The sequence below is a fragment of the Leisingera aquaemixtae genome (assembly GCF_001458395.1).
Lineage (GTDB): Bacteria > Pseudomonadota > Alphaproteobacteria > Rhodobacterales > Rhodobacteraceae > Leisingera > Leisingera aquaemixtae.
On sequence record NZ_CYSR01000009.1, the window covers coordinates 55,943 to 111,839 of the forward strand.

Annotated in this window: 53 protein-coding genes (2 of these 53 cut by a window edge); 27 read left to right on the top strand and 26 right to left on the bottom strand. The window is 67.3% G+C overall.

From position 1 onward, the window contains the following. The 5 genes from PHA8399_RS03405 to hutU form a co-directional block, all read left to right on the top strand. A protein-coding gene (locus tag PHA8399_RS03405; protein WP_058284791.1) for an MFS transporter crosses the window boundary here: on the top strand, positions 1-6 show its final stretch. The gene continues 1,308 nt to the left of window position 1, outside the view; 6 of the gene's 1,314 nt are visible here — the last part of the coding sequence; its start codon lies off the left edge, out of view; it ends in the stop codon at positions 4-6. Positions 7-124: 118 nt separating this feature from the next. Further along, a complete protein-coding gene (gene hutI / locus PHA8399_RS03410; RefSeq protein ID WP_058284792.1) occupies positions 125-1,333 on the top strand; it encodes an imidazolonepropionase in 1,209 nt (402 codons plus the stop codon). Positions 1,334-1,338: 5 nt separating this feature from the next. Continuing rightward, positions 1,339-2,862 (top strand): histidine ammonia-lyase, encoded by a 1,524-nt coding sequence (hutH, locus tag PHA8399_RS03415; protein WP_058284846.1) that lies wholly within the window; start codon positions 1,339-1,341, stop codon positions 2,860-2,862. Beyond that, positions 2,859-3,641, top strand: a complete 783-nt coding sequence (hutG, locus tag PHA8399_RS03420; RefSeq protein WP_058284793.1) for an N-formylglutamate deformylase — start codon at positions 2,859-2,861, stop codon at positions 3,639-3,641. The genes hutH and hutG overlap by 4 nt, the downstream gene beginning before the upstream one ends. Further along, positions 3,638-5,320, top strand: a complete 1,683-nt coding sequence (gene hutU / locus PHA8399_RS03425; protein WP_058284794.1) for a urocanate hydratase — start codon at positions 3,638-3,640, stop codon at positions 5,318-5,320. The genes hutG and hutU overlap by 4 nt, the downstream gene beginning before the upstream one ends. Before the next feature lie 87 nt (positions 5,321-5,407). Here the strand turns inward: hutU and PHA8399_RS03430 are convergent, their stop codons facing one another. The 5 genes from PHA8399_RS03430 to ugpB all read right to left on the bottom strand — a co-directional run bounded on the left by PHA8399_RS03430 (position 5,408) and on the right by ugpB (position 10,523). Next, on the bottom strand, positions 5,408-6,349 hold the full coding sequence (locus tag PHA8399_RS03430; RefSeq protein ID WP_058284795.1) for a glycerophosphodiester phosphodiesterase family protein: 942 nt from the start codon (positions 6,347-6,349) through the stop codon (positions 5,408-5,410). Further along, positions 6,349-7,404, bottom strand: coding sequence for a sn-glycerol-3-phosphate import ATP-binding protein UgpC (locus tag PHA8399_RS03435; protein ID WP_058284796.1), 1,056 nt, complete (start codon positions 7,402-7,404; stop codon positions 6,349-6,351). Before PHA8399_RS03435 ends, PHA8399_RS03430 begins: the two co-directional genes overlap by 1 nt. Positions 7,405-7,417: 13 nt before the next feature. Then, on the bottom strand, positions 7,418-8,269 hold the full coding sequence (ugpE, locus tag PHA8399_RS03440; protein ID WP_008558167.1) for a sn-glycerol-3-phosphate ABC transporter permease UgpE: 852 nt from the start codon (positions 8,267-8,269) through the stop codon (positions 7,418-7,420). Beyond that, a complete protein-coding gene (ugpA, locus tag PHA8399_RS03445) occupies positions 8,269-9,150 on the bottom strand; it encodes a sn-glycerol-3-phosphate ABC transporter permease UgpA (RefSeq protein ID WP_058284797.1) in 882 nt (293 codons plus the stop codon). The genes ugpE and ugpA overlap by 1 nt, the downstream gene beginning before the upstream one ends. A 71-nt stretch (positions 9,151-9,221) precedes the next feature. Then, positions 9,222-10,523 (bottom strand): sn-glycerol-3-phosphate ABC transporter substrate-binding protein UgpB, encoded by a 1,302-nt coding sequence (gene ugpB / locus PHA8399_RS03450; protein WP_058284798.1) that lies wholly within the window; start codon positions 10,521-10,523, stop codon positions 9,222-9,224. Positions 10,524-10,660: 137 nt separating this feature from the next. Here ugpB and PHA8399_RS03455 point away from each other — a divergent pair, with 137 nt between their 5' ends. Further along, the gene (locus tag PHA8399_RS03455) at positions 10,661-11,578 is read left to right on the top strand and encodes a LysR substrate-binding domain-containing protein (protein WP_082649455.1); all 918 of its coding nucleotides are present in this window, start codon (positions 10,661-10,663) and stop codon (positions 11,576-11,578) included. 101 nt (positions 11,579-11,679) lie between these two features. Here the strand turns inward: PHA8399_RS03455 and PHA8399_RS03460 are convergent, their stop codons facing one another. Then, on the bottom strand, positions 11,680-12,354 hold the full coding sequence (locus tag PHA8399_RS03460; RefSeq protein ID WP_058284800.1) for a GntR family transcriptional regulator: 675 nt from the start codon (positions 12,352-12,354) through the stop codon (positions 11,680-11,682). A 107-nt stretch (positions 12,355-12,461) separates the two neighbouring features. Here PHA8399_RS03460 and PHA8399_RS03465 point away from each other — a divergent pair, with 107 nt between their 5' ends. The 12 genes from PHA8399_RS03465 to PHA8399_RS03520 all read left to right on the top strand — a co-directional run bounded on the left by PHA8399_RS03465 (position 12,462) and on the right by PHA8399_RS03520 (position 23,800). Continuing rightward, positions 12,462-13,064, top strand: a complete 603-nt coding sequence (locus tag PHA8399_RS03465) for an amino acid synthesis family protein (RefSeq protein WP_058284801.1) — start codon at positions 12,462-12,464, stop codon at positions 13,062-13,064. Beyond that, entirely contained in the window at positions 13,036-13,848 is an 813-nt protein-coding gene (locus PHA8399_RS03470; RefSeq protein WP_058284802.1) for an alpha/beta fold hydrolase, read from the top strand. Before PHA8399_RS03465 ends, PHA8399_RS03470 begins: the two co-directional genes overlap by 29 nt. Next, positions 13,845-14,771 (top strand): flavin reductase, encoded by a 927-nt coding sequence (locus tag PHA8399_RS22870; protein WP_058284803.1) that lies wholly within the window; start codon positions 13,845-13,847, stop codon positions 14,769-14,771. Before PHA8399_RS03470 ends, PHA8399_RS22870 begins: the two co-directional genes overlap by 4 nt. Next, positions 14,768-15,805 (top strand): LLM class flavin-dependent oxidoreductase, encoded by a 1,038-nt coding sequence (locus PHA8399_RS03480; RefSeq protein ID WP_058284804.1) that lies wholly within the window; start codon positions 14,768-14,770, stop codon positions 15,803-15,805. The genes PHA8399_RS22870 and PHA8399_RS03480 overlap by 4 nt, the downstream gene beginning before the upstream one ends. An 11-nt stretch (positions 15,806-15,816) precedes the next feature. Beyond that, positions 15,817-17,280 (top strand): aldehyde dehydrogenase, encoded by a 1,464-nt coding sequence (locus tag PHA8399_RS03485; RefSeq protein WP_058284805.1) that lies wholly within the window; start codon positions 15,817-15,819, stop codon positions 17,278-17,280. 190 nt (positions 17,281-17,470) lie between these two features. Then, positions 17,471-18,745 (top strand): flavin-containing monooxygenase, encoded by a 1,275-nt coding sequence (locus tag PHA8399_RS03490; protein WP_058284847.1) that lies wholly within the window; start codon positions 17,471-17,473, stop codon positions 18,743-18,745. Between the two features lie 59 nt (positions 18,746-18,804). After that, positions 18,805-19,221, top strand: a complete 417-nt coding sequence (locus PHA8399_RS03495) for a RidA family protein (protein WP_058284806.1) — start codon at positions 18,805-18,807, stop codon at positions 19,219-19,221. A gap of 121 nt (positions 19,222-19,342) precedes the next feature. After that, on the top strand, positions 19,343-20,017 hold the full coding sequence (locus PHA8399_RS03500) for a DUF1028 domain-containing protein (protein WP_058284807.1): 675 nt from the start codon (positions 19,343-19,345) through the stop codon (positions 20,015-20,017). Between the two features lie 133 nt (positions 20,018-20,150). Further along, on the top strand, positions 20,151-21,089 hold the full coding sequence (locus PHA8399_RS03505; RefSeq protein ID WP_058284808.1) for a LysR family transcriptional regulator: 939 nt from the start codon (positions 20,151-20,153) through the stop codon (positions 21,087-21,089). A 161-nt stretch (positions 21,090-21,250) separates the two neighbouring features. Beyond that, a complete protein-coding gene (locus PHA8399_RS03510) occupies positions 21,251-21,457 on the top strand; it encodes a dodecin (protein WP_058284809.1) in 207 nt (68 codons plus the stop codon). Then, positions 21,450-22,601, top strand: a complete 1,152-nt coding sequence (argE, locus tag PHA8399_RS03515; protein ID WP_058284810.1) for an acetylornithine deacetylase — start codon at positions 21,450-21,452, stop codon at positions 22,599-22,601. The genes PHA8399_RS03510 and argE overlap by 8 nt, the downstream gene beginning before the upstream one ends. Positions 22,602-22,897: 296 nt before the next feature. Beyond that, positions 22,898-23,800: a complex I NDUFA9 subunit family protein gene (locus tag PHA8399_RS03520; protein ID WP_058284811.1), complete on the top strand. Its 903-nt coding sequence runs from the start codon at positions 22,898-22,900 to the stop codon at positions 23,798-23,800. A 74-nt stretch (positions 23,801-23,874) separates the two neighbouring features. Here PHA8399_RS03520 and PHA8399_RS03525 read toward each other — a convergent pair whose 3' ends face one another. Genes PHA8399_RS03525 through PHA8399_RS03535 form a run of 3 tightly spaced genes read right to left on the bottom strand, consistent with a single transcriptional unit; the run spans position 23,875 to position 27,389 of the window. Further along, positions 23,875-26,052, bottom strand: coding sequence for a xanthine dehydrogenase family protein molybdopterin-binding subunit (locus tag PHA8399_RS03525; RefSeq protein WP_058284812.1), 2,178 nt, complete (start codon positions 26,050-26,052; stop codon positions 23,875-23,877). Position 26,053: 1 nt separating this feature from the next. Further along, positions 26,054-26,515 carry a (2Fe-2S)-binding protein gene (locus PHA8399_RS03530; RefSeq protein WP_058284813.1) on the bottom strand — a complete coding sequence of 154 codons (462 nt, stop codon included), beginning with the start codon at positions 26,513-26,515 and terminating at the stop codon, positions 26,054-26,056. Between the two features lie 34 nt (positions 26,516-26,549). Next, positions 26,550-27,389: an SDR family NAD(P)-dependent oxidoreductase gene (locus PHA8399_RS03535; RefSeq protein ID WP_058284814.1), complete on the bottom strand. Its 840-nt coding sequence runs from the start codon at positions 27,387-27,389 to the stop codon at positions 26,550-26,552. Between the two features lie 201 nt (positions 27,390-27,590). Between PHA8399_RS03535 and PHA8399_RS03540 the strand changes: the two genes are divergently transcribed. After that, positions 27,591-28,481, top strand: a complete 891-nt coding sequence (locus tag PHA8399_RS03540; RefSeq protein ID WP_058284815.1) for an AraC family transcriptional regulator — start codon at positions 27,591-27,593, stop codon at positions 28,479-28,481. Between the two features lie 37 nt (positions 28,482-28,518). On the opposite strand, the gene PHA8399_RS03545 is transcribed toward PHA8399_RS03540, so the two are convergent. The 4 genes from PHA8399_RS03545 to PHA8399_RS03560 all read right to left on the bottom strand — a co-directional run bounded on the left by PHA8399_RS03545 (position 28,519) and on the right by PHA8399_RS03560 (position 34,311). Next, positions 28,519-29,904, bottom strand: coding sequence for an aldehyde dehydrogenase family protein (locus PHA8399_RS03545; RefSeq protein WP_058284816.1), 1,386 nt, complete (start codon positions 29,902-29,904; stop codon positions 28,519-28,521). Beyond that, a complete protein-coding gene (locus tag PHA8399_RS03550; protein ID WP_058284817.1) occupies positions 29,901-31,574 on the bottom strand; it encodes an acetolactate synthase large subunit in 1,674 nt (557 codons plus the stop codon). Before PHA8399_RS03550 ends, PHA8399_RS03545 begins: the two co-directional genes overlap by 4 nt. A gap of 34 nt (positions 31,575-31,608) precedes the next feature. After that, a complete protein-coding gene (locus PHA8399_RS03555; protein ID WP_058284848.1) occupies positions 31,609-33,117 on the bottom strand; it encodes an FMN-binding glutamate synthase family protein in 1,509 nt (502 codons plus the stop codon). Between the two features lie 288 nt (positions 33,118-33,405). Further along, entirely contained in the window at positions 33,406-34,311 is a 906-nt protein-coding gene (locus tag PHA8399_RS03560; RefSeq protein ID WP_058284818.1) for a LysR family transcriptional regulator, read from the bottom strand. A gap of 129 nt (positions 34,312-34,440) precedes the next feature. Here PHA8399_RS03560 and speB point away from each other — a divergent pair, with 129 nt between their 5' ends. Next, on the top strand, positions 34,441-35,406 hold the full coding sequence (gene speB, locus PHA8399_RS03565; protein WP_058284849.1) for an agmatinase: 966 nt from the start codon (positions 34,441-34,443) through the stop codon (positions 35,404-35,406). 50 nt (positions 35,407-35,456) lie between these two features. Here speB and PHA8399_RS03570 read toward each other — a convergent pair whose 3' ends face one another. Together PHA8399_RS03570 and PHA8399_RS03575 are read right to left on the bottom strand one after the other, a co-directional pair. After that, complete coding sequence (locus PHA8399_RS03570; RefSeq protein WP_058284819.1) at positions 35,457-37,499, bottom strand: 2Fe-2S iron-sulfur cluster-binding protein; 2,043 nt, start codon at positions 37,497-37,499, stop codon at positions 35,457-35,459. Positions 37,500-37,574: 75 nt separating this feature from the next. Next, complete coding sequence (locus PHA8399_RS03575) at positions 37,575-38,195, bottom strand: glutathione S-transferase family protein (protein WP_058284820.1); 621 nt, start codon at positions 38,193-38,195, stop codon at positions 37,575-37,577. Between the two features lie 143 nt (positions 38,196-38,338). On the opposite strand from PHA8399_RS03575, the gene PHA8399_RS03580 reads away from it, so the two are divergent. The 7 genes from PHA8399_RS03580 to PHA8399_RS03610 all read left to right on the top strand — a co-directional run bounded on the left by PHA8399_RS03580 (position 38,339) and on the right by PHA8399_RS03610 (position 46,415). After that, positions 38,339-39,226, top strand: coding sequence for a LysR family transcriptional regulator (locus PHA8399_RS03580; RefSeq protein ID WP_058284821.1), 888 nt, complete (start codon positions 38,339-38,341; stop codon positions 39,224-39,226). Positions 39,227-39,552: 326 nt separating this feature from the next. Continuing rightward, complete coding sequence (locus PHA8399_RS03585) at positions 39,553-40,689, top strand: ABC transporter substrate-binding protein (RefSeq protein WP_058284822.1); 1,137 nt, start codon at positions 39,553-39,555, stop codon at positions 40,687-40,689. Positions 40,690-40,762: 73 nt separating this feature from the next. After that, positions 40,763-41,683 carry a branched-chain amino acid ABC transporter permease gene (locus PHA8399_RS03590; RefSeq protein WP_058284823.1) on the top strand — a complete coding sequence of 307 codons (921 nt, stop codon included), beginning with the start codon at positions 40,763-40,765 and terminating at the stop codon, positions 41,681-41,683. Next, positions 41,680-42,669, top strand: coding sequence for a branched-chain amino acid ABC transporter permease (locus PHA8399_RS03595; protein WP_058284824.1), 990 nt, complete (start codon positions 41,680-41,682; stop codon positions 42,667-42,669). Before PHA8399_RS03590 ends, PHA8399_RS03595 begins: the two co-directional genes overlap by 4 nt. Then, a complete protein-coding gene (locus PHA8399_RS03600) occupies positions 42,662-43,417 on the top strand; it encodes an ABC transporter ATP-binding protein (RefSeq protein WP_058284825.1) in 756 nt (251 codons plus the stop codon). The genes PHA8399_RS03595 and PHA8399_RS03600 overlap by 8 nt, the downstream gene beginning before the upstream one ends. Next, positions 43,414-44,103, top strand: a complete 690-nt coding sequence (locus PHA8399_RS03605; protein ID WP_058284826.1) for an ABC transporter ATP-binding protein — start codon at positions 43,414-43,416, stop codon at positions 44,101-44,103. Before PHA8399_RS03600 ends, PHA8399_RS03605 begins: the two co-directional genes overlap by 4 nt. 212 nt (positions 44,104-44,315) lie before the next feature. Next, entirely contained in the window at positions 44,316-46,415 is a 2,100-nt protein-coding gene (locus tag PHA8399_RS03610) for a TonB-dependent siderophore receptor (RefSeq protein WP_082649456.1), read from the top strand. An 81-nt stretch (positions 46,416-46,496) separates the two neighbouring features. Here the strand turns inward: PHA8399_RS03610 and PHA8399_RS03615 are convergent, their stop codons facing one another. From PHA8399_RS03615 to PHA8399_RS03665, 11 genes are all read right to left on the bottom strand, one after another. Continuing rightward, positions 46,497-47,330 (bottom strand): energy transducer TonB, encoded by an 834-nt coding sequence (locus PHA8399_RS03615; protein WP_058284827.1) that lies wholly within the window; start codon positions 47,328-47,330, stop codon positions 46,497-46,499. Next, positions 47,327-47,710 carry an ExbD/TolR family protein gene (locus PHA8399_RS03620; protein ID WP_058284828.1) on the bottom strand — a complete coding sequence of 128 codons (384 nt, stop codon included), beginning with the start codon at positions 47,708-47,710 and terminating at the stop codon, positions 47,327-47,329. Before PHA8399_RS03620 ends, PHA8399_RS03615 begins: the two co-directional genes overlap by 4 nt. A gap of 10 nt (positions 47,711-47,720) precedes the next feature. Further along, on the bottom strand, positions 47,721-48,098 hold the full coding sequence (locus PHA8399_RS03625; protein ID WP_058284829.1) for an ExbD/TolR family protein: 378 nt from the start codon (positions 48,096-48,098) through the stop codon (positions 47,721-47,723). A 4-nt stretch (positions 48,099-48,102) separates the two neighbouring features. After that, entirely contained in the window at positions 48,103-49,020 is a 918-nt protein-coding gene (locus PHA8399_RS03630; protein WP_058284830.1) for a MotA/TolQ/ExbB proton channel family protein, read from the bottom strand. After that, positions 49,017-50,069 (bottom strand): siderophore-interacting protein, encoded by a 1,053-nt coding sequence (locus tag PHA8399_RS03635; protein ID WP_058284851.1) that lies wholly within the window; start codon positions 50,067-50,069, stop codon positions 49,017-49,019. The genes PHA8399_RS03630 and PHA8399_RS03635 overlap by 4 nt, the downstream gene beginning before the upstream one ends. Before the next feature lie 11 nt (positions 50,070-50,080). Next, complete coding sequence (locus PHA8399_RS03640; RefSeq protein ID WP_058284831.1) at positions 50,081-50,863, bottom strand: ABC transporter ATP-binding protein; 783 nt, start codon at positions 50,861-50,863, stop codon at positions 50,081-50,083. Then, entirely contained in the window at positions 50,863-51,879 is a 1,017-nt protein-coding gene (locus tag PHA8399_RS03645) for a FecCD family ABC transporter permease (RefSeq protein ID WP_058284832.1), read from the bottom strand. Before PHA8399_RS03645 ends, PHA8399_RS03640 begins: the two co-directional genes overlap by 1 nt. Further along, entirely contained in the window at positions 51,876-52,907 is a 1,032-nt protein-coding gene (locus PHA8399_RS03650) for a FecCD family ABC transporter permease (protein WP_058284833.1), read from the bottom strand. The genes PHA8399_RS03645 and PHA8399_RS03650 overlap by 4 nt, the downstream gene beginning before the upstream one ends. Before the next feature lies 1 nt (position 52,908). Continuing rightward, a complete protein-coding gene (locus PHA8399_RS03655; protein WP_082649457.1) occupies positions 52,909-53,931 on the bottom strand; it encodes an ABC transporter substrate-binding protein in 1,023 nt (340 codons plus the stop codon). 212 nt (positions 53,932-54,143) lie between these two features. Continuing rightward, a complete protein-coding gene (gene lpdA, locus PHA8399_RS03660) occupies positions 54,144-55,502 on the bottom strand; it encodes a dihydrolipoyl dehydrogenase (protein ID WP_058284834.1) in 1,359 nt (452 codons plus the stop codon). Continuing rightward, positions 55,503-55,897: the final stretch of a dihydrolipoamide acetyltransferase family protein gene (locus PHA8399_RS03665; RefSeq protein ID WP_058284835.1), read on the bottom strand. It continues 928 nt past the right edge of the window; the window shows 395 of its 1,323 coding nt (coding positions 929-1,323); its start codon lies off the right edge, out of view — the gene reads right to left on this strand; it ends in the stop codon at positions 55,503-55,505.

The following is a 55,897-nucleotide window of genomic DNA, read 5'->3' on the forward strand; positions in this document are numbered from 1 at the left end:
CGGTAAAAGGGGGGCAGGCTGCGGCCGGGCGCGGGCGCGGCCTTTGCGATTTTATGACTAGACATAATATCCTAATTGAGTAGCTTAATGCCGAACCAGCAGCACAGCGACTCGGGGGGATTCCGTGACAGGGAACTACGTTCTGACAGACGCCCGGCTGGCCACGATGGCCAGTTCAGACACGCCTTATGGCCTGATTGAGGACGGGGCCGTCGCGGTCTCTGACGGCAGGATCGTCTGGGCCGGGCCGCGGGAAAAATTGTCAGCTGACAATTTTCCGTGGGAGCAGCGCAGCCTGGGCGGGCGGCTGGTCACGCCGGGGCTGATCGACTGCCACACCCATATCGTTTTTGGCGGCAACCGCGCGATGGAGTTTGAGATGCGCCTCAACGGGGCATCTTACGAGGAGGTCGCAAGGGCAGGGGGCGGTATCGTCTCCACCGTCTCGGCCACCCGCACCGCTTCGCTGGAGGATCTGGTGCAGGGCGCACTGCCGCGTCTGGAGGCGCTGATCGCCGAAGGGGCTGCGGTGGTGGAGGTGAAATCCGGCTACGGGCTGGATCTGGACACCGAACTCAACATGCTGCGCGCCGCCCGGCGTCTTGGGAACTTGCGCCCGGTGACGGTGAAAACCACCTTCCTTGGCGCCCATGCCACGCCGGGCGAGTACAAGGGCCGTGATGACGACTACATCGATCAGGTCTGCATCCCCGCCCTGCGCGCCGCCCATGCGGAGGGGCTGGTGGATGCGGTCGACGGCTTCTGCGAAAACATCGCGTTTTCCCCTGCGCAGATCGAACGCGTGTTCAAGGCGGCGCAGGAACTGGGCCTGCCGGTGAAACTGCACGCCGAACAGCTGAGCCATCAGGGCGGCACCGCGCTGGCCGCGGACTACGGCGCGTTGTCAGTCGATCACGTGGAATACGCAACCGAGGATGACGCCAAGGCGATGGCCGCGTCCGGCTCCGTCGCGGTGATCCTGCCCGGTGCCTTCTACACCATCCGCGAAACGCAAGCGCCGCCGATTGATCACTTCCGTGAGCACGGCGTGCCGATGGCGCTGGCGACCGATTGCAATCCCGGCTCCTCGCCGCTGACCTCCTTGCTGCTGACGATGAACATGGGCTGCACCCTGTTCCGCATGACGCCGGAGGAGGCGCTGGCAGGCGTCACCCGCAACGCAGCCCGCGCGCTGGGGCTGGCGGACCGGGGACAGATCGCTGCCGGTATGCGCGCCGATCTGGCGGTCTGGGACGTGGAGACGCCCGCAGAGCTGGCCTACCGCATCGGCTTCAACCCGCTTTACACCCGTATCCATGAGGGCACCCAATGATCGAGATGATTCAGATGGTTCCGGGCACAGTGACCCTGGCCACGCTGGAAGATATCTACCGCAACCTGACCCCGGCCAAGCTGGATGCCTCGGCGCGGGAACCGGTGGAGGCTGCCGCGAAAATGGTGGCGGATGCCGCAGCGGGGGAGGAAGTCGTCTATGGCATCAACACCGGTTTCGGCAAGCTCGCCTCGACCAAGATCGCACCGGCCGATACCGCCACCCTGCAGCGCAACCTGATCCTCAGCCACTGCTGCGGCGTGGGCGAGCCGCTGCCGGAGGACAAGACCCGGCTGATGATGACGCTGAAACTCCTGTCGATGGGCCGCGGCGCCTCCGGCGTGCGCTGGCTGGTGATCGAGCAGATCGAGCAAATGCTGGAACGCGGCGTGGTGCCGGTGATCCCGTCGCAGGGCTCCGTCGGCGCCTCCGGCGACCTGGCGCCGCTGGCGCATATGGCGGCGGCGATGATCGGGGCAGGGGAGGCGACGTTCGAAGGGATCCGCATGTCCAGCGCGGATGCGCTGAAAGAGGCCGGGTTAGAGCCTATTGTGCTCGGCCCCAAGGAAGGCCTGGGGCTGATCAACGGCACCCAGTTCTCCACCGCCTGCGCGCTGGCCGGGCTGTTTGACGCCTGGCGCATGGCAGAGGCCTCGATGGCGATTGCCTCGCTCACCACCGACGCCATCATGGGCTCCACCGCGCCGCTGGTCGCCGATATCCATTCCTTGCGCGGCCATGCCGGGCAGATCGACGTGGCCCGCGAGATGCGCGCGATCATGGACGGATCGGAAATCCGCGAAAGCCACCGTGAGGGCGACACCCGGGTGCAGGATCCCTATTGCATCCGCTGCCAGCCGCAGGTGGTGGGCGCGGCGCTGGACGTGCTGCGGATGGCCGCCAAAACGCTGGAGATCGAGGCCAACGCCGTAACGGATAATCCGCTGGTGCTGGTGAACGAGGGGCGCATCGTCTCCGGCGGCAACTTCCACGCCGAATACGTGGGCTTTGCCGCCGATCAGATCGCGCTCGCCGTGGCCGAAATCGGCGCCATCGCGCAGCGCCGGGTGGCCTTGATGGTGGACCCGACCCTCAGCCACGACCTGCCGCCGTTCCTGACGCCTGATCCGGGCCTCAATTCCGGTTTCATGATCGCCGAGGTGACCACTGCCGCGCTGATGAGCGAAAACAAGCATTTGGCGAATCCTTGCGTCACGGATTCAACCCCGACGTCAGCAAACCAGGAGGACCACGTGTCGATGGCCGCCCACGGCGCGCTGCGGCTGGGACGGATGACCGCCAACCTGTCGGTGATCTTGGGCGTCGAAATGCTCTGTGCCGCGCAAGGGGTGGAGGCGCGCGCGCCTCTGCAAACCTCTGCCCGGTTGCAGGACGTTCTGGCGATGCTGCGCGCGGAGATCCCCGCGCTGGCCGAGGACCGTTACCTGGCCCCCGATATCGAAGCTGCCAGCGCCATGGTCCGCGCAGGCCGCGTCGCGGACGCCGCAGGCGTGAAGGTGGCGGCATGATCGACGTCACCCAAGGGTCGTCGCCGCTGGTGCTGGGCCTGCCCCACACCGGCACGGATGTGCCGCCAGAGGTCTGGGACTGCCTGAACGGGACGGGCAGGGCGCTGGCCGACACCGACTGGCATATCCATGACCTCTATGCCGGGCTGGTGGAGGAGGTCACAACCGTCCGCACGCCGGTCCATCGCTATGTGATCGACGTGAACCGCGATCCCGCAGGTATCAGTCTCTATCCCGGGCAAAACACCACCACTCTGGTGCCCATGACCGATTTCGACGGGCTGCCGGTCTGGCAGGAGGGCAGGGAGCCGGATGAGGCCGAAATCACCCGCCGCCGCGCGGCCTATCACGCGCCGTACCACACGGCGCTGGCGGCAGAGCTGGAGCGTGTGAAGGCCCTCCACGGCTTTGCCATCCTCTACGATTGCCACTCGATCCGCGGCGATATCCCGTTCCTGTTCGACGGCCGCCTGCCGGATTTCAACGTCGGCACCAACCTGGGCGAAACCTGCGATCCCGCCATCGAGGCGCTGACCGTGGCACGTTGCGAGGCGGCGGAGGGTTATACCTCCACCCTGAACGGGCGCTTCAAGGGCGGCTGGACCACCCGCCACTATGGCCGCCCCGCCGAAGGCCTGCACGCCATCCAGATGGAGCTGGCGCAGGCCACCTACTGCCAGGAGGCACCGCCCTGGACCTATCTGCCGGAGCGCGCGGAATCCCTGCGTGCCCATCTCACCCATATTCTCACCGATCTTCAGACCTGGAGGCCCGCATGAGCGATCCCCGCAAGAACACCCGCGACATCTTCCCGCCGACCGGCCCGGAGCTTAACGCCAAGTCCTGGATGACCGAGGCGCCGCTGCGGATGATGATGAACAACCTGCACCCGGATGTGGCCGAAAACCCGCATGAGCTGGTGGTCTACGGCGGCATCGGCCGCGCCCCGCGCACCTGGAAGGATTTCGACCTGATCGTCGAGACCCTGAAAAACCTTGAGGAAGATCAGACCCTTATGGTGCAGTCTGGCAAGCCCGTGGGCGTGTTCCAGACCCACAAGGACGCGCCCCGCGTGCTGATCGCCAACTCCAACCTGGTGCCGCATTGGGCCAACTGGGACCACTTCAACGAGCTCGATAAGAAGGGCCTGATGATGTACGGCCAGATGACGGCCGGCTCCTGGATCTATATCGGCACCCAGGGCATCGTGCAGGGCACCTATGAGACCTTTGCCGAGGCCGGCCGCCAGCATTACGGCGGCGACCTCAAGGGCAAGTGGATCCTGACCGGCGGCCTCGGCGGCATGGGCGGCGCCCAGCCGCTGGCCGCAGTCTTCGCCGGTGCCTGCTGCCTCGCGGTGGAGTGCAACCCGGACTCGATCGACTTCCGCCTGCGCACCAAATACCTGGACGAGAAGGCCGAAACCCTGGACGAGGCGCTGGAGATGATCGAGCGCTGGACCGCCGCGGGCGAGGCGAAATCCGTGGGCCTTCTGGGCAACGCGGCAGAGATCTTCCCCGAACTGGTGGAGCGCGCCAAGGCGGGCGGCATCCGCCCAGACATCGTGACCGACCAGACCTCTGCCCACGACCCGGTGAACGGCTACCTGCCGCTGGGCTGGACCATGGGCGAATGGAAGGAGCGCCGGGTCTCCGAGCCGAAAGCGGTGGAAATGGCCGCCCGCGCCAGCATGCGCGTGCAGGTGAAGGCGATGTGCGATTTCCACGCGATGGGCGTGCCGACGGTGGATTACGGCAACAACATCCGCCAGATGGCGCTGGAGGAGGGGCTGGAGAACGCCTTTGACTTCCCCGGCTTCGTGCCCGCCTACATCCGCCCGCTGTTCTGCCGCGGCATCGGCCCGTTCCGCTGGGCCGCACTCTCCGGCGATCCGGAGGATATCAGGAAGACCGACGCCAAGATGAAGGAGCTGTTCCCCGAGAACGAGGGACTGCACCGCTGGCTGGACATGGCGCAGGAGCGGATTGCCTTCCAGGGCCTGCCCGCGCGGATCTGCTGGATCGGCCTCGGCGACCGCCACAAGGCGGGCCTTGCCTTCAACGAAATGGTCCGCACGGGCGAGCTGAAGGCGCCGGTGGTCATCGGCCGCGACCATCTGGACTCGGGCTCGGTGGCGTCACCGAACCGCGAGACCGAGGCGATGATGGACGGCTCCGACGCGGTGTCCGACTGGCCGCTCTTGAACGCGCTCCTGAACACCGCCTCCGGTGCGACCTGGGTGTCGCTGCACCACGGCGGCGGCGTTGGCATGGGCTTCTCGCAGCATTCCGGCGTGGTGATCTGCTGCGACGGCAGCGAGGACGCAGAGCGCCGGATCGGCCGCGTGCTGTGGAACGACCCGGCCACCGGCGTCATGCGCCATGCGGATGCGGGTTATGACATTGCCAAGGACTGCGCGCGCGAGCATGGGCTGAACCTGCCCGGCATCCTGGGCTGATTGAGAGAAGGCTGAAATCCGGCGCGGATTTCAGCCATGAAAATCTAATTTTTCATGGCCGTTTCCCTTGCAGGGAAACGGCTTTGTTTAGTCTGTGCGCCAGTGCAGCCCGTGCATCAGCAAGCGCCGCTGCACCCGCCCCGGATAATCGGTGCAGATCGCATCGACCCCTAGGGCGATCATCCGGTCGATGTCTTCCGGCTCATTCACCGTCCAGACCACCGTCACCAGCCCCAGCGCGCGGGCGCGGGCCAGCGCGTCTGCTGTGATGTCCAGAAAATAGGGGCACCAGAACTGGCCCTTGGCGGCGGCCACCCGGTCCGGCAGGTCAATGGCACTGAAGCCCGCCACCGGGTTCACTGCCTTGGAGGAGTCCTCGCCCGGGTCATCGGCATTGTCCGGCAGCTGGGTCAGGAAGGAGGCAGGCATCTCCGGCGCGATCCGCTGGCACTCCGCCAGCAGGTCCCAGTCGAAACTGTGCAGCACCGTGCGCGGCTGCATATGGGCCTTGCGCACCTCTGACACCACTGCCTCCACCAGGTTCCGCCGCGCGGCGCTGTCGCCGATCAGGTCCGGATCGGATTTGATCTCCAGCAGCAAATGCACGTTGTGATGCTCAGGCCGCTGCAGCAGTGCCAGCAGGTCCGCCAGCCGGGGAATGCGCACGCCGGTCAGAAACGCCTGATCCGGGAACCGCTGGCCATAGGTGCTGCGCCCGTCCAGCCCGCCCGCGTCATAGGCCTGCAGCTCCGCATAGGTCAGAGACGACACCTTCGGCTCCTCCCCCTGCAGCCAGCAGCCATCGGCGCCGCGGATCATCGAGCGGGTCAGGCGGTGGTTGTGGGTGATCACCGGAACGCCGTCGCGGGTGGCGGTCACGTCCAGCTCCAGCAGTTCCACCCCGGCGGTCAGGGCAAACGCAAAGCCTTCCATCGTGTTTTCCGGCAGCACGCCGCGGGCGCCGCGGTGGCCGATCAGGCGGATCACTCCGGGCCGGGCGGCGAAGGCGGGGATCTGGGGGTACTGCATCAGTCCTCCAGACGTTTGCCGGTGGCGGGATCGAACAGATGGGTCAGCTCCGGCGCGACGGAAAAGCGGCGGATGCTGCCGGTGCCGTCATTGGCATGGCCCGGCACGCTGGCGGTGATGCTGAGATCGGTGCCCGGCAGGCGGCCGTGGATCAGGGTGTTGGCGCCCAGCTGTTCCAGCAGCTCCACCTCGATGGCGATGGGGCCTGCGGGGTCTTGCATCAGATGTTCCGGGCGCAGGCCCAGGGTGGCGGTGCCGGAATGGGCGGAGGCCACCGGCAGCACGCCGCCGCCGGGCAGGGCGGCCTGGCCGCCGCTGAGTTCTGCCGGGAAGAAATTCATCGCCGGGCTGCCGATGAAGCCCGCCACAAACACCGAGGCGGGGCGGTCATAAAGCTCGATCGGGGTGCCGAACTGCTCCACATAGCCGCCGTTCAGCACCATCAGCCGGTCGCCCAGCGTCATCGCCTCCACCTGATCGTGGGTGACGTAGATCGACGTGACCCCCAGCCGCTGCTGCAGCTTGCGGATCTCCAGCCGCATCTGCACCCGCAGCTTGGCATCCAAGTTTGAAAGCGGCTCGTCGAACAGGAACACCTGCGGATCGCGCACGATGGCGCGGCCCATCGCGACCCGCTGACGCTGGCCGCCCGACAGCTGCCGCGGCTTGCGGTCGAGGTACTGCTTGATCTCCAGGATCTCCGCCGCCTCCTCGACGCGGCGGTTGATCTCGTCCTTCGGCAGTTTGCGGATCTTCAGGCCATAGGCCATGTTCTGGCGCACCGACATATGCGGATAAAGCGCGTAGTTCTGGAACACCATGGCGATATCGCGCGCCGAGGGTTCCAGCTCGTTCACCCGGCGTCCGCCGATGGAGATTTCACCGGAGGTGACGCTTTCCAGCCCCGCCACCATCCGCAACAGCGTGGACTTGCCGCAGCCGGAGGGGCCGACGATGACGATGAACTCGCCATCGTTGATGTCGCCTTCGATATGGTGCAGCACCTCGGTCGGGCCGTAGGATTTCACCAGGTCTTTGAGTTGAATATCAGCCATTATTCGGGGCGCCTTACTTATCGGTTTCCGTCAAGCCCTGCACAAAGAGCTTTTGCATTGCGATGACCACAAACACCGGCGGGATCATCGCCAGCAGGGCCGTGGTCATGATGATGTTCCATTGCGGGCTCTGCTCCGCCGCTTCCAGCATCTGCTTGATCGACATCACGATGGTCGTCATCGAGGTGTCGGTGGTGATCAAAAGCGGCCAGAGGTACTGGTTCCAGCCGAAGATGAACAGGATCACGAACAGCGCCGCGATATTGGTGCGCGACAAGGGCAGCAGGATGTCGAAGAAGAACCGGAGCGGCCCGGCGCCGTCTATGCGGGCGCTTTCCAAGAGCTCATCCGGCACCGTCAGGAACACCTGGCGGAACATGAACGTTGCGGTGGCCGAGGCGATCAGCGGGACCGACAGGCCCCAGTAGCTGTTCAGCATCCCGAGGTTGGCGACCACCTCGAAGGTCGGCAGGATCCGCACCTCGACCGGCAGCATCAGGGTGATGAAGATCATCCAGAAGAAGGTCATGCGGAACGGGAACTTGAAGTAGACGATGGCAAAGGCCGACAGCAGCGAAATCGCGATCTTGCCGGTGGAGATCATCAGCGCCATCGCCAGTGAGTTCAGCAGCATCAGCCAGACCGGCGCGGTCTCGGTCCCGCTGAGGCCGGAGCCGAACAGGGTCTGCTTCATGTTGACCAGGAAGTGATCGCCGGGCCACAGCGGCAGCGGCGCCTGATTCATCCGCAGCTGGTCGTGGGTGGCGGCGACAAAGGTGATCCACACCGGCAGCGCAATCGCCAGAACGCCAAGGATCAGCACCAGATGGGTGAGGAAGGCGGTAAGGGGGCGGTTTTCGACCATCAGTAAGCCACCTTTCTTTCAACAAAGCGGAACTGGACCACGGTCATGGCGATCACCAGCACCATCAGCACCACCGACTGCGCGGCGGAGCCGCCGAGGTCGAGGCCGACAAAGCCGTCGTTGAACACCTTGTAGACCAGGATGGTGGTGGAGGTGCCGGGGCCGCCCTGGGTGACGGCGTGGATGATGCCGAAGGTCTCGAAAAAGGCGTAGACCATGTTGATCACCAAAAGGAAAAACGTGGTGGGCGAGATCAGCGGGAAGATGATGGTCCAGAACCGCCGCGCCGGGCCTGCGCCGTCGATGGCGGCGGCCTCGATCACGGAATTGGGGATCGACTGCATGGCGGCAAGGTAGAACAGGAAGTTATAGGCCACCTGCTTCCACGCCGCGGCCAGGATCACCAGCGCCATCGCCTGGGTGCCATTGAGGTAGTGGTTCCAGGTGATGCCCGCGAATTCCAGGAAATAGGGGAAGATGCCAAGGGTGGGGTTGAACATGAACACCCACAGCGCGCCCGCCAGCACCGGCGCCACCGCATAGGGCCAGATCAGCATGGTGCGGTAAAACATGGCGCCGCGCACCACCCGCTGGGCAAAGCCCGCGAGGATCAGCGCAACGCCCATCGACAGCGCCGCCACCAGGAGCGAGAACACCGCGGTGCGCTGGAAACTGGCCAGATAATGGGGATCGGTGGCGAGAACCTCGAAATTCTCGAACCAGACGAATTCGGTGCCAAGGCCAAAGGCGTCCTCGATCAGAAACGACTGATACATCGCCTGGCTGGCAGGCCAGAGGAAGAACACCAGGGTGATGGCGATTTGCGGCGCCACCAGCAGGTAGGGCAGCGCCGAGGTTGGGAAATGCACCCGTTTGAGCATGAGGAACCCCGATCAGGAAAATGACCCTGCCGCCCGGGGGAGGGCGGCAGGGCCGGATGTGTCAGAGTGATTTACTTCGCGGTGCGCTCGAACTTGCGCAGCAGGTCGTTGCCGCGCTCAACCGCCGCGTCCAGCGCCTCCTGTGCGGTTTTCTCGCCGCCCCACAGTGCTTCCAGCTCCTCGTTGATCACGTCGCGGACCTGCACGAAGTTGCCATAGCGCAGACCGCGGCTGTTGGCGGTGGGCGTGTTCAGGCTCAACTGCTTGATCGCGGTGTCGGTGCCCGGGTTGCTGTCATAGAACCCCTGCTCCTTGGACAGCTCATAGGCGGCGGTGGTGATCGGCACGTACCCGGTCTCCTGATGCCACCAGGCCTGCACCTCGGGCGAGGACAGGTAGGTCAGGAACTTGGCGGTGCCTTTGTATTCCTCTTCCTCGTGGCCGGCCAGCACCCACAGGGTGGCGCCGCCGATGATCGAGTTCTGCGGCGCGTCGGCCACCTTGGTGTCCAGCGGCAGCATGGTCTGGCCGAATTCGAACCCGGCCTGATCCTTGATCGAGCCGTAATAGGCCGAGGAGTTCATCCACATGCCGCATTCGCCGTTGGTGAACAGCGGCAGGCTGTCGCCGCGGCGGCCGCCGTAGACGAACAGGCCGTCCTTGCCCATCGACGCGACATCATCCAGGCGCGCGGCCAGCTTGTCGTTGTTGAAGGTCAGTTCGGTGTCAAAGCCCGCAAAGCCGTTTTCCTGGGTGCCGGTGGGCAGGTTGTGCCAGGCCGAGAAGTTCTCGATCATCACCCAGGACTGCCAGCCGAAGGAGACACCGCATTTCATGCCGTTATCGACCAGCTTCTGCGCGGCGGTTTTCACCTCGTCCCAGGTTTCGGGCACCTCGGCGCCGGCCGCGTCCAGCGCGTCCTTGTTATACCACAGCACCGGGGTGGAGCTGTTGAACGGCATCGACAGCAGCTCGCCCTCGGGGGTCTCGTAGTATGAGACCACGGCGGGCAGGAAGGCGTCGCCGTCAAACGGCTCGCCTGTGTCGTTCATCAGCTGCTCGACCGGGTAGATCGCGCCCTTGGCGGACATCATGGTGGCGGTGCCGACCTCGAAGACCTGCACAAGCTGCGGGTGTTCCTTGGCGCGGAAGGCAGCAATCGCCGCGGTCATCGTCTCGGTGTAGTTGCCCTTGTAAACCGGCACGACCTTGTAATCGTCCTGGGTGGCGTTGAAATCTTCGGCAATCTTGTTGACGCGCTCGCCATTGGTGCCGCCCATGGCGTGCCACCACTGAATTTCGGTTTCTGCAAATGCGGTGCTGCCGGCAACGGCCAGAACGGCCGAGGCGCAGAGCAAGGATTTAACGGACATAATCTTCTCTCCCAGTTTTGTTCTGCAAAAGCTTTTGTCCGGCCAAGGGAATAATTCAAGCAAAAGTTTTTTGACAAAAATCATAACATCATGTTATGCCGCCGCGTGTTCACCCCCAGCCGAAGGCCGCTAATCCCTTGAAATTCAGTCTCAGACAGCTTGAGGCCTTTCAGGCCGTGGCCCGCACGGGCTCTGTCACCCGGGCGGCGGAGACGCTGGGAATCTCGCAGCCAGCCGCCAGCCGGCTGCTTTCGGATTTTTCAAAATCGGTGGCGGTGGAGCTGTTCACCCGCCAGGACGGTGTGCTGATTCCCACCAGCGAGGCACGGTACCTGCTGTCCGAGGTGGGGCGCGTGTTCGACAGCCTGAACCACCTGGAAGAACTCAACCGCGACTTGACCGAGCGCACCGCCGGGCATCTGCGCATCGCCTGCCTGCCGGGCTTTGCCACGGCGCTGCTGCCCAAGCTGCTGGCCCGGTTCCTGGAGCACCGCCCCGGCGTGCGGCTGACGCTGGAACCGGACCGGCCGGAGCGGATCCTGGAGTGGATCATCGGCGAGCAGTATGACTGCGGCATCACCGACGGCTTTGCCGCCCATCCGGCGGTGGAAAACATCGACATCCCGATGCGCACCGTCTGCGTGCTGCCCGAAGGGGATCCGCTGGCAGAACAGGATGTTATCTCGCCCCGCGATCTGCGGGACCGCAAGATCATCCACACCCGGCGCGACAGCCCGTTTTTCCGCAAGCTGCACAAGGCGTTTTCCGAAGACGGGGTGGAGTTGAACAGCTGGATCGAGGTGCGCCAGTTCTCCACCGCCTGCATCATCATCAGCCAGGGGCAGGGCGCCTCGGTGGTGAGCGCCTTGGACGCCGAGCAGTTCCGCGGCCAGGGCATCGCCATCGTGCCGTTTGCGCCGGAGCTGCACCACCGGCTGTCGATCCTGCGGCCGGTGTCGGGCAGCCGCTCGCTGCTGGCGCTGGATTTCCTGGACGCCTTTGTCGACAGCCTGAAACCCTTCCGCGCCGATCCGCCTCAGCCGCCGCGGATCTGAGGCTTAGCTGCCGGGGCAAGCGGCCCGCAGGCTGAAATCCGGCGCGGATTTCAGCCATGAAAAATCGATTTTTCATGGCCGATTTCCTCGCAGGAAATCGGTTACTCCTCTTTCAGCAGGCGCTCGGCAGTGTGTTTCGCGTCACTCAGATGCTGTTCAATGGCGGCCTGCGCGGCCTTGGCATCGCCTGATACGATGGCCGCGCAGATCTCCTGCATATGGGCGGGGCCGGGTTTCTGCCGCTCGGCAGTCGAAAGCGTCACCGCCCGCAGGCGGCTGATGCGGCCGTTCAGACGCTGGGCGATCTCCCAGGCGACCGTGTGGCCGGCGCCGGCAAAGATGATCCGGTAAAACTCCGTCGTGGCGCGCAGCATCGGGCCGGGCACGCCTGCCGCCACCGCCTCTTGCAGCTCCAGCAGCGCGGCCTTCAGCTGCTCCGCCAGCGCTGGCGTGATGTTCTGCGCGCAGGCGGTGGCGGCGGCGGTCTCCAGCATCTGGCGGATGTCGTAGATCTGCCGCGCGTCCTCCCAGCTGAGCTGCGCCACAATCGGGCCCTTGCCGGGCAGGATCTCCACCAGCCCCTCCGCCTCCAGATAGCGGATGGTTTCGCGCACCACGGTGCGGCTGACGCCAAGCTGGTCGCACAGAGGGCGCTCTACCAGCCGCGCGCCGGGGGCAAACTGGCCGGAGATGATCGCCTCGCGCATCCGCTCCTGCACGATATCGCGCAGGGTCTGCGGCGGGTGGTCGATCTTGCTCATAACGGGACTGGTCATGGGACCTCCGATAGCAACAGGGGCAGGGCGGAACAAGGCTGCATTGACATACTGTATGATGGTATACCATATTACGGCAACTGGAATCAGACAGGAAAGACCCGCCCATGCCCGCCGAGATCCGCAAGACGATGCTGCATGTCGAAGAGACCCTGATCGAGGGCGGCAAACCGGCTGAGGTGCCGCTGAAAATGATTGCCGCGGTGGCGGTGATCAAAAACCCCTGGGCGGGGCAGGGGTTTGTCGAGGATCTGCGCCCGGCCATCCACGACTGCGCGCCGGGTCTGGGGGCCAGGCTGACCGCGATGATCCTGGAGGCCGCAGGCGGCGGCGACAAGGTGGAGGGTTACGGCAAATCCGCCATCGTCGGCGTCAACGGCGAGGTCGAACATGCCTCCGCCCTGATCCACACGCTGCGCTTCGGCAACCACTTCCGCGAGGCGGTGGGGGCGAAGTCCTACCTCGCCTTCACCAACACCCGCGGGCCGGCCAATGCGCCCTTGCAGATCCCGCTGATGGACAAGAACGACGGCGGGCGGCGCAGCCATTACCTGACCATCCAGCTGTCGGTGGCCGATGCGCCCGGCCCGGATGAGATCGTGATCGCGCTTGGCGCCTCCATCGGCGGGCGGCCGCATCACCGTATCGGCGACCGCTATCAGGACCTGAAGGAACTGGGCCATGACGCCGACAACCCTGCCGCTGTCTGAGCCTTACGGGCCAGTTTCCTGCCAGCGGGCAGGGCCAGAAAGCGGGCATGGGGCGCCGCTGGTGCTGATCCACGGGGTTGGCATGCAGTCGGCGGCCTGGGGGCCGCAGATTGAGGCGCTATCGGAAACCCATCAGGTGATCGCGCTGGACATGCCCGGCCACGGCGGCAGCGCATCGCTGCCGGAGGGCGCGGAGCTGCCGGACTATGTGGCGTGGCTGCATGAGGTGCTGACGGCGCTGGATCTGGGGCCGGTTTCCCTGGCGGGGCATTCGATGGGCGCGCTGATTGCCGACGGCTATGCGGTCTGTCATCCTGAGAACGTGGCCCGCGTGGCGCTGCTGAACGGGGTGTTCCGCCGTTCAGCCGGGGCACGGGCTGCGGTGGAGGCGCGCGCCGCCGAAATCCGCGCGGGCAGCTTTGATCTGGAAACGCCGCTGGCGCGCTGGTTCGGGGAAAGCGCCGCAGACCAAGCGGCGCGGGCGAAAGTTGCCGGATGGCTGTCGGCTGTGAACCTTGCAGGCTACGCGGCCGCTTACACTGCCTTTGCCCGCGGCGACAGCACCTATGCGGACGGCTTCGGCGGCATCCGCTGCCCGCTCCTGGCGCTGACCGGCGATGGCGACCCGAACTCAACGCCGGAAATGGCTGAGGCGATGGCAAGGGCCGCGCCGCGGGGCAGGGCGGTTGTCATCGAAGGCCACCGGCATATGGTGAACCTGACCGCGCCCCCAGAAGTCAACGCCGCCCTGCGGGACTGGCTGAACGAGGAGGAGCCGTCATGAGCGACCTTGACCCGAGATCCTTACGCAATGCCTTTGGCACCTTCATGACCGGCGTCACGGTGGTGACAGCGCATGATCCGGACGGAAACCCCATCGGCTTCACCGCCAACTCCTTCACCTCTGTCTCGCTGGACCCGCCGCTGGTGCTGGTCTGCATCGCCAATTCCTCCAGCAACTACGCCGCGTTTGAACAGGCCGCAGGCTTTGCCGTCAATGTGCTGGCGGAGGATCAGAAGGATGTCTCCAACACCTTCGCCCGCCCCGTCGAGGACCGCTTTGCTGCCGTGAACTGGCAAAAGGGACCGCAGGGCAGCCCGGTGTTCGCGGGCGTTTCCGCCTGGTTCGACTGTTCCATGCACAACCGGGTCGAGGCGGGCGACCATCTGATCCTGATCGGCCGGGTCGAGGCGTTTGAGACCTCGCCCGCGCCGGGGCTGGGATACGCCCGAGGCGCCTATGTGACGGCGGCGGCGGAGGCGGAGGCGCTGAGCCAGGGGGCCAAGCTCATTGTCTCGGCCTTGATCGAGCATGAGGGCAAGGTGCTGCTTATGGGCAACGGCCAGGGCAAGCTGACGCTGCCGGAAACCCGGGTGGGCAAGGAGGGCGCCTCCGCCGCGCTCGCCCGGCTGATCGCGGAGACCGGCGTCGCGGCGGAGCCGGGGTTCATCTATTCCGTCTTCGAAGACAAGGCGCGCGAACATCAGCACATCTCGTTCCTGTGCCAGTCGGCCGGCGGCACACCGGCCAAGGGTGTTTTCACGGCCCTGACCCAATCCACGCTGATGGACATCGCCGATGCGGCGGTCTGCACCATGCTGGAGCGGTTTGCCAGTGAAAGCCGGATGGGCAATTTCGGAGTGTATTACGGCAATCAGACCAGCGGGCAGGTTCGGCCCGTTGCCACAGGGAGCAAGGGCGCATGAAGTTTTCCCTCTTTGCGCATATGGAGCGGATCTCTGAAGGAGAGGATCAGAAGCAGCTGTATGACGAGTTCATCCAGCTGTGCAAAATCGCCGATGACGGCGGTATGCACGCGGTCTGGACGGGTGAGCATCACGGGATGAATTTCACCATCTCGCCGAACCCGTTCCTGAACCTCATTGACGTGGCGCGCCACACCCGGAACGTGCGGCTGGGGACGGGGACGGTGATTGCGCCGTTCTGGCATCCGATCCGGCTGGCGGGCGAGGCGGCGATGACCGACATCATCACCAATGGCCGCCTGGATCTGGGCATCGCGCGCGGCGCCTATTCGTTCGAATACGAGCGGATGATGCCCGGCATGGACGCCTGGGAGGCGGGCCAGCGGATGCGGGAGCTGATCCCGGCGGTGCAGGGCCTGTGGCAGGGCGATTACGCGCAGGAGGGGGAGTTTCACGCCTTCCCCAAGACGCCCTCTTCGCCCAAGCCGCTGCAGGAAAACGGCCCGCCGGTCTGGGTGGCGGCGCGCGATCCGAACAGCCACGAATTCGCAGTGGCCAATGGCTGCAACGTGCAGGTGACACCGTTGTGGAAAGGCGATGCGGAAATCGCCGACCTGATGGGAAAGTTCAACGACGCCTGCGCCAAGCATAGTGACGTGCCGCGGCCCAGGATCATGCTGTTGCAGCACACCTATGTGGCGGACAGCGCCGCGGACGTGAAACGCGGGGCGGAGGAGCTCAACCGCTTCTACTGTTACTTCGGGGCGTGGTTCATGAACCAGCGGGACGTGTCGCAGGGCCTGATCGACCCGCTTTCAGATGAGGAAATCGCAGCCCATCCGTTCTACTCGCCCGAGGCGATGGAGCGCGATCTGGTGATCGGCGAACCGGCGGCGGTGATCGAGCGGCTGAAGAAATACGAGGCGCTGGGGTATGACGAATATTCGTTCTGGATCGACTCCAGCATGAGCTTCGAGCGCAAGAAAGCCTCGCTTGAGCGGTTCATCGCGCAAGTGATGCCAGCGTTTCAGTAAGGGAGCGGCAGATGCAGACCTTCCAGCAGTATATTGGCGGGGCGTTTGAGGACGCAGGCGAGACCTTTGCCAGCCTCGATCCGGCCACCGGCAAAGCCTGGGCGCGGATGCCAAGCGCATCGGCGGCGGATGTGGACCGGGCGGTTCGGGCCGCAGAGACTGCATTCTTCTCACCCGAGTGGGCGGGCATGAGTGCCACCCAGCGCGGCAAGCTCCTGCTGCGGTTGGCGGATCTGGTGGCGGAAAACGCGCCCCGGCTGGCGGAGCTGGAAACACGCGACACCGGCAAGATCATCCGCGAAACCTCGGCCCAGATCGCCTATGTGGCGGACTACTACCGCTATTACGCAGGCCTTGCCGACAAGATCGAGGGCGCGCATCTGCCGATTGATAAACCCGACATGGAGGTCTGGCTGCGGCGCGAGCCGGTGGGGGTGGTGGCCGCCATCGTGCCGTGGAATTCGCAGCTGTTCCTGTCTGCCGTCAAAATCGGCCCGGCGCTGGCGGCGGGCTGCACGGTGGTCCTGAAGGCGTCGGAGGACGGCCCGGCGCCGATGCTGGAATTTGCTCGGATCTTTGATCAGGCGGGCTTTCCGCCCGGCGTGCTGAACGTGATCACCGGCGGGCCGGAGGCGGGGGCGGCGCTGACCAGCCACGCATCGGTCGCGCATGTGGCCTTCACCGGCGGGCCGGACACCGCGCGCCATATCGTGCGCAATTCGGCGGAAAACCTCGCCTCCACCTCCTTGGAGCTGGGCGGCAAGTCGCCGTTTATCGTGTTTGACGACGCCGATCTGGAAAGCGCGGTCAATGCGCAGGTGTCGGGGATCTTTGCCGCCACCGGGCAAAGCTGCGTAGCCGGATCGCGGCTGGTGATCCAGAGGGGCATCAAGGATGCGTTTCTGAAGCGGCTGAAGGAAAAGGCCGAGGCGGTGGTGATCGGCGCGCCGGATGACATGGCGACTGAAGTGGGGCCGCTTTGTACCCTCAAACAGCGCGGCCATGCGCTGCGGCTGATCGCGGCGTCGGTCGAGGCGGGTGCGAAGCTGATCACTGGCGGCACCGTGCCGGAGGGGGAGGGGTTCTACTTCCCGCCCACGGTGCTGGACTGCTCGGAGGCGCCGGGGGCGCCCTGCCTCAGCACCGAATTTTTTGGCCCCGTCCTGTCTGTTGTGGCGTTCGGGACCGAAGCGGAAGCGGTGGAGATTGCCAACAGCACCGCCTTCGGCCTCGCCTCGGGCGTGTTCACTCAGAACCTGACCCGGGCGCACCGGATGATCCGGGGCATCCGGGCGGGGATTGTCTGGGTCAACACCTACCGCGCGGTCAGCCCGGTTGCGCCCTTTGGCGGCCACGGGCTGTCCGGTCACGGGCGCGAGGGCGGGCTGCAGGCGGCGCTGGATTACACCAGGGTGAAGACGGTCTGGCTGCGCACCAGCGACGATCCTGTCCCCGATCCCTTTGTGATGCGCTGACGGCCGCGCGCTGGGGCGGGCTGTGCCGCGGATGTCCCGCAAGGCCCTGAAAGCAGGGAAAACTCCTTGCTTAGCCTAAAGCGAAGCGGCGGTTCGCCATGCAATTCTTTGCCTTGGCCCGGCGTTGTGGAAATGCTGCCGGGACAGCGCAGCAGGGCAGCAGCCTGCGCAGGATTGCAGGGGGATGGATATGGCGGCAGAAACGGTTGACACGCTGGTGGTTGGCGCAGGCCAGGCGGGCATCGCCATGAGCGAGCATCTGAGCCGTAACGGCGTGCCGCATCTGGTGCTGGAAAAGAACCGCGTCGCCGAGGCCTGGCGGACCGGCCGCTGGGATTCCCTGGTCGCCAACGGACCGGCTTGGCATGACCGCTTTCCCAATCTCGAATTCACCGGCACCGGCCCGGAGGTTTTTGCGGGCAAGGACCGGGTGGCGGAGTATTTCGCCGAATATGCCGCGCGCATCAGCGCGCCGGTCCGCACCGGGGTGGAGGTGCTGAAGGCAGAACGCCTCGACGGCTGCGGCAGGTTCCGGGTGGAAACCTCGGACGGGGTGATCGAGGCGCAGCGCATCGTCGCCGCCACTGGCGCCTTTCAGCATCCGGTGATCCCGCCGCTGGTGCCGGACGGGGCCGGCGTGCATCAGCTGCATTCCTTCCACTACCGCAACCCCGGGCAGCTGCCGGACGGCGCGGTGCTGGTGGTGGGGGCGGGTTCCTCCGGCGCGCAGATCGCCGATGAGCTGAACCGCGCGGGCCGCAAGGTCTATCTGTCGGTGGGGCCGCACGACCGGCCGCCGCGTCGGTACCGCGGCCGCGATTATGTCTGGTGGCTGGGAGTGCTGGGCCTGTGGGACGCGGCAGCGCAGGAGCCGGGCAGGCAGCATGTGACGATCTCCGTCAGCGGCGCCTATGGCGGCCGGACGATGGATTTCCGCCGTCTGGCGGGCGAGGGCGTGACCCTCTTGGGGATGGCCGAAGCCTTTGAGGGCGGGGTGCTGGCTTTTGCGGGCGACCTGCAGCAGAACATCGCCAATGGCGATGCCGATTACCTGAAGATCCTCGACCTCGCCGACGCCTATGCGGCGCGCAACGGCCTTGATCTGCCGGAGGAGCCGCAGGCGCGCGAGCCCTTCCCCGATCCGGAGTGCCTGACCCGCCCGCTGCGCACGCTGGACCTGGAGGCGCAGGGCATCACCACTATTCTTTGGGCGACCGGCTTCCGGCAGGATTTCAGCTGGCTGAAGGCGGATGCGTTCGACGATCAGGGCCGCCCGCAGCACCAGCGCGGGGTGTCGCGCGCGCCGGGCGTCTATTTTCTGGGCCTGCCCTGGCAGTCGCGGCGCGGCTCGACCTTTATCTGGGGTGTCTGGCATGATGCCAGCCATGTGGCGGACCAGATCGCCATCCAGCGCCACTATGAAAGCTACCGCGGCCCTGCCGGGTGCGGCGCGGAGCAGGCCTGAGGGCGGATTGCGCCCCAGCCTCCCCAGCCGCCCGCCCGCCGTCATGACAGGAGAACACCATGGCCCATACCCGCATCCGCAAGTTCAACACCCGGGACACCTACCCGGAACAGAACCTGGACAACGACCTGTGCCAGGCGGTTGTGACCTATGGAGGCAAGACCGTCTATCTGCGCGGCCAGTGCCCGCAGAACCTGGATGATGCGAAGAACATCGGCAGCCACGATCCGGCAGAGCAGACCCATAAGGTGATGCAGAACATCCGGCAGCTGATCGGGGAGGCCGGCGGCTCGATGGAGCATCTGGTGAAGGTCGTGGTCTATATCACCGACGTGCGCCACCGCGAGGCGGTCTACCGCACCATGGGCGAATACATCAAAGGGGTGTATCCGGTGAGCACCGGGCTGGTGGTGCAGGCGCTGGCGCGGCCCGAGTGGCTGGTGGAGATCGACGCCACGGCGGTGATCCCGGACTAATCCGGAAGCGCGAAGGGGGCTGTCTGCCCCCTCTTGAGCCTTCGGCTCAATTCACCCCCGAGGATATTTCCGGCCAGATGAAGAACGGATCATCGCCGGTGGCTGGTGAGGAGTAGGGACAATGACATTTTCGCTTGTGGCGCGCTGTGCGGACAGCGGCATGTTCGGGGTGGCAATCGCGTCGTCGTCGCCAGCGGTGGCGGCGCGCTGTTCCTTTGCCCGGGCGGGCACCGGCGCGGCGGCCAGCCAGAACGTGACCGACCCCAGCCTCGGGCCCTTGGCGCTGGACCTGATGGAGCAGGGTTTGAGCGCGGCTGAGGCCCTGCAGGAAGTGCAGCGGCGCGGCAGCTTCATGGAATACCGGCAGGTGCTGGCGGTAGACCGCGCGGGCGGCACCGCCATTCATTCCGGGGTGAACGCGCTGGGGATCTGGGCGCAGGCAGAGGGCCGGGACGTGGCCTCGGGCGGCAATCTTTTGGCCAACGGCGGGGGGTGCCAGGCGATCGTGGAGAGGTTTCAGGCGGCTGAAGGGCATCTGGGCGGCCGGCTGGTGGCCGCCTTGCGCGCCGGGCTGGCGGCGGGCGGCGAGGCCGGGCCGGTGCATTCCGCGGGGCTGAAGCTGGTCGACAAGGTGAGCTGGCCGGTGGCCGACCTGCGCTGCGACTGGAGCGAGGACTGCCCGGTGGAGGCGGTCGCCGCCGCCTGGGAGATCTACAGGCCGCAGCTGGACGCCTATGTGCAGCGCGCCCTCGACCCGCGGGCGGCCCCGTCCTACGGCGTGCCCGGCGACGAATGACCGTCAGCGGGGGCCGGAGCTGCGCGGGGGCGCGCGGCCCCTGTCCTTGCCCCTGCCGCAGACGTAGACTGCGCTGATAACCGCCCGGATCAAGGATGCGCCCTGATCCGCCAAGCCCCGGGAGAGCCTGCCCTTGCCTGTCAGATACACGCTGCGCCAGCTGGAGTATTTCGCCGCCGTGGGGGAGGCGGGGTCAATCGCGCTGGCCTCGGAGAAGGTGAATGTGTCCTCGCCCTCGATCTCGGCGGCGATTGCGCAGCTGGAACAGGAATTCGGGGTGCCGCTGTTTGTCCGCCGCCACGCGCAGGGGCTAGCGCTGACCCAGGCGGGGCGGGTGATGCTGGCGCAGGCCCGCTGCGTGCTGCGCGAGGCCGCCCGCATGGCCGAAATCGCAGACGGCATCTGCGGCCAGGTGCGCGGGCCGCTGGCGGTCGGCTGCCTGCTGACCTTTGCCCAGGTGGTGCTGCCTGCGGTGCGGCGCAGCTTCGAGGACCGCTATGGCGATGTGACCGTGCGCCAGATCGAGCTGGATCAGGCGGCCATCTTCAGCGGCATCCGGCGGGCGGAGCTGGACATCGCGCTGACCTATGACCTGGATATTCCGGCCGATCTGCGCTTCATCCCGCTGGCGGAGCTGCCGCCCTATGCGCTGGCGGGCGAAGGCCATCCGCTGGCGGATTTGCCGGAGGTCACGGTGGAGGCGCTCTGCGCGCATCCGATGGTGCTGCTGGATCTGCCGTTCAGCGCGGATTATTTCCTGTCGTTCTTCCAGCAGGCCGGGATCACGCTCAACGTGGCGGAGCGCACCCGCGACATGGCGGTGATGCGCAGCCTGGTGGCCAATGGCTATGGCTATTCGATTGCCAATATCCGCCCGGTCAACGACCGGTCGCCGGATGGCAAACCGCTGAGGTTCATCCCGCTGAAGGGGGATCTGCGCCCGATGCGGATGGGGCTGCTGATGGCGCCGGATGCGGAGCAGTCGAGCACCATCCGCGCCTTTGCCGCCCACTGCGCGGAGCGGGTGACGGACGGCGCGCTGCCGGGTCTGGCCGCGCCGCCGCCGCGATAGGCCGCAGCTCGGGGGGGCATCCCCGGGGCCTTTGAGGCGGAATGGCTGGACGCAGGCAGCAAATCCGTCACACTGGCTGGCGCTGAACGGGCCGGTACCGGCGGCGCGCCGCAGGTGCCGCGCGCCATTGCCGGGCTGGCCGCAGAGTGAGGAGAAACGTGATGAGTGACGCAATTTACAAGACGGTTGACGTGGTGGGCAGCTCCGCCAGCAGCATCGAGGATGCGGTGAGCGGCGCGATTGCCCGGGCCGCCAAGACCATCGACCACATCAGCTGGTTCGAGGTCGGCGAGATCCGCGGCCATGTCGAGGACGGCAAGGTCGCCCACTATCAGGTCGCGCTGAAGATCGGGTTCCGGCTTGACTGACCTTGCCGGGACGCTGGAGATCCTGGAGCGGCTGACCGCCTTTGACACGGTCAGCCGCAACTCCAACCTGGACCTGGCCGCCTATGCGGAGGGTGTTCTGACGGGGCACGGCTTTCGGGTGACGCGCCTGCCGTCGCCCTGCGGGCGCAAGACCGGGCTCTATGCCGAAACCGGCCCGGCGGGGGCGGGGGTTCTGCTGTCGGCGCATACCGATGTGGTGCCGGCGGACGGGCAGGCGTGGAGCCGCGACCCCTTCCGCCTGACCCGTGAGGGCGCGCGCGTCTATGGCCGCGGCACCACCGACATGAAGGGCTATGCGGCAAGCGTGCTGGCGCTGGCCGGGCGGGCGGCGGCGGCTGATCTGAAGGCGCCGCTGAAGATTGTGCTGTCCTATGACGAGGAGGTTGGCTGCGTTGGCATTCAGCAGATGCTTGACCGGCTGGCGCCGCTGGCGGGCCGCCCGCGCGCCTGTTTCGTGGGCGAGCCGACGCAGATGCAGGTGGCCACAGGCCACAAGGGCAAGACCGCGTTGCGGGCCGTCTGCCGCGGCCGGAGCGGCCATTCGGCGCTGGCGCCGCAATTCACCAACGCCTTGCATCTGGCGGCGGACTTCCTGGCGGAACTGCGCGCGCTGCAGGCGGACTTCGCCGCCCATGGCGCGCGGGATGCGGCCTATGACGTGCCTTACACCACGGTTCATGCCGGGACGCTCTCTGGCGGCAGTGCGCTCAACATCGTGCCGGACCGGGCTGAGCTGGCGTTTGAATACCGCCATCTGCCCGCCGACCGGCCCGAGGACATAATGGCCCGCATCCGGGCGGCGGCGGACCGGGTCTCTGCCCGTTATCCGGCGCCGGAGGCCTGCATCGAGGTGGCGCTGGACAGCGCCTATCCCGGCCTCGGCACGCCAGCGGACAGCCCGGTTGCGGTCTATGCCCGCACCCTGGCCCGCAGCCGCGGCTGCACCAAGGTGGCGTTTGGCACCGAGGCCGGGGTCTTTGACCGGCTGGGCATTCCAACCGTGGTCTGCGGCCCGGGGTCGATGGCGGGGCAGGGGCACCAGCCGGACGAGTATCTGGAGCTGAGCCAGCTGGCCGCCTGCGATGCGATGATGGACCGGATCCTGGAGGATCTGACGGTCTGAGGCCGGTGCCCGGGCAGCCCGCCCTGACCGCGCGGCAGCCCGGTGGGGTGCCTAAAATTTTACCGGAGTTGTCAGCTGACAATTTGCCGCCGCCTGCCGCGCCGCACGCGGGCTGGCGATGGCGCTGGGGCGGCGCACTTGCTGCCGCCGGTGGCGCGGGCGGGCGGCCGCGCTATGTGGTAGCGCTGCGATGGAATGGTCCGCCGGGCGTTTGCTGCCGGGCGGGCAGGCCTGGGGCGGACCCGGGCCGGGACAGGCCTGCGCCGCTGACGCAGGCTTACGCGGGGCAATGCGCCATGAAGACCAGCGAGCGGAATGTGATTGTGCTTGGCGGCACCGGGTTTCTGGGCCAGCGGGTGGTGCGCCGGCTGCAGGACCGCGGCTGCCCGGTCAGCGCCGGAACACGGTTTCCGGAGGCCGCGGCCTCTTACCCCGGCAGCTGGGACCGCGGGGTCCGGCTGCTGCGCGCCGATCTGGCGGACCCGGACACCCTGGCCCGGGCGCTGGAGGGCGCCACAGCCGCGGTTAACTGCATCGGCTTTTACGCCGAGACCCGCCAGCAGAGCTTTCAGGACGTTCATGCAGAGGGCGCCCGCCGGATCGCCCGGCTGGCGCGGGACGGCGGGGTGCAGCGGCTGGTCCATATCTCCGGGATCGGCGCCAGCCTGCAATCGCCCTCGGCCTATGTGCGCGCCCGGGCCGAGGGCGAGGCCGCCGTGCGCAGCGTCTTTCCGGGCGCCGTCATCCTGCGGCCCAGCGTGATGTTCAGCCGCAGCGGCGCCTTTTTCGGCGACCTGCAGAAGATCGTCGCCCGCCTGCCGGTGATCCCGCTGTTCGGCAACGGGCGCACGCGGCTGCAGCCGGTCTGGGCGGGCGATGTGGCAGAGGCCGTCTGCCGCCTGCTGGATGGTGCGCGGGCGCCGCGCAAGGTGTTTGAGCTGGGCGGGCCGGATGTGTTCACCTACCGGGAAATCCTGCGGCGGCTGGCGGTGCGGACGGGACGCCGCCGCCTGCTGCTGCCGGTGCCCTTTGCGCTGTGGCGGGCGGGTGCTGTGCCGCTGTCGCTGCTGCCGCAGCCGCCGGTGACGCGGGCGCAGATCGCGCTGATGGAGCAGGACAACACCGTGGGCGAGGGAATGGCGGGATTTGCCGATCTCGGCATCACCCCGCAGTCCGCCATCGCCATGGGTCTTATCTGATGCAATTGGCGGTCAAGCATCTGTAATAAAAAGAAATTTCCCGCGCCGGATACGGTGCCCGGCGCGGGGCAGGCTCAGGCGAAGCTGACGCCGTTCAGGGCCATCGGCAGCTCTGTCACCCGCGGGCCGTCCGCCGCGATGGCATTGGCCAGCGCCGGGGCCGCGGGCGGGGTGCCGGGTTCGCCAACCCCCGTGGGCATCTCGGCAGAGGGCACGATATGCACCTCGATGGCGCCGATGTCGCCGATCCGCAGCGGCTCGTAATCCGGGAAGTTGGACTGGTCCACCACGCCTTCGGTCAGGGTGATCTGGTTGCGCATCGCATGGCCCAGGCCATAGCCGATGCCGCCCTCCATCTGCGCCTTGACCACATCCGGGTTGACGGCGATTCCGCAATCCACCGCGCAGGTGACTTTCTCGATCTTCACCCCGTCCCCGGCGCTGCCGGAGATCTCCACCAGCTCGGCCACGTAACTGCCAAAGCTCTTGTGGACGGCGATGCCCTGGCTGCGGCCCTCCGGCGCGCTGCCCCAGCCGCCCTTTTCGGCGGCCAGTTTCAGCACCCCTGCCAGGCGCTGCTGATCGGCGCCGCCGCCCTCCAGCAGGGCGAGGCGGAACTCCACCGGATCGCGGCCTGCGGCGCGGGCGGCCTCGTCCATCATCACCTCCATCACATAGGCGGTGTGGGTGTGCCCGACCGAGCGCCACCACAGCACGGAGGTCGCCTTTGCCACGTCGGTGAGCCCGGTGAACTGCCCCGGGATCCGGTAGGGGGTGTCGGCCACGCCCTCGACCGAGCTGTGATCGACGCCGCCGTGCACCATCATGCTCTCGAACGCGGTGCCCTTCAGGATCGACTGCGCGGCGATGCGGTGGTCCCAGCCGGCGATATTGCCCTCTGCGTCCAGACCAACCCGCACCCGGTGAGCCACCGCGGGGCGGTAGTAGCCGCCGGTGATGTCATCCTCGCGCGACCAGACCAGTTTCACAGGCCGCGTGCGGTCGGTCAGGGCAAAGGCCAGCGCCGCCTCCACCTGGTAATCCGCCGTGGGCGTGGCGCGGCGGCCGAATGAGCCGCCGGCAAACATCGTGTTGATGCGCACCTTGTCCATCGGCAGCTGGAAGATCTGCGCCAGTGCCATATGCGGCCCGCTGGGGAACTGGCAGCCGTCGTGCAGGGTGACGCCGCCGTCCGCGTCGGCCTCGATGGTGCAGGTGAGCGGCTCCATCGGCGCGTGCGCCAGCAGCGGGAAGTAGAAGGTCTGCTCCACCACCTGCGCCGCGCCCGCGATCTGCTCCGTTGTGGCGGCGTGGTCTGCGCCGGTCACATTGAATTCCGGCTCCGCATTCACCGCGGCCAGCAGCTCCTCGCGGATCTGGTCCGAGCTGCGGTGTTCGGCGTTTGAGACATCCCAGTCCACGGTGATCGCCTCGCGGGCCTGGAACGCGGCCCAGGTGTTCTCGGCATAGACTGCGACGCCCGCCTGGTTGGGCAGGACGGCGGCGCGGATGTAGCCTTTGACCGCCTTGGCGCCGGTATCGTCAAATCCGCTGGCCAGCCCGCCCATGCGCGGGCTGCGGAGGATCACGGCAACCATCTGACCCGGCAGATGCAGGTCCATCGCAAACTTCGCGGTGCCGTTGGTCTTGGGCAGGGAGTCCTTGCGCTTCACCTGCGGGTTGCCGATCAGCCGGAATGCGCTGGGGTCCTTCAGCCGCGGCTCTGCCGGGGCCTCCATCCGGGCGGCGGCGGCAACGAATTCCGCAATCGGCGCCGACTGGCCTGCGCCGGTGATGATGCCGTCTTCAAGGCTCAGCCCGGCGGCGTCCGCGCCCCAGGCTTCGGCGGCGGCCTTGATCAGCATTTCGCGCGCGGCGGCCCCGGCCTGGCGGTACTGCATGAAGGAATTGGCCATCGCGGTGGAGCCGCCGGTGCCCTGCATCTGCCCGAACGCCAGGTTGGCATAGCGCGCGGCATCGGAGGGCGCGAATTCGTAACGAATGTCCTCCATCGAGACACCCAGCTCCTCGGCGATCAGGGTGGTGAGGCCGGTGGCCGGGCCCTGGCCCTTCTCGAAATGCTTGACGATGGCGGTGACGGTGCCGTCGGCGCTGATCTTCACAAACGGGTTCAACTGCGCAGGCGCGGCGCCGGCCGCCAGCGCGCCGTTCGGGCGGACGCCGACATAGAGGACCGCGGCAGCGGCGGCGGCGGAGGCGAGGAAGCCGCGGCGGGAGGGGTCGAGGGTCATATCAGGCCTCCATCATTTCGGATGCGCGCTGGATCGCGGCGCGGATGCGCTGGTAGGTGGCGCAGCGGCAGGCGTTGCCGTCCATGTAATCGTCGATCTCCTCCACCGTCGGCCTGGCGTTTTCGCTCAGCAGGCCCACGGCGGACATGATCTGGCCCGACTGGCAGTAGCCGCATTGCACCACGTCCAGCTCCACCCAGGCGTCCTGCACGGCCTTGGACACCTTGGAGTCCAGCCCTTCGATGGTGGTGATCTCGGCGCCTTCGGCGTCCTCGACATAGGTCTGGCAGGAGCGCACGGGTGCGCCGTCCAGATGCACGGTGCAAGCGCCGCAGGCGGCCACGCCGCAGCCGAACTTGGTGCCGGTCAGCTTCAGCTCATCCCGGATCACCCACAACAGCGGGGTGCCGGGTTCGGCCTCCACCTGATGCGTCTGGCCGTTGAGATTCAATGAAATTGCCATGGCTGAGGGGTCTCCCTTGGCTGTAATTTACGGGTCAGGATTTTTCGAATGCGGCGAAGGCATCGGCGTAATCAGGATGCCAGCGCGACAGGGCCGGGCGGTTTTCGAGGATGTCGCCCAGGGCCCAGGCGACCCGGCGCTGGTCGCGCGCGGGGGTCACGTCGTTGTCGGGGCAGAGGATATAGAAATCGCCCGCTGCCATGCGGGTCAGCAGATGGTCCACCGTCTGCTCTGAGGTCCAGGCGGCGGCGGGTTTTTCCGGCATGAAGCTGGCGATCATGGCGGTATAGGTGAAGCCGGGCACAAACAGATGCGCGCTGATTGGCGCCCCGGCCTGGCGCAGGTTATGGGCCAGCATCTCTGTCAGCACCTTCACCCCCGCCTTGGAGACATTGTATCCCGGATTGCCCGGCGGTGTGGTGATGCCCTGTTTGGAGCCGGTGTTGACCACCGCCGCAGGCCGCGCGGCGGCGATCATCCGCGGCAGAAAGGCCTGCACGCCGTTCAGCACGCCAAACAGGTTCACCTCGATCATCGCGCGCCAGGCGTCCGGGTTTTCCCAGCTGCCGGAGGGGCGGGCGATGCCTGCGTTGTTCATCAGCACCGCCACGTCGCCCGCGTCAAAGGCGGCATCGGCCAGGCCCGCGAGGTCTTCGGGCTTGCTGACGTCGGTTGGAACCGCCAGCACCGGCGCATTCGCCGCAGCCAGGCTGCGCAAGCGCTCTGCCGCCTGGTCCAGTCCTTCGCCCGGCAGGTCGGCCAGCACCACCCCCAGCCCGGCCTGGGCAAAGCGTTCGGCGGCCGCAAATCCAACCCCGCTGGCACCGCCTGTCACCACCGCCAGGCCGCCTGCTGCAACTGCGTCTGTGTACATGAAATATCCTCCCGCAAGTGTTGTGCTGCCAGGGCTTGCCGCCGCCCCGGCTGTATTGGGTGCAGAAAAAGGTAGGGCGTGCGGGGCGGATTGCCGTGCCTGATCCTCCGGATGATCTGCCTGATCCTCCGGACCGCCGGGATTTGCGGTTCTGTCGCGGCTGCCCCGCGCCTATAGTCAGCCGCAACAGGAGGTGCGCTGATGGTGCCGCAGGATCTGATCGAAGAAGTTGCCGCCTTTGTCCGCGCCAAGGGCACGCCGGAGGACGGCTGCGAGACCGGGGTGGGCGGGCTGTTCGCCTTTTGCCGCGAGACCCCGACCGAATTTCAGGCGATGGTTTATGAACCCGTCATGTGTCTGGTGCTGCAGGGCGCCAAGGAGGCGCATCTGGAAGACCGGGTGATCCGCTATGGCGCGGGCATGTCGCTGATTGTCAGCCATGCGCTGCCGGTGACGGCGGGGGTGATCGATGCCGCGCCGGACAAGCCCTATGTCTCGCTGGTGCTGCGGCTGGATCTGGCCACCGCGCGCAGCCTGTATGATGAGGCCGGCGCGGCAGCGGGGCAGCAGCGGGGCACCCATTCGATGAGCGTGGCGGACAGCGATGCGGCGCTGACCGATGCGATGGCGCGGCTGTTCCGGCTGTCGCAGGACCCGGCGGAGGTGCAGGCGCTGGCGCCGCTGGTGCTGCGGGAGATCCATTTCCGGCTGCTGCGCGCCCAGCACGGCGGGATGCTGCGGCAGCTGCTGCTGCACGAAAGCCCGGCGAGCCGGATTTCCAAGGCGATTGCGCTGATCCGCGCGGGGTACAAGGCGCCGATCGCCGTGGCGGAGCTGGCCGCCGCAGCAGGGATGAGCCAGTCGACCTTTCACGAGCATTTCAAAACGCTCACCTCCACCACGCCGCTGCAGTACCAGAAGGAGCTGCGGCTGCTGGAGGCGCGGCGCTTGCTGATGAGCGGGGGGCGGTCGGTGGCCTCGGCGGCCTATGACGTGGGCTATGAAAGCCCGACCCAGTTCAGCCGCGAATATGCCCGCAAGTTCGGCATCCCGCCGCGGGACGAAAAACCGGTCCCGGCGGCGGCGTCCTAGGCGGGGCTGGAACAGCCCTGCCCGGCGCATCCCCGCGTCAGAGCCGGATCACGGCCATCTTGTCCTGGGTCATGTCATGCATGGTGTAGCCGATGCCGCCGGTGTTGTAGCCGGACTGGCGGCGGCCGGCGAAGGGCATCCAGTCGACCCGGAAGGCGGTGTGGTCGTTGACCATGACCGCAGTGGCATCCAGCCCGCGCACCGCCTGCATCGCGGTGTCCAGGCTTTGGGTGAAGACCGCGGCCTGGAAGGCATAGGGCAGGCTGTTGGCGGTCTTGATGGCCTGCGCGATGCTGCCGGTGCTGTAGACGCAGATCACCGGGCCGAAGATCTCCTGCTGCGAGACGCGGGCGTCCGCGGGCGGGTCCAGCAGCACGGTGGGGGCATAGGTGGTCTTGCCCAGCCGCTTGCCGCCCGCCAGCAGCCTGGCGCCGCCGTCCAGCGCCTCGTTCACCCAGTCCTCGACCCGGTCGACCTCGCCCGGGCGGATCAGCGGGCCGCAGTCGACGGTTGGGTCGGTGGCATCGCCGACCTTCAGCGCCTGTGCCGCTTCGGCCAGTTTCTGCGCGATCTCTTCGGCCTTGGCGGCGGGGGCAAACACCCGCTGCACCGAGACGCAGACCTGGCCGGAGTGGTAGAAGCCGCCCTTGGCCAGCAGCGGGATCATCGCGCCGATGTCCGCGTCCTCGGCCACGATCACCGGCGCGGCGCCGCCGTGTTCCAGCGCGCAGCGGGTGCCGGGGGCGAGCTTGGAGCGCAGCATCCAGCCGACGCGGGCGGAGCCGATGAAGGAGAAGAACCCCGTGCGCGGGTCGGTGATCATCCTCTCCGCCACCGCGTTGGAACAGACCACATCGCGGCACCAGTCCTGCGGCAGCCCGGCCTCGTGCAGCATGGCGACAAAGGCCTGGCACGACAGTGGCGTGTCCTGCGCCGGTTTCACGATCACCGGACAGCCGGTGGCCACCGCCGGCGCGACCTGATGCACGATCAGGTTCAAAGGGTGGTTGAAGGCGCTGGCGGCCACCACCACGCCGATCGGCTCGCGCTGGGTAAAGGCGATGCGGCCCGATCCGGCCTCGGTCAGATCCATCGGGATTTCGGTGCCGGTCATCTGGCCGATCTCATGCACGCACAGCCCGACCCCGTCGATGGCGCGTTTGACCTCGACCTTGGCGTCGGCCAGGGGCTTGCCGCCCTCGCTGGCGATCAAGAGCGCCAGCTCGTCAAAGCGGTCCTCCATCAGCCGGGCGGTTTTCTTGAGGATGTCTATGCGCTGATAGGCGGGCAGCCACGCATCGCGGTTGCGGAACAGCCCGTGCGCGGTGTCCAGCATCGCGTCGATTTGACCCCAACCGCTGGTTTCGACCGTGCCGACAGGCTCCAGGCTGAACGGGTTCACAACGTCTATGGTTTCGCTCATATCAGGCACACCTTGTCCGCCAGTTCCTCGATCAGCACCCGCTGGTTTTCGCTGTAGTCCACCGGCACATCAATCAGATGCACGCCGCCCGCGTCAAAGGCTTTTTCAAAGGTAGGCAGCAGATCTTCAGTGCGCTCGATCCGGTGGCCGGTGGCGCCGTAGCTGCCTGCGTACTGGACAAAATCGGGGTTGTTGAACTCCAGCCCCCAGTCTCCGAAGCCCGCGTGGGCCTGTTTCCAGCGGATCATGCCATAGGCGCTGTCGTTCAGCACCGTCACCACCAGGTTGAGGCCGAGACGGACCGCGGTTTCCATCTCCTGGCTGTTCATCATAAAGCCGCCGTCGCCGCAGATCGCCATCACCCGGCGGTCCGGGTTCAGCTTGGCCGCCATCATCGCCGAAGGCAGCCCCGCGCCCATCGTGGCCAGCGCGTTGTCCAACAGCACGGTGTTGGGCTGATAGGCCTTGTAGTTGCGGGCGTACCACAGCTTGTAGATGCCATTGTCCAGCGCGATGATATCGCATTCGTCCATCACCTTGCGGGTGTCGGCAACCAGCCGCTGCGGGATCACCGGGAAGCGCGGATCATCGGCGCCTTCGGAGATATGTTCGTCGGTCTCCCGCTTGACGCGCTCGAAATAGCTGCGGTCGAAATCCAGCGGCCCGCCGAGGATCTTGCCCAGCCGGGTGATCGATTGGGCCAGATCGCCAACCACCTCCAGCTGCGGGAAATAGACCCGGTCGACCTGCGCCGCCTTGTAGTTCACATGGATCACCTTGGTGCCGCCTTCCTCCATGAAAAAGGGCGGTTTTTCGACCACGTCGTGGCCGACGTTGATGATCAGGTCGGCGCGGTCGATGGCGCAGTGCAGATAGTCGCCATCCGACAGCGCCGCAGTGCCCAGGAACAGGTCCGAGCGTTCGTCGACCACACCTTTGCCCATCTGGGTGTTGAAGAAGGGGATCTGGATCAGGTCGGTGAAATCGCACAGCGCCGAGCGGGCCTTGCGCCGGTTGGCCCCGGCCCCGACCAGCAGCAGCGGCATCTTGGCGGCCCGGATCATCTCTGCCGCCTCGTTCAGCACCGCGTCGCCCGCCACCGCGTAATGGCGCGGGTGCGGCTGCAGGACAGAGGCGTCGGTTTCCTCGGCGGCGATATCCTCCGGCAGTTCCAGCAGCACCGCGCCGGGGCGTTCCTCCTCGGCGGTGCGGAAGGCCTCGCGGATCAGGGCGGGGATGGTGTTGCCGTGGACGATCTGCTTGGACATCTTGCAGATCGGATCGAACAGGTTGACGATGTCGATGATCTGGAACCGGCCCTGTTTCGATTTCTTGATCGGCTTCTGCCCGGTGATCATGATCAGCGGCATCGCCCCCAGATGGGCATAGGCGGCGGCGGTGGCCAGGTTGGTGGCGCCGGGGCCAAGTGTCGCCATGCACACCCCCGTCTTGCCGGTCAGGCGGCCATAGGTCGCCGCCATGAAGCCCGCGCCCTGCTCGTGGCGGGTCAGCACCAGTTCGATGCTGGAGGTGCGCAGGGATTCCAGCAGGTCGAGGTTCTCCTCGCCGGGGACGGCAAAGATGTATTCGACGCCTTCCCGCTCCAGCGCGGCAACAAGCAGATCGGAAGCTTTGGACGGAGCGGAAGCGGGGGGGTGAGAGTCGGGCATGGGGGCTCCTGTTGGGTTGATGGCTTGGGGGGCCTTATTGTGCGGCGTGCTGCTGTTCCGGCGTCGGATACAGCTCATCCATCGAGACGGAACGGCCGGTATCCAGCACGATGCGCGCATGGTAGCGTTTCAAGAGCCGCGGCTCTGCCACGCCGCAGCTGTGGGCGATGATGCCGACCTCCTTTTTCATGTTGCGGGCGTAATAGGCGACCCGCTCGGACTTGCTGGCCGGGTCGAGGCCGAATTGCAGCCTGCGGTCGTGGGTGGTGATGCCGGTGGGGCAGGTGTTCTTGTTGCACTGCAGCGCCTGGATGCAGCCGAGCGCAAACATGAAGCCGCGGGCGGAGTTGACGAAATCGGCCCCGGCGCAGAACGCCCAGGCGACCTCTGACGGGTTGATCAGCTTGCCGCTGGCGCAGACCTTGATCCGGTCGCGCAGGCCGTAGCGGATCAGGGTGTCGACGGCCAGCGGCAGGCTTTCGCGCAGCGGCATCCCCATGTTGTCGATCAGGCTCATCGGGTCGGCGCCGGTGCCGCCGTCGGCGCTGTCGATGGTGATGAAATCCGGGGCGCTTTCGATGCCGCGGGAGAGGACCTCCTGGCACATGCCCTCGATAAAGCCATAGGCGCCCAGCACCGCCTTGAACCCCACCGGCTTGCCGGTCACCTCACGGACATAGGCGATCATGTCCAAAAGATCGCCGACGCAGTCGATTTCCGGGTGGCGGTTGGGGCTGATTGCGTCCTCGCCCGGGGTGAGGCCGCGGATTTCGGCGATTTCCTGGGTCACCTTGGCGCCGGGCAGGATGCCGCCCTTGCCGGGTTTGGCGCCCTGGCTGAGCTTCAGTTCGAACATGCGGACGGTGTCATGCGCCGCCACTGCGCGCAGCTTGTCCTCGTCAAAGCCGCCTTCGGGCTTGCGGACGCCGAATTTGCCGGTGCCGATCTGGAACACGAGGTCGCAGCCGCCCTCCAGATGGTAGGGCGACAGGCCGCCCTCGCCGGTGTTGAGCCAGATGCCGGCCTTTTTGGCGCCATGCGACAGCGCCCGCACCGCGGGCACCGAAATCGCGCCATAGCTCATGCCGGAGATATTGAAGATCGAGCTGGTGGTGTAGGGGTGGCGGGCATGGGGGCCGATGGTGATTTCGGCCGGGGGCGAGGCCTCATGCGACAGCGACGGGAACGGGCAGTTGGCGAAATAGACGGTGGCGGGCCGCCGCAGATCGCGGGTGGAGCCGAAGGCGACGGTGGAATCCACATTCTTGGCGGCACGGTAGACCCAGGAGCGTTCGGCGCGGTTGAACGGCATCTCCTCGCGGTCGAGGGCAAAGAAATACTGCCGGAAGAATTCGCCCAGATGCTCAAACAGATAGCGGAAGCGGGCAATCACCGGATAGTTGCGCCGCAGGGTGCTGTCGGTCTGGGTCTTGTCGCGGACATAGAGAACGATCAGCCACAACAGGCCCGCCCCGATGGCGAAGATGAAAGCGTAGGACAGGAATTCAAGCAGCGCCAGGACGGTGCTGGATATCTGGGACATGTTTTCCATCGCTCCTTCAGGGGCTTGTGGCGCGGCTGGGTCCGCACGCCTGGCTTATGCCGTTACAGAATGCGCATTGGCCGCAGATATTGCATTCACGGGCCGATCACTTCCTCAGGAGCCGCGCCGGCGGCGGGGGAAGGGCAGGCTGCCCGCGGGGCCGGAGTCCCCACAGGATAACGGCTGGCAGGCCTGTTTGGTTCCCCCGCAGCGCGGGCCTGGATACTGATCGCGATAGTGCGCCAGCCGGGCAAAAGATGTCCAGCCTGCGGGCAGGCCGCAGGCAAGTCACGGGGAGGCGGCGGGTGCGGGCGTGCAGGCGGCGCGGACGTCCTCGACGAACAGCTCCACCGCGCGGCTGCGGATCTGGCTGCGCCGGGTGGCGAGCGAAAACGCGGAGTGCCAGCGCAGCTGCGGGTGTGACAGCTCGCGCAGGCGGCCCGCGCGCACCCGGCTTTCGGCATAATGCAGCGGCAGCGGGCCGAGGTACTGGCCGGTTTCGATCAGCATCGCCATCGCCTCCATGTTGGCAACGACCGCCTGCGGGTCGGGGTTGCCGAGATCGGGGGAGACCAGCATGTCATAGGAGCGCTGGCAGAGCGGGTGCTGCGCAACCGCCTGCGGGCTGACCTGCTGCGGCGGCAGGGGGAACAGCGGGTGGCCCCGGCCGCAGTAAAGCCGGTGCTCCTCGCGGCACAGCGGCTCATACGCCAGGCCGGCGCTTTGGGTGCGGAACGGCGCGATGGCGGCGTGCAGCGCGCCGGTGGTCAGCTGCCGGGTCAGCTCCGCCGGGGAGGCGACGGTGATTTCCAGCCGCACCTCGTTCGGGCGGGACAGGAACGCCTGCAGCGCCTGCACCAGGTTGAGGCCGGGCAGGCTGCTGACCGCATCCGCCACGCCGATGCGCAGGCTGCCGGTGACGGCATCGCGCAGCTCCAGCAGCTCGGCGTCGAAATCGCGGGCGCTGCGCAGGATGCTGCGGGCCTTGCGGCAGGCGGCCTCGCCCCGTTCGGTCAGGCGGAAGCCGCCGCGGCCGCGCTCGCACAGCCGGTAGCCAAGCGCGGTTTCCAGATCGCGGATGCGCAGGCTGATGGCCGGCTGGGTGATCCCCAGCGCGTATTGCGCCTCGGAAAACCCGCCGCATTCGGCGACGGTGACAAAGGTTTCCAGCAGCGTGCTGCGCAGCAGTTTCATGGCGCTGGCCCTCCCCGGCGGCCGGTCTGGACTTACATGAGTTCACCTTATGTAAGGATAAGCAACATGATATTTTTTCATGCAATGACCCGTGCTGAGGTGCTGTGAAACCTGATGACGGAGATGCCCATGCCTGGACACAGTTACGAAACCGGCCGCCTGAACCTGCCCTTTGTCGGCATCGCCACCTTTGGCAAGGCGCCCTATGTGCAGGATTGGGACGCGATTGATGCCGATGTTGCCATCCTCGGCGCGCCCTTTGACTCCGGCTGCCAGTACCGCCCCGGCGCGCGGTTCGGGCCGCGGGCGGTGCGCGAGGCCTCGACGCTGTTCAGCTTCGGCCATGCCGGCGCCTATGACCACGAGGATGACGCCACCTATCTGGGCGAAGACGTGCGCATCGCTGACTTGGGCGATGCCGACATCATCCACACCAAGACGGAGGAAAGCCACGCCGGTATCGAATACGGGGTGACGAAGATCCTGGAGGCCGGCGCGCTGCCGGTGGTCATCGGCGGCGACCATTCTGTCAACATTCCCTGCATCAATGCCTTTGCACAGGATTGCGCCCGGAACGGCCCCCTGCATGTGGTCCAGATCGACGCGCATCTGGACTTTGTCGATACGCGCAAGGGCGTCACCATCGGCCACGGCAACCCGATGCGCCGCGCGATCGAAAAGGATTACGTCTGCGGCATGACGCAGCTGGGGATCCGCAATGTTTCCTCCACCGCGCGCGAAGGGTATGAGGACGCCCGCGCGCGCGGGTCCGACATTCTGTCGGTGCGCCAGGTGCGCAAGCTGGGGGCTGACGCGGTGCTGGAGCGTATCCCGGAAGGCGCGCGCTATTACGTGACCATCGACATTGATGCCTTCTGCCCGTCGATTGCGCCCGGCACCGGCACCCCCAGCCACGGCGGGTTTCTGTATTACGACGTGCTGGAACTGCTGCAGGGCCTCAGCAAGCGCGGCGATGTGGCGGGCATCGACCTGGTGGAGGTCGCCCCCGCCTATGATCCCACCGAAAGCACCCAGATCCTGGCCGCGCAGCTTTTGCTGAACTTCATCGGCTTCATCTTCCACAACAGGCGGTAGGCGCTCCCCCGGCAGACCCTTGCGCAGCCTAAGCGGCGTGTCGTGCGGGGTCACAGGTCCAGTTCAATCGTATCTGTTGCCGGGACCGCGCAGCAGATCAGGGCATCGCCGTCCTGGGGTGCGGCGGCGGGCGGGGTGCGGTAGGCAACCTTGCCTGCCGCCAGCCGGGTGGCGCAACTGCCGCAAGTGCCCGCGCGGCAGCTGAACTCCGGCGTCAGCCCGTGGCGTTCGGCCAGCTCCAGCAGGGTGCCGTCCGCCGGGGTCCAGGGCTGCTCAAACCCGGATTTCGTGAAGCGGACGATGGCGGAGTCCGCTTCTGGAACAGTGTCCCCGAGGGCCGGGGCGCGTGTCAGCGCGGAGGGGCCGAAGGCCTCGGCATGGATGTCTGCGTCCTTGACGCCAAGGCTGAGCAGACCGTCATAGGCCGTCTGCATGAACCCGCCCGGGCCACAGAGGTAAACATCGGCGTCCGTCTGCGGCAGCACCTGCTGCAGGATTTCGGCGCTGAGCCGTCCGGCATGATCGAAATCGCGGCCTGCCGCCTCCTGCGCAGCGGGCGCGCTGATCAGCGAGATATAGCGGATCCGGCCGCCGGAGGCCTGCTCCAGACTACGGAACTCGCGGGCAAAGGCGCGGTCCTGAGTGGTGCGGGCGGCGTGCAAGATCGTCAGCGGGCGCAGATGCCGGGTGCGGACCCCCTCGCGCAGCGCGTGGCGCGCCATGGCGATCATCGGGGTGACGCCGACGCCGCCGGCGATCAGAACCGCCGGGCGGTCCGCTGTGGTGTCCAGGAAGAACCCGCCGCGCGGCGCCTTGGCCTCGATCACCGCGCCGGTTTGCAGATGGGCGTGCAGGTGGCGGGACATAGTTCCGGCCTCCTCGCGCTTGACCGAGATGCGGTACTGGCCCTCGCCGGGGGCGGAGGACACTGTGTAGGTTCGCACCAGCGGCGCCTTTGCGCCGGGCGGCGTGAGACGGATGGTCAGGAACTGCCCGGCCTTAAACGGCAGCAGCGGGCCGCCGTCCTCCGGCTCCAGATAGAAGGAGCGGATCACGGTGCTTTCCATCTCTGTCCTTGCCACCCGGTAGCGGCGCCAGGTGCTGCGCTGCTGGTCCAGCCTGGAGCGTGCCTCTGCCTCTGCCCACGTGTCCGTCATCAGCGTGTTGGGCGAAAACGCACCGCGCTCGGCGCGCAGGGGCAGAATGCCGTCCAGCCAGATGCCTTTATGCAGGGTGAACCGCCAGCCGCGCTCGGCGCCTTGGAAGGCGGTGACCTCGGGATGCGTTTCCTCCAGCAGCTCGACGGTGCCGGTGAGCAGCAGCAGGCTGCCGGTGGTGAAGTCCGGGAACACCAGGCCCGCACGCGGGTTCAGCAGGAAATTTCCCAGCGTGTTGAAGTGGTTGTTGCCGGGGAAATCGGGGATCGTCAGGCGGTTCCCGTCGATGCGGACAAAGCCGGGCCGCCCGCCGCGGTGCGAGACATCGACGCCTTCGCGCTCCGGGCGGCTGGCGGCGGGGACGTGGCTGGCGGCAAAGAACATGTCGGCCCCGGCGATCAGCGCGGCGTGGCTGCCGCTGAGGCCGGTGAAGGGCTGCGGCTGCGCGGGGGCGTGCTGTTCAGCCGGTTGCAGGCCGCGCAGCTGGATATACTGCGGGCAATTGCCGAAGGACTGGTCGACCCGCAGGGTAAAGCCATCGGGACCGGCCGCCGACACCCGCCCGTTGACCCGGTTGCGGCGGCGGCTGTGCAGTTCGATCCCAAGCAATCCAACTGCGGCACCTTCGCGGATCGCCGCCTGCACCGGATCGCGGGGATCCGGCGCCAGCGCGATATCCAGGTGCTGGGGATCCGGGGAGGCGGCGAATCCGGGCGGGCCGCTCAGCAGGCTGGCCCAGGGCCAGCCGTCGCTGTCCACGGCACCCGCCGCCAGAAACGGCAGCTGGGCATAGAACAACCGGTGCTGATCCGGCATGAAGCTGCGGATCACCCGGCGGCCGAAGGTCTCCATCACCTCGCGCTTGCCGGCGCGGCGCTGCATTTCCTGTTCGCCTTCGTGGAAGGGGGAGGGAGTGTTTGCGTCAAAGGGAGTCATGGAAACCTCCTGCTGGCTGAGAGGGGTGCGCGGCGGCCTTCGATCAGGCCGCCACGCGCTAAGGTTAGGGCGGGATCAGGCCGCCAGGCCGGCCTTGGTGACGGGCATCGGCTTGAAGCCTTTCAGCCCTTCGATATTGGCCAGCAGGGCGCGCACGTTGGGGTAGGGGGCCAGCGAGATGCCGCCTTCGGGCGCGTGGGCGACGTAGGAGTAAACCGCCGCGTCGGCGATTGTGGGGGCGTCGCCGACCAGGAAGGAGCGGCCCTCCATATGGGCGTCGATCTTGCCCAGCACGCGGGCGGCCACAGTGGCGCAGAAGTCTGCATCGAGCGGCGCATTGAAGACGGTGATCAGCCGTGCCGCCGCCGGGCCGAAGGCGATCTCGCCCGCGGCCAGGGTCAGGAACTTCTGCACCTCGGCCTCCTGCACTGGGTCAGAAGGCAGCCAGGACGGGGCGTATTTGCGGGCGAGGTAGACCAGGATGGCGTTGGAGTCGCTGATGACGGTTTCGCCGTCCTCGATCACCGGCACCTGGCCTGCGGGGTTCAGCGCCAGGAACGGCGGCTGCTTGTGCTCGCCCGCGGCAAGGTCGACGGTGACCACCTCATGGGCGATCCCGGCGAGGCTGGCGAACAGCTCCACCCGGTGGGAATGGCCGGACAGGGGGAAGCCGTGAATGCGGAGGGTCTGGGGCATGTCTGGGGTCCTTTTGCTTGGCATGTGCCGTGGGGTTGTGAAGACACCCGGAAGATACGCCGCTTGGGCATTGGCGATAATATTCCTTGTTGTGGAATGATTATGTACATTGCATTCATAAACCGGCGATGGGAGCCCCCGCGATGGACAAGCTGGACTGTATGCGCACCTTTGCCGCGGTGGCGGCGCAAAGCTCCTTTACCGGCGGCGCCCGGCAGATGGGGATCAGCACCAAGCTGGCCAGCAAGTACGTCGCCCGGCTGGAGGAGCAGCTGGGCGCGCAGCTGCTCAATCGCACCACCCGCAAGGTGACGCTGACCGACACCGGGCGGGCCTATCTGGAGCGCTGCCTGCCGCTGCTAGATCAGTTCGACGAGCTGGAGGACGTGGTGCAGCTGCGCCAGCAGGAGCTGGCAGGCCCGGTCCGCATCACCGCCCCCACTGGCCTCGGCAGCCGCGAGCTGGTGGAGGCGCTGCACACCTTCCAGCAGGCGCACCCCAAGGTGGCGGTGGAGCTGGTGCTGTCCGACCGCCACCTGCCGATTCTGGAGGAGGGGGTGGATCTGGCGGTCCGTTTTGGCGCGTTGAAGGATTCGACGCTTGTGGCGCGCAAGCTGTGCCGCATGCGCCGGGTGGTGGTGGCCTCTCCAGAGTACCTGGCCGCCCATGGCGAGCCTGCCGAGCCGGAGGCGCTGACTACCCACAACTGCCTGCTGCTCACCACCGCGCCGCAGCCGGAGGTCTGGGCCTTCGGGGGCGGCAGCGGGGCGCGAACCATCGCCGTCGGCGGCAGCTTCCGGGCCAACTCGCCGCGGGCGGTGGCGCATATGGCGGCCCATGGCCTGGGCATTGCCCGCTGCCCGCATTACACCGCGCTGCCGTTTCTGCGGGACGGCAGGCTGCAAGTGCTTTTCGAAAAACAGGAAACCGATCCGATCACGCTTTATGCGGTGTATCCCCCCAGCCGCCATCTGACGGCGCGGATCCGGGCCTTGATCGACCATCTGGCGGCCTTCTTCGCGCCAGCCTGACCGGTGCGCCCGGCACCGGGAAACCCCCGTTGTTTCATCTTTCCCCAAATACTCCGGGGAGCGCGAGGGGCCGGCCCCTCGCTTCTGCCGCTGACGCATTTGAACGGGCTGCGGGGAAATAGGGCAACAATATTTCCCTACATATTTTATGCTTGAAATAATAATCCAAGCCTGCGTAGGCTCATCCCGAGGGCTGGCGCGAGATCAGCCGGGGAGATGCGGGCTTTTGCCGGTCTTGGCGTCTGCCGGGGCGGCGGTAAAGCCGCAAGCATTTGATCAAGAACCCAGGCCCAAGGGCCGGGGCACATTCTGGGAGGAAAGACGTAATGAAGACCATTCGGATGCTCGCCATGGCAGCGGCGGTCCCGGCGCTGGCGGCTGCGGCCCAGGCCGACACCAAGATCGGCATGATCACCACCCTGTCCGGCGGCGGCGCGGGGCTGGGTGTGGATGTGCGCGACGGTTTCATGCTGGCGATCGAACAGGACGGCCGCGAGGGCGTCGAGGTGGTGATCGAGGACGATCAGCGCAAGCCTGAAGCGGCGGTGCAGATTGCCGACCGGATGATCCAGTCCGAGAAGGGGGACATCATGACCGGCATCATCTGGTCGAACCTGGCGATGGCTGTGGTGCCCGCCGCAACCGCGCAGGGCGTGTTCTACCTGTCGCCCAACGCCGGTCCCTCGGCGCTGGCAGGCAAGCGCTGCCACCAGAATTATTTCAACGTCGCCTGGCAGAACGACAACCTGCACGAGGCCGCGGGCGCCTATGCCAATGAGGCGGGGCTGAAGAACAGCTTCATCCTGGCACCGAACTATCCGGCGGGGCAGGACGCGCTGACCGGCTACAAGCGGATGTATGAGGGCGAACTGGCGGGGGAGATCTACACCAAGCTGGGCCAGACCGATTACGCCGCCGAGATTGCGCAGATCCGGGCCTCCGGTGCCGACTCGGTCTATTTCTTCCTGCCCGGCGGCATGGGGATTTCCTTCCTCAAGCAGTATGCGGGCAGCGGCGTCGATCTGCCGGTGGTCGGCCCTGCGTTTTCCTTTGATCAGGGCATCCTGCAGGCCGTCGGCGACGCGGCGCTGGGGGTGAAGAACACCTCGCAGTGGAACAAGGACATCGACAATGAGGCGAACGCCGAATTTGTCGCCTCCTTCCAGGAGAAATACGGCCGCCTGCCGTCGCTTTACGCCAGCCAGGGCTTTGACACCGCCAACCTGATCCTGAGCGCGCTGGACAAGGCGGAGCCTGCCGATCAGGACGCCTTCCGCGCGGCCCTGAAGGCGGCGGATTTCGCCTCCGTGCGCGGCAGCTTCAAGTTCGGGGACAACCATCACCCGATCCAGGACATTTACGTCCGCGAAGTGATCAAGGAAGGCGATGTCTTTACCAACAAGATCATCGCCACCGGCCTGAAAGACCACGCCGACGCCTATGGCGGCGAGTGCAAGATGTAAGCTAAGCCCCTGAGCGGAGACGCCTTGTGCGGCGTCTCCGCAAACGGCCAGGCTTCCCCGCGGAAATCCGAAAATGACTTATATTCTAGTTCTGGAGCAGATCCTGAATGGGCTCCAGCTCGGGGTGATGCTGTTCCTGATGGCAGCCGGGCTGACGCTGGTGTTCGGGGTGATGGGGCTGATCAACCTCGCCCATGGCTCGCTTTACATGGTGGGGGCCTTTGCGGCGGCCGCCGTTGCGGGCTGGACCGGTTCGTTCCTGCTGGCGCTGATCGCAAGCCTGGCCGCCGCTGCCGCCGCCGGCGCGCTGATGGAGCTGGTGGTGATCCGGCGCCTTTACCGGCGCGACCATCTGGACCAGGTGCTGGCGACATTCGCGCTGATCCTGATCTTTTCCGAAGGCACCCGCTGGCTGTTCGGCTCCTTCCCGCTGTTCCTGGATGTGCCATCCTACCTGTCCGGGCCGGTGAGCCTGCCGGGCGGCATTGAATACCCGCTCTACCGGCTGACCATCATCCTGATCGGGCTGGGGATTGCTGCCGGGCTGTTCCTGCTGATCGCGCGCACCCGCATCGGCATCCAGATCCGCGCGGGCGAGGCCGACCGTGAGATGATTGCCGCGCTTGGCGTTGATATCTCGAAACTCTACACGCTGGTCTTTGCCCTGGGCGCGGCGCTGGCGGGGCTGGCGGGCGCGCTGGTCGGCGCGATCCAGTCGGTGCAGGTCGGCATGGGCGAGCCGGTGCTGATCCTCGCCTTCGTGGTGATCGTGATCGGCGGTATCGGCTCCATCAAGGGCGCGCTGGCCGGTGCGCTCTTGGTGGGGATGACCGACACCCTGGGCGGCGTGTTCCTGCCGCAGCTGTTTGCGCTGTTCCTGGACCCGGCCAGCGCGGCCTCTGCCGGGGCGTCGCTGGCCTCGATGCTGATTTACATTCTGATGGCGGCAATCCTGCTGGTGCGCCCCTCTGGCCTTTATGGAGGGAGCGCATGATGCTGACGCGCGAGAGCCTGCTCAACTGGGCGATGATTGCGGCGCTGCTGCTGGTGCCGCTGGCGGCGTGGAGCTTGGATGAGCCGTTCATCATCACCCTGGCGACCAAGGCGGCGATCCTGGCGCTGGCGGGGGTGGGGCTGAACATCGCCCTTGGCCTTGGCGGGCTGATCAGCCTGGGTCATGCGGCGTTTTTCGGGATCGGCGGCTATGCCATGGGCATCCTGGCCGCCCATGCCCAGAATTATGAGCCGCTGTTTGACTGGCCGTTCCTGTTCGAGGGCAGCAACCAGATGCCGCTGATCTGGCTGGTGGCGGTGGTCTTCAGCGCGCTGGCCGCGCTGGTGATCGGGGCGCTGTCTTTACGCACCTCGGGCGTTTATTTCATCATGATCACGCTCGCCTTCGGCCAGATGCTTTATTACTTCGCGATCAGCTGGAGCGCTTACGGCGGCGAGGACGGGCTGTCGATCTGGGTGAGGAATGAATTTCCGGGCCTCAACACTCTGGACCCGATCCAGTTCTTTGCCATCGCCTATGTGATCCTGTGCCTGGCGCTGGTGTTTGCCGCCCGGCTGGCGCGCTCGCCCTTCGGGCTGGCGCTGGCGGCGGCGCGCCAGAACGAGGATAGGGTGCAGGCGGTGGGGCTGACGCCCTTTACCCTGCGGCTGACGGCATTCGTGATCTCCGGCGCCATCACCGGGCTGGCGGGGGCGCTGTTTGCGGACCTCAACCGCTTTGTCAGCCCGACCATGCTCAGCTGGCACACCAGCGGCGAGATCATGATCTTTGTGATCCTGGGCGGGGTCGGGCGGCTCTACGGGCCGGTTGCGGGTGCGGCGCTGTACATCATTCTGGAGCACCTTTTGGGCGGCATCAGCGATTACTGGCAGATCTTCCTTGGGGTGCTCTTGCTGCTGATCGTGCTGTTTGCCCGCGGCGGGCTGATCGGTGCGCTGGCAGGACGGGAGAAGGCGCATGGCTGAGGCGGTTCTGAGGGTACAAGGCCTGAACAAAAGCTATGGCGCGCTGCAGGCCAGCAAAGATGTCTCGCTGGACCTGCGGCCCGGTGAAATCCATGCGCTGATCGGGCCGAACGGGGCGGGCAAATCCACCCTGATCAAGCAGATCGCGGGCAATATCGCGCCCGACAGCGGACGGGTGGAGCTGCTGGGCCGGGACGTCACCGCGCTGGACACCGTGGCGCGGGCGCGGATGGGGCTGGGGCGGACGTTCCAGATCTCGGCGTTGGCGATGGAATACACCGTTTTGCAGAACGCGGTGCTGGGGGCGCTCGGCGGGCGGGGGCGGCCGTTCCATTTCTTCCGCAACGTGATGAAGGATCCGGAGCTGCTGGAACAGGCGCGCGACGCGCTGGAGCGGGTGGGGCTGACGGACGATGCAAACCGCCGCACCGCCGACCTGTCGCACGGCCAGCGCCGCCAGCTGGAGGTGGCGGTGGCGCTGACGCTGAAGCCCAGGCTGTTCCTGATGGATGAGCCGATGGCGGGGCTGGGTGCTGCCGGGTCCAAGGCGCTGACCGGCTTTCTGGACGGTTTGCGGCAGGAGGCGCCGATCCTGCTGGTGGAGCATGACATGGATGCGGTCTTTGCGCTCGCGGACCGGATCAGCGTGCTGGTCTACGGCCAGATCATCGCCACCGGTACCGCGGATGAGATCCGCGCCAACGCCGAGGTGCGCCGCGCCTATCTGGGAGAGGAGGACGCCGCATGAGCCTGCTGACCTTACAGGGCGTCGAGGCCTCTTACGGCCCGGCGCAGGCCTTGTTCGGCGTCGATCTGGAGATCGGCGAAGGCGAGGTGGTGGCGCTGATGGGCCGCAACGGGATGGGCAAATCCACCACCATCAAGACCATCTGCGGGATGCTGGGACCCTCCAAGGGGGAGCTGCGGTTCGACGGCCATGACCTGCGCCAGCTGCCGTCCTACAAGATCGCCCGGCTGGGGGTCGGGCTGGTGCCCGAGGGGCGGCGCTGCTTTGCGCCGCTGACGGTGGAGGAGAACCTGATCGCCGCGGCCCGTCCCGGACCATGGGATATGGCCAAGGTGGCAGAGTTGTTCCCCCGGCTGGAGGAGCGGCGCAGCCAGACCGCCGGGTCGCTGTCGGGCGGCGAGCAGCAGATGCTGACCATCGGCCGCGCCCTGATGACCAACCCGCGCCTGCTGATCCTGGATGAAGCGACCGAAGGCCTGGCACCGGTGGTGCGGCAGGAGATCTGGGCCGCGATCGGGCGGCTCAAGCGCGAGGCGGGGCTGGCCATTCTGGTGGTGGACAAGTCGCTGCGGGAGCTGTCGGCCATCGCCGACCGCGCGGTGATCCTCAACAAGGGCAGCAATGCCTGGGGCGGCAGCATCGGCGATTTGCCGGCAGAGGTGGCGGACCGCTATCTGGGGGTGTGATCCTGCGCGCACCTCAAAGGCGGCCGCGGGCTGCAAAGGTGATGCATTTTTGCAAGTTTTGACCCTTGGGACCTGCTGTTCCCGGCCGCCCGCGCGCCTTTGGCCCGGCGGGCGGCGATTGGCGCTTGACCGCGCGCCCGATCCTTACTAGCCCGCACCTACCCAGCAATACGTCAGGCAGAAATTGCAACCGCACATAGCGGAGATGGGACATGATTCTGCGACGTACTGCTGCGTCAGCTTGCGCCCTGCTGGCAGCCATGCCGGCACTGGCCGAAGTTGTCGAGCTTGAACAAATCAACGTAAACCAGCACAGCGGCGAGGGCTTCTTTGGCGAAAGCGTTTCGCTGGAGACCGGTACCATTGCCAAGACCGGCGACCCGATAGCGGAGACGCCGCGGTCGGTGACGGTTGTGACCGCCCAGGAAATCGCTGCGCGCGGCGCTCAGAACGTGGAGCAGGCGCTGCAGTATTCCGCAGGCATCGTCGGCGGCCAGTGGGGGCTGGACAACCGTGCGGACTGGTATCTGGTCCGCGGTTTCAGGGCCAGCACGCTGCATGACGGGCTGCCGGCCCGTTACGGCTTTTACAACGACACCAAGCCGGAACCCTTCCTGCTGAACAGCGTCGAAGTGCTGAAGGGGCCGGCCTCCGGCCTTTATGGCAGCGGTTCGGTCGGCGGGGTGGTGAATACCACCTCGAAAACCGCGGCGCAGGATGCTGAGAACCTGTTCCAGCTGCAGGCGGGGTCGCATAGCCGCAAGCAGGTTGCCGCGGACGTGAGCGGCGATCTGAACGCCAGCGGCACCCTGCGCTACCGGTTTGTGGGCGTGCTGTGGGACTCGGAAACCCAGGTCGATCATTCGCAGGACGATGTGCTGGCGCTGGCGCCGTCCATCACCTGGCGGCCGGATGAGGATACCGAGTTGACGGTGCTGGCCAATTATCAGGACAACAACGGCAGCCCGCTGATCCAGTTTGCCTCGATCTACGGCACGCTGCTGCCCGCGACGGGGTTCGGCAACGGTGATTTCCTCCCCAGCAGCGTCTTCGTGGGCGAGCCGGGTTTTGACCGGTTCGACAGCGAGCAGCGCGCCATCACCGCGATGTTCAAGCACCGCTTCAACCCGGTCTGGAGCCTCAACGCCAACGCGCGCTATCTGGAGGCCGAAGCGCTCTACCAGCACGCCTGGTGGGCCTTCGACAACACCGGCACCGGCCGGTACAATCCGGACGGCACCATCAACCGCACTTTCTACCGCGCGGAAAACAAGCTGAAGACCTGGGCAATCGACGCCTACGCCACCGCTGAATATGCGCTTGGCGGCTTTGACATGCGGACCTTTGCCGGGGTCAGCTACAGCCGCGGGCATTATGACAGCGATACCGGCTATGGCGCCCAGGTTGGCCCCATCGACCCGTTCAACCCCGTCTATGCGGGTTATCCGTCGATCACCGTGGCCGACACGCCCGGCACCTCGATCACCGAGACCGGCGCCTATGTGCAGCACCGCGCGGCCTATGACGACCGGCTGTTCATTGATCTGGGCCTGCGCTACGGCAATATCGAAACCGGGCCGAGCACGGGCAGCTTCGGTGCTTCCTCCATCGCCGCCAAGGACAGCGAGTGGACTGGCAATGCCGCGGTGATGTACCGGTTCGGCAATGGCGTTGCCCCCTACATCAGCTATGCCGAAAGCTTCCGCCAGGATGCGATCGGCACCGATGCGGCGGGCAACCCGTTTGAGCCGACCCGCGGCGAGCAGGTTGAAATCGGGGTGAAATACCAGCCGCCTGGCACCGATACGCTGCTGACGGCGGCAGTGTTCGACCTGACCAAATCGAACCTGACGGTGGCCGATCCCGGCAACCCCGGCTTTCAGGTGCAGACCGGCGAAGCCACCGCCAAGGGGCTGGAGCTGGAGGCGTATCACCGCTTTGGCGATCTGACGGTTGATGCCGCCTATACCTATCTCGACACCGAGGATGCCGAGGGCGACTACATTGCCCAGGTGCCCAAGAACGCGGCGTCGCTGTGGCTGAATTACGAGCCGCAGGAGGGCCGGCTGCAGGGCTGGGCGTTCGGCGCCGGGGTCCGCTACAACGGCGAGGCCTGGGGCGGATCCAGCACCTATCTGACGCCGTCTTACACGCTGTACGACGCGGCGGTGTCTTATGGCCAGGACAACTGGCTGGTGTCGATGAACGTGCGCAACCTGAGCGATGAGCGCTATGTCAGCACCTGTGCGGGCGGGGCCTGCTACTTTGGCGACGGGCGCAGCGTGGCGCTGACGCTGACCACGAAGTTCTGAGCCGCCGCGCAGCGTTCACACAAGGAAAAGGCCCGCGCAGGCAGCGCGGGCCTTTTTTTCTGATACGGCCGCCAGCTGTGCTTATTTCGAGAAGCGCATCGGCAGGGTGAAGGTGAGCTGGCTGAGGCCGAGTTTTTTGGGCGCGGCGGGGAATGTCCCGGCGCGGGCGACCGCCTGCAGCGCCGCTTGGTCAAACGCGGCGCTGCCCGAGGATTTGGCAATCCGGTAATCAAGCAGCCGGCCGGAGCGGGACACGGTGATCCGCACCACCGCCACGCCGCTGCCGCTGGCGCCGGCGGGGAAGCGTTTGCGGCGTTCGATGCGGGCGCGGATCCTGGCGCCCCAGACCGCTTGCAGCTTGGCCTCTTGCCCGGCCCGGGCGGTGGCAGCGGCAGCGCTTCCGGCCTGCCCGGCCTGGGCGCCGCCGCCGGATCCGGCAGCCCGCTGCCCGGCGCGGCTGGCCGCGGTCTGCTCAGCCTTGCGCGCCTGCTGAGGTTCGGGCAGCGCCTTGGGGCGGGGGGCCGGCTTGGCTGCGGTTTCCGGCTGTTCCTCAGGCGGCGGCGGGGGCGGGGCGGCGGTGTCGACCTCCAGCGTGCCGGCGGGCGCGGGCCGGGCCAGCGCAATCTGCGCGGCCGCGCGCGGCGCCTGGGCCAGCTCGAATTGCGGCACTGCGGGGGGCGCGGGGACAGTTGGCGGCTGGGTCAGATCCGGCTCAAGTTGCGGCACCGCCTGCGGCGGGCGCTGCCAGGCTTCCACCATGTCCGCAACGGTGGCATCGGCGGCCTGGACCGAAACCAGCGCCTCGCCGCCCGCGCCGCTCGACTGGGCGCCGGAGCGGGGCGCGGTTGCAAACAGCGCGGCGTGGATAAGCGTGGCGATCCCGGCAAAGACGGTGAGTTCGGCGGCGCGTTTCATTGCGGGCGCACCGTCAGTTCGGCCCGGCTGAGTCCGGCAGCCGCCAGCTGCCGCAGGATCCGCGCCAGCGCCGCGGCCTCCAGCCCGGCATCGGCCCGCAGCTGCACCACGGGGCTGCCCGCGCTGGCCGCGGCCAGCCGGGCAATCGCGGCCTCTCCCCCGGCGCCGTCAAACTGCATCTGGCCTTGCGCATCAATGTAGAGCACGGCCTCCGCCGTCGCCTCGGTGTCCAGCGCGGCCTTGGGCGGGGTGACTTCGAACGGGTCCGGCTGGGCCAGGCGGGAGGTCATCAGGAAGAAGATCAGCAGCAGGAACACCACGTTGATCATCGGCACGATGGATTCGGCGCGCGGGCGGCGGGGGGGATCGGTCAGGTCCATGCGCGGCGCCTCATTCCACCAGCACGAAGTTGGTAAAACCGGCCTGCCGCAGCAGCGCCGTCACATCGGTGAGGCGCTGCAGGCCGGCCTGGCCGCGGCCGAGCAGCACCAGCATGTCGCCGGGCGTCTGCATCAGCGGCGCCAGCGCCTGGGCCAGGTTGCTGTCCGCCACCGGCACGCCGTTGATGTCCAGGTTATTGGGCCCGATGCCGATCAGCCGCGGCGGGCCGGTGTAGGGGCCGCCCTGGCCGGCCAGCGGCAGGTCCAGCACCGCCTCCGTGCCAAAGCGCGAGGCCAGCATGAAGAACACCAAGAGCAGGAACACCACGTCGATCATCGGCGTCAGGCTCGGCTTGCGGCGGGGTTTGGCGGGCGGATCCAGCAGCATCGCGTCACTCGGCCGCCAGTTTCAGCTCTGCGGGCGCTGCCGCCACGAACAGCCGGGTGGCGCTGTCTTCGATGTCGCGGCGGATGCGGGGGATCACCGCCTCGAACCAGGTCAGCGCGGCGGAGGCCGGGATCGCCACTGCCATGCCCGCGGCGGTGGTCAGCAGCGCCTCCCAGGTGCCGCCCGCCAGCAGGGCCGGATCGGCGCGCGCGCCTGCTGCCTGCAGCGCCTGGAAAGCGGCGATCATCCCCAGCACGGTGCCAAGCAGGCCCAGCAGCGGCGCGATGGTGGCAATCAGCTCCAGCGCGCCCAGCCCGGTGGCGGCGCTGCCGAGGTGCAGCTTGGCCACCCGGGCGGTTTCTTCGCGGGCGCGGTCCTCTGGCAGGGCGGCGAGGGCGGTCAGGGCCGCGGCCACCACCCGGGAGCGGATGCCGATGCGGCCCTTGACGATGGCCATCGCGGTGCCGGTGTCGCCGCGTTCAAACGCCTCCACCGCGCGGCCGGCCTTGCCGCGCGACCAGGCGCCGATCAGCGCCAGGCGCCAGACCTTCCACAGGATCAGCGCCAGGGTGATCACGGACAGCGCCGCAATCGCCCAGATCGACGGGCCGCCGTCGCGCAGGAATTTAAACGCCTTGGCAGCGGTATCGCGGGCGGTGTGGGCCAGCTCCTGCTGCCGGGTGAGCGGGTCTGCGGGTGCCAGCACGTCCGCGTCCGGCGCTGGCGCTGCCGGGGCGGGCGCGGAGGAGTGCGGCACCGTTGAAGCGGGGGCTGCGGGGGCTTCGGGCTGGGCTGCCGCCGGGGCCTCTGCGGTGATCTGCGGCACCGGCGCGGCGGGGGAGTCCTGCGCGGCAGCCGGGGCTGCAAGCAGCGGGGCGGTCAGAAACACGGCGGCAAGGGCCGCCTGGGCGCGACGGGTCATGATTGGCTCCAATATGCGGCGATATAGCTGGTTCCGGGGGCGGGTTTGTCCTGCTGGAGGGCTGTGCGCAGGCGCTGCACTTCCGCCTTTTCGCAGGCAAACCACAGGAAATGGCCGGGCGCGTGTTTGCGCGCGGCCAGCGCGCGCTCGGCCAGGCTGTACCCGCCATCGCGGCGCAGCCAGGTCAGGGAGACGCCCGCCGGGGCGGTCACCGGGTAGCCGCAGTCCTTGCCCTCGGAGCTAAGGAGAACCGCCTCCCCCGCGCTGTCCCGCGGCAGGCTGTCCAGAATGCGGGCGGCGGCGGGCAGGGCGGTTTCGTCGGCGAACAGCAGGATGTTCGAGGTGTCGGGTATGCCGCCGCCGCCGGGACCGGCAAGGACCAGCCGGTCGCCGGGAGTTGCTTTGCGCGCCCACTCGGTGGCCCGCCCTCCGTCGTGCAGGAAGATGTCGAAATCCATCAGCCCGGCCTCATGGCTGATCCAGCGGGTGGTGTAGACCGGGCGGTGCAGCGCGGTCTCTCCCTTGGGCCAGACGGTGGCGCCGCTGTCCGACAGCCGGGGCCAGTCCGGCGCGGCACAGCCCGCGGGCGGCAGCAGCAGGCGGAAGTGGATGGCGTCGTCCTGGAAACTGGCGAGGTCCGGGGATTTGACCCGGACGCGCAGGAAGGCGCTGCCGATGGGGGTGATTGACTGGACCGTGGTGAAATGGACATTGGGCGGCAGGCTGCCAGCGGCGGCGGTGCCGGGCCAGCGCAGGGCGGCGGAGGCCCCGGGCCGGATCTCGTCCAGATGCGCGGCGATGCCGTCCTTCAGCATGTGCAGCCGGTCCGGCAGGGCCGCCGACACGCCGATTGCCGTGCCGCCGTTCCTTGCGGCAAAGCGGTAGTGGCCAAAGCCTGCGATCTCCACAATGACGGCGGCGGCGCTGTTTTCGAGCACCGGCAGCTCATGCGCCTGCGCCATCGTCAGGACGGCTTGGCGGACGTCCGGGAACGGCAGCATCGGCAGGTCAGTGTCCGCTTGCAGCGGAAAGGCGGGGCGGAGGGTCATGGCGGCCTCGTTCATGCGGGGATGACATGCGGGGTGCCGTGCAGCGGATCGGGGATGATCCGGCAGGGCAGCTGAAAGACGGAGTGCAGGACCGCTTCCGTGATCACTTCGGCGGGCGGGCCCTGGCAGAACACCCTTCCGTCCTTGAGCGCGATCATGTGACTGGCAAAGCGGGCGGCCAGGTTGATGTCGTGCAGCACCATGGCCACGGTGCGCCCGGTCTCGCGGTTGAGCCTCTGCACCAGTTTCAGCAGCTCGATCTGATGCGGCAGGTCCAGGTAGGTCGTCGGCTCGTCCAGCAGCAGGATGCCGGTTTCCTGCGCCAGCGCCATCGCGATCCAGGCCCGCTGGCGCTGGCCGCCCGACAGCGCCTCCAGCGGTCTGCGGGCGTGCCCGGTCATGTTGGTAAGCTCCAGCGCCCGGGCGACCGCTGCCGCGTCCTGCCGCGACCATTGCCACAGCGCCGATTGATAGGGGGTGCGGCCGCGCGCCACCAGATCGCGCACCGTCAGCCCTTCGGGCGCGGCGGGGGTTTGCGGCAGGATCGCCAGCCGCCGGGCCACCGAGCGGCTGCTTTGGCGGTGGATCGCCTTGCCGTCCAGCACCGCCTGGCCGCGGCCGGCGGGCTGCAGCCGGGCCAGGGTTCTGAGCAGGGTGGATTTGCCGCAGGCATAGGGGCCGACGATGGCGGTCAGCCCGCCATCGGGGATGGCGGCGGTCAGGCTGTCCAGCACAGGTGTTCCGGCATAGCCGGCCGAGAGATCCTCGGCCCGAAGGCGGGCGGTGTCAGGCATCAGAGCGTTCCTTTGCGGAAATGCGCCAGCAGCAGCCACAGCAGCACAGGGGCGCCGGTGAGCGCGGTAAAGACGCCGGCGGGCAGCTGCACCCCCGGCACCATGCGGGCGGCGGTATCGGCCAGCAGGGTCATCAGCGCGCCGGCCGCGGCGGCGGCCAGCAGCGCGGGCTTGCCGCCGGGAACCAGGCGGCGGGCGATCGGCCCGGCGGCAAAGGCGACAAAGGGCAGGGGCCCCGCGGCGGTCACTGCAAGCGCGGTCAGCACAATGCCGGCACCGGCCACCGCCAGCCGCAGGCCGGAGACCGGCAGGCCGAGGCCGGTTGCGATGCCGTCATCCATCGCCAGCCGCGCCAGCGGGAAGTGCAGCCGCCACAGCACCGGCGCCAGCAGCGCCAGCCCGGCCCAGACCCGCGCCGCGTCCCCCCAGCCGCGGCTGTGCAGCGAGCCGGTGAGCCAGGTCACCATGTCCGAGGCGGTCTGCGGGTCGATGCGGCTGACCAGCAGGTCGGCGGCGGCGGTCAGGGTCAGGCTGGCGCCGATGCCGGTCAGGATCAGCCGGCCCGGGGCCAAGCCATCCTTCCAGCTCAGCAGGAGCACCAGCGCCGCGGCCAGCGCCGCGCCGGCAATGGCGCCCGCCAGCATCATGCCGCCGGTCAGGATCACCGCGGCCAGGGCGCCGCAGCTGGCGCCGGCGTTGAAGCCGATCACATCCGGCGCGGCGAGCGGGTTGCGCAACATCGTCTGGAACATCGCCCCCGCCAGGCCGAAGGCGGCACCGGCGCCAAGCGCCGCCGCAATCCGCGGCAGCCGGTGATCCAGCAGGATCATCTGCTCAATACCGGTGCCCCGGCCTTGCAGCACCGCGGCCATCTGCCCGCTGCTGAGGGGGTAACTGCCGGTTTGCACCGCCAGCAGGGCGGCGGCCAGCAGCAGGGCCATCAGGCAAAGGCCGGCCAGCAGGGCGCGGCGCGAGATCTGCACCGACAGGGCAGCGAAACGGAGGGTCCAGGTCATAGGCTGCGCACTCCGTTCCGGCGCACCATCCAGATCAGCACCGGCCCGCCGATCAGCGCGGTCATCACGCCCGCCTGCATATTGCCGCCGAACAGCGGCAGGCGTCCGGCCAGATCGGCGGCCACCAGCAGCAGCGGCCCGAACACTGCGGAGAAGGCCAGCGTCCAGCGCATGTCCGGCCCTGCGGCCCAGCGGGCCAGATGCGGCACGATCAGCCCGGCAAAGGCAATCGGCCCGGCCATTGCAACGGTGGCACCGCACAGAAGCACGATGGCGCTCCCGGCGGTGGCCCGCGCCAGCCCGGTGCGCACGCCCAGACCGCGGGCGGTGTCCTCGCCCAGCAGCAGCGCGTTCAGCCCGGCGGCGGCCACGGCGGCCAGCCCTGCGCCCAGGGCCAGGAAGGGCAGCAGCGCAATAAGGGTGGCGGGCACAATGCCGTCGAACCCGCCCAGCACCCAGAAGCGGTAAACATCCAGGGTTTGCGAACTGACCAGCAGCAGCGCCCGGGTCAGCGCAATGATCAGCGCGCTGAGCGCCGCGCCTGCCAGCACCAGCCGCAGCGGGCTGGCGCCGCTGCCGCCGCCCAGCAGGAACACCAGCACCGAGGCCGCCAGCGCGCCGCCAAGCGCCACCCAGACAAAGGCCGCCGGATCGGTGATGCCGAAGCCCAGGATGCAGATCACCACGCCAAGCGCGGCGCCGCCGTTGATGCCGAGCAGGCCCGGATCGGCCAGCGGGTTGCGGGTCATCCCCTGGATCAGCGCGCCAGAGATGCCGAGCGCCGCGCCGGCCAGCACCGCGCCCGCCAGCCGCGGCAGGCGCATGCCGCGGATCACGATATGGGCGGCATCGTCCGGGTCATAAGCGGTCAGCGCTGCCCAGACGGTGTCCCAGCCGGCGGGCCGGAAGCCGAAGCGCAGCGCGGCGGCCGACAGAACGGCCAGCCCCAGCAGGGATCCGGCGAGCCGCAGGCCGCGCAGGCTGGCGGCGGAGCGGGCCGGGGAAACGTCAAAGGCAGAAACGGTCATGTCAGCGGCCCTCCGGCAGCAGGCCGGCTTCGGCCATGCTGGAAACGGGGGTGCCCGGGTCGCCGTCCAGCGCCGCCTCCAGCAGCGGCACCAGCTGGTCCAGCGCGGCGTCCAGGCTCAAGGGGCTGGAATGGGACAGCGCCGAGGACAGCAGCCGCCCGGCATAGATCTCCCGCCCCTCCCGGTAGGCGCGCAGGGTGTGGCGCAGCGGCAGGCGCTTGAGGCGCGGCACCGATCCGCCGGCGTCAATCCAGATCAGCGCATCCGTGTCGATGGGCGAGAGATCCTCATCAGGAAGCAGGGCATAGTAAGAGTTTGCAGGCGCAAACGGGTTTTCCACCTCCGGCACGGTGAACCCCAGAGCAGCCAGGAACTGGCCGCGGATGTCGCTGGCGGAATAGGCGCCGGTCCGGGTGGCCGAGACCATGACGACGCTTGCGCCCTGCCATTCGGGGTGCGCGGCGCGGATCGCGGCAAAGCGGCCCTCGATGCGGGAGATGATCTGTTCGGCCTTGGCGGTCTGTCCGGTGGCCGTGCCCAGGGTGCGCAGCATGACCTGCCAGGGCGAGCCGTAGCTGCCGTGGGCGGCCTTCGGCGCCACGGTCGGCGCGATCCGCGACAGCAGCGCATATTCGCGTTCGGTCATGCCCGACCACTGTCCGGTGATCAGGTCCGGCTCCAAGGCGGCGATCCGTTCGATGTCGATCTGCCCCTGCAGCACGATGGGCCTGGCATCGCCTAGGGCCGCCTGCGCCCAGGGCCAGACGCCATAGGGATGGTCGCCGAACCACTTGCGCAGCGCATGGGGTTTTTCCCCCAGCGCCAGGAAGAAATCATGGCCGATGAAGCTGAGCGAGACGATGCGCTGCGGCTTGGCGGGCACAATTGTGGTGCCATAGCGGTGCTCGATCACCGCCGGAAATGCATCCGCCGCGCAGGCCGCGGGCGCAAGCGCCGCTGCGGCCAGCAGCAGACAGGCGCCGAGCCGGGCGCGCGCATTCAGAAGTATCTGAGCCAGCTTCACAATTCACTCCAGCCGTCAGCGCAGCCTGGAGCTGCACCGGGATGTTGATCCGTTGATGGCTGGACTGTGTGCCGCGCAAATGGCGCGGAGCGTCTCGCTGAAAGGCGCCCGTCAGGGTGCGTCCGGACGCTTAAAGAACCTTAGTTCTTTTGTCAAGTAATCCGGCCGCCCGGGCTGTTTCGCTCCGGGCGGCCTGTTGCGGCCTTTGCGGCTCAGATATGCAGCGCGTGACCCAGCGCGCGCAGGCAGGCTTCCTGCAGGCCTTCGGACTGGGTCGGATGCGCGTGGATGGTTGCGGCGATGTCCTCCAGGCAGGCGCCCATTTCGATGGCGAGCGAAAACGCCGCCGACAGTTCCGACACGCCGGCCCCGGCCGCCTGAAGCCCCAGCACCGCCTTGTCGGCATCGCGCCAGACAACGCGGATGAAACCGTCCTCGCGCTCTGTCGTCATGGCGCGGCCATTGGCGGCAAAGGGGAATTCGGTGCTGCTGCTGCCCTCCACCTCGCCCGGCAGGGCGCCGCAGGTGACAATCTCCGGGTCGGTGAAGCAGACCGCCGGAATGGCGCGCTTGTCCCATTCCACCGCGTGGCCCGCGGCATGTTCGGCCACCATCTCGCCCTGGGCCATGGCCCGGTGCGCCAGCATCGGCTCGCCGGTGACGTCGCCGATGGCGTAGATGCCGCGCATGGACGTCTGGCAGGTCTTGTCAATCCGGATGTAGGGGCCGTTCAGGGTCAGCGCCAGCTCATCAACGCCGATGCCATCCATGCGCGGGCGGCGGCCGACGGTGACCAGGACTTTCTCGGCCTTGATGTCGCCCTGGGTGGTGCTCAGAACGCCATCGGCAAAGCCTTCGGCCCTGGCGCCGGTCATCACGTTGATGCCCAGGGTTTCCAGCCGCTTGGCGACGGGCCGGGTCAGGGCCTGATCGTAGAGCGGCAGGATGCGGTCCTCAGCCTCCACCACGGTGACCCTGGCCCCCAGCTTGGCAAAGGCCGTGCCCAGCTCCAGCCCGATATAGCCCGCGCCGACCACGGCGAGGGTTTCCGGCCCCGCCTGCAGCGCCAGCGCCTCGGTCGAGGACAGGATATCGCCGCCAAAGGGCAGGGAGAGCAGCTCCACGGGCGCAGACCCGGAGGCAATCACGATGCGCTCGGCGCGGATCTGGGTGGTCTCGCCGTCGCGTTTCACCGCGACGGTCTTGCCATCGAGGAACCGCGCGCGGCCCTCGACCACGCGCACGCCCGCCTTGCGCATCAGCCCGCTGACGCCGCCGGTCAGCCGCTTCACGATGCCGTCCTTCCAGGCCACGGTGCGGCTGAGGTCGATCTCCGGCTTGCCCGCCGTGATCCCAAGCGGCCCGTCGCTGGCGTGCGCCATCTTGTGGAACTCGTCAGCGGCATGGATCAGCGCCTTGGAGGGGATGCAGCCCACGTTGAGGCAGGTGCCGCCGGGGTTGGCCTCGTCCACCACGATGGTGTCGACCCCCAGCTGGCCTGCGCGGATGGCGCAGACATAGCCGCCGGGGCCCGCGCCGATGATGAGCAGTTTGCACTTCAGATCAGTCATTCAGCCCTCGACAAACAGCATGGCCGGATTTTCCAGCAGGGATTTCAGTTTCTGCACAAAGACCGCCGCGTCCCAGCCGTCGATCACCCGGTGATCGAAGGAGCAGGAGATGTTCATCATCTTGCGCGGACGGAATTGCTGGCCGTCCCAGACCGGGCGGATCTGCATCTTGTTGACGCCGACAATCGCCACCTCGGGGTGGTTGATTATCGGCGTGGTGGCAATCGCGCCAAGCGGCCCGAGCGAGGTGATGGTGATGGTGCCGCCGGTCAGCTCCTCCCGCTTGATCGAGCCGTCGCGGGCGGCGTCGGCCAAGCGGGCAAGCTCGCCTGCGTTGTCCCACAGGCTGTTTGCCTCGGCGTGGTGCAGCACCGGCACGTTCAGCCCCTGGGGCG

Excerpts from the sequence above, each read along its gene's own strand:
- PHA8399_RS03510 (WP_058284809.1), top strand. The coding sequence starts at position 21,251 with ATGAGTGACGCAATTTACAAGACGGTTGACGTGGTGGGCAGCTCCGCC.
- PHA8399_RS03640 (WP_058284831.1), bottom strand. The coding sequence starts at position 50,863 with ATGCCTGACACCGCCCGCCTTCGGGCCGAGGATCTCTCGGCCGGCTAT.
- PHA8399_RS03430 (WP_058284795.1), bottom strand. The coding sequence starts at position 6,349 with ATGCAGTACCCCCAGATCCCCGCCTTCGCCGCCCGGCCCGGAGTGATC.
- PHA8399_RS03605 (WP_058284826.1), top strand. The coding sequence starts at position 43,414 with ATGAGCCTGCTGACCTTACAGGGCGTCGAGGCCTCTTACGGCCCGGCG.
- PHA8399_RS03435 (WP_058284796.1), bottom strand. The coding sequence starts at position 7,404 with ATGGCTGATATTCAACTCAAAGACCTGGTGAAATCCTACGGCCCGACC.
- PHA8399_RS03575 (WP_058284820.1), bottom strand. The coding sequence starts at position 38,195 with ATGCCCCAGACCCTCCGCATTCACGGCTTCCCCCTGTCCGGCCATTCC.
- PHA8399_RS03500 (WP_058284807.1), top strand. The coding sequence starts at position 19,343 with ATGACATTTTCGCTTGTGGCGCGCTGTGCGGACAGCGGCATGTTCGGG.
- PHA8399_RS03635 (WP_058284851.1), bottom strand. The coding sequence starts at position 50,069 with ATGACCCTCCGCCCCGCCTTTCCGCTGCAAGCGGACACTGACCTGCCG.
- PHA8399_RS03460 (WP_058284800.1), bottom strand. The coding sequence starts at position 12,354 with ATGACCAGTCCCGTTATGAGCAAGATCGACCACCCGCCGCAGACCCTG.
- PHA8399_RS03540 (WP_058284815.1), top strand. The coding sequence starts at position 27,591 with ATGGTGCCGCAGGATCTGATCGAAGAAGTTGCCGCCTTTGTCCGCGCC.
- PHA8399_RS22870 (WP_058284803.1), top strand. The coding sequence starts at position 13,845 with ATGAGCGACCTTGACCCGAGATCCTTACGCAATGCCTTTGGCACCTTC.
- PHA8399_RS03595 (WP_058284824.1), top strand. The coding sequence starts at position 41,680 with ATGATGCTGACGCGCGAGAGCCTGCTCAACTGGGCGATGATTGCGGCG.
- lpdA (WP_058284834.1), bottom strand. The coding sequence starts at position 55,502 with ATGACTGATCTGAAGTGCAAACTGCTCATCATCGGCGCGGGCCCCGGC.
- PHA8399_RS03520 (WP_058284811.1), top strand. The coding sequence starts at position 22,898 with ATGAAGACCAGCGAGCGGAATGTGATTGTGCTTGGCGGCACCGGGTTT.
- ugpE (WP_008558167.1), bottom strand. The coding sequence starts at position 8,269 with ATGGTCGAAAACCGCCCCCTTACCGCCTTCCTCACCCATCTGGTGCTG.
- PHA8399_RS03545 (WP_058284816.1), bottom strand. The coding sequence starts at position 29,904 with ATGAGCGAAACCATAGACGTTGTGAACCCGTTCAGCCTGGAGCCTGTC.
- PHA8399_RS03590 (WP_058284823.1), top strand. The coding sequence starts at position 40,763 with ATGACTTATATTCTAGTTCTGGAGCAGATCCTGAATGGGCTCCAGCTC.
- PHA8399_RS03550 (WP_058284817.1), bottom strand. The coding sequence starts at position 31,574 with ATGCCCGACTCTCACCCCCCCGCTTCCGCTCCGTCCAAAGCTTCCGAT.
- PHA8399_RS03580 (WP_058284821.1), top strand. The coding sequence starts at position 38,339 with ATGGACAAGCTGGACTGTATGCGCACCTTTGCCGCGGTGGCGGCGCAA.
- PHA8399_RS03600 (WP_058284825.1), top strand. The coding sequence starts at position 42,662 with ATGGCTGAGGCGGTTCTGAGGGTACAAGGCCTGAACAAAAGCTATGGC.
- PHA8399_RS03620 (WP_058284828.1), bottom strand. The coding sequence starts at position 47,710 with ATGGACCTGACCGATCCCCCCCGCCGCCCGCGCGCCGAATCCATCGTG.
- PHA8399_RS03645 (WP_058284832.1), bottom strand. The coding sequence starts at position 51,879 with ATGACCTGGACCCTCCGTTTCGCTGCCCTGTCGGTGCAGATCTCGCGC.
- hutG (WP_058284793.1), top strand. The coding sequence starts at position 2,859 with ATGATCGACGTCACCCAAGGGTCGTCGCCGCTGGTGCTGGGCCTGCCC.
- PHA8399_RS03530 (WP_058284813.1), bottom strand. The coding sequence starts at position 26,515 with ATGGCAATTTCATTGAATCTCAACGGCCAGACGCATCAGGTGGAGGCC.
- PHA8399_RS03625 (WP_058284829.1), bottom strand. The coding sequence starts at position 48,098 with ATGCTGCTGGATCCGCCCGCCAAACCCCGCCGCAAGCCGAGCCTGACG.
- PHA8399_RS03630 (WP_058284830.1), bottom strand. The coding sequence starts at position 49,020 with ATGACCCGTCGCGCCCAGGCGGCCCTTGCCGCCGTGTTTCTGACCGCC.
- hutH (WP_058284846.1), top strand. The coding sequence starts at position 1,339 with ATGATTCAGATGGTTCCGGGCACAGTGACCCTGGCCACGCTGGAAGAT.
- PHA8399_RS03490 (WP_058284847.1), top strand. The coding sequence starts at position 17,471 with ATGGCGGCAGAAACGGTTGACACGCTGGTGGTTGGCGCAGGCCAGGCG.
- PHA8399_RS03465 (WP_058284801.1), top strand. The coding sequence starts at position 12,462 with ATGCCCGCCGAGATCCGCAAGACGATGCTGCATGTCGAAGAGACCCTG.
- PHA8399_RS03585 (WP_058284822.1), top strand. The coding sequence starts at position 39,553 with ATGAAGACCATTCGGATGCTCGCCATGGCAGCGGCGGTCCCGGCGCTG.
- PHA8399_RS03555 (WP_058284848.1), bottom strand. The coding sequence starts at position 33,117 with ATGTCCCAGATATCCAGCACCGTCCTGGCGCTGCTTGAATTCCTGTCC.
- speB (WP_058284849.1), top strand. The coding sequence starts at position 34,441 with ATGCCTGGACACAGTTACGAAACCGGCCGCCTGAACCTGCCCTTTGTC.
- ugpA (WP_058284797.1), bottom strand. The coding sequence starts at position 9,150 with ATGCTCAAACGGGTGCATTTCCCAACCTCGGCGCTGCCCTACCTGCTG.
- PHA8399_RS03570 (WP_058284819.1), bottom strand. The coding sequence starts at position 37,499 with ATGACTCCCTTTGACGCAAACACTCCCTCCCCCTTCCACGAAGGCGAA.
- PHA8399_RS03560 (WP_058284818.1), bottom strand. The coding sequence starts at position 34,311 with ATGAAACTGCTGCGCAGCACGCTGCTGGAAACCTTTGTCACCGTCGCC.
- PHA8399_RS03650 (WP_058284833.1), bottom strand. The coding sequence starts at position 52,907 with ATGACCGTTTCTGCCTTTGACGTTTCCCCGGCCCGCTCCGCCGCCAGC.
- PHA8399_RS03525 (WP_058284812.1), bottom strand. The coding sequence starts at position 26,052 with ATGACCCTCGACCCCTCCCGCCGCGGCTTCCTCGCCTCCGCCGCCGCC.
- PHA8399_RS03480 (WP_058284804.1), top strand. The coding sequence starts at position 14,768 with ATGAAGTTTTCCCTCTTTGCGCATATGGAGCGGATCTCTGAAGGAGAG.
- PHA8399_RS03615 (WP_058284827.1), bottom strand. The coding sequence starts at position 47,330 with ATGAAACGCGCCGCCGAACTCACCGTCTTTGCCGGGATCGCCACGCTT.
- PHA8399_RS03470 (WP_058284802.1), top strand. The coding sequence starts at position 13,036 with ATGACGCCGACAACCCTGCCGCTGTCTGAGCCTTACGGGCCAGTTTCC.
- hutU (WP_058284794.1), top strand. The coding sequence starts at position 3,638 with ATGAGCGATCCCCGCAAGAACACCCGCGACATCTTCCCGCCGACCGGC.
- PHA8399_RS03610 (WP_082649456.1), top strand. The coding sequence starts at position 44,316 with ATGATTCTGCGACGTACTGCTGCGTCAGCTTGCGCCCTGCTGGCAGCC.
- ugpB (WP_058284798.1), bottom strand. The coding sequence starts at position 10,523 with ATGTCCGTTAAATCCTTGCTCTGCGCCTCGGCCGTTCTGGCCGTTGCC.
- PHA8399_RS03495 (WP_058284806.1), top strand. The coding sequence starts at position 18,805 with ATGGCCCATACCCGCATCCGCAAGTTCAACACCCGGGACACCTACCCG.
- PHA8399_RS03485 (WP_058284805.1), top strand. The coding sequence starts at position 15,817 with ATGCAGACCTTCCAGCAGTATATTGGCGGGGCGTTTGAGGACGCAGGC.
- PHA8399_RS03535 (WP_058284814.1), bottom strand. The coding sequence starts at position 27,389 with ATGTACACAGACGCAGTTGCAGCAGGCGGCCTGGCGGTGGTGACAGGC.